This window comes from Mycolicibacter engbaekii, from assembly GCF_002101585.1.
In the GTDB taxonomy this organism is placed as follows: domain Bacteria; phylum Actinomycetota; class Actinomycetes; order Mycobacteriales; family Mycobacteriaceae; genus Mycobacterium; species Mycobacterium engbaekii.
The window spans coordinates 110893-168563 of the sequence record NZ_LQOT01000024.1 but is presented as its reverse complement, the minus strand read 5'-3'; the positions used below and the strand labels follow the sequence as shown (position 1 = coordinate 168563).

Genomic DNA, 57671 nt, shown 5'->3' with positions numbered 1-57671 from the left:
TGGACGGGCGCCGGCCCGCGGCACACCTGTTTGGGCTGCTGGCCGCGGGACTGGCCGACGCCGTGCTGGCGGTGCGCCTGGCCGCACCCGCGGGCCGGGTCGAACCGGCCACCCTGGTACGGGTGCGTGTGCAACCGGCAGGTTCGGGTGAGGTGGCTCGCGCCGTGGAGGTCTTCGGCACCTACCGGCGCGGACGGCGCACGCATGCGCTGGCCTGCCGCGTGGAGTCGGTCCCCGGAAGCCGCACCGACACCGCGTGGCAGGTCGTCGCACTGCACATCGGGTGAGGCCGAGTCGGTGCCTCAGCCCTTGCGCGGCACCTTCGGCAACCGCGACCCCCGGGCCTCCCGGCGCGCCGCTTCCCGGCGCTCCCGGCGAGACTGGGGATTGGCCCCCGCGGGCTGCAGGTCGCCGCTGCGCCGCACCTCCGCGGAACCGTCCTCGGCCGGCCCCGAATAGGTCAGCCCCGCAGCTCCGTCGGCACCATCGGCGCCATTGGCGCCGTCGGCTCCGTTGGCGCCGTCGATGCCCTTGGCACGCAGCCCGAACTCTGCCAGGCCTTCGGGAGCGTCCACCGGCGCCACCGGCTGCTTCGGCACCGCCTCGACGGCGACGTTGAACAGGAAGCCGACCGACTCCTCCTTGAGCCCGTCGAGCATGCCGCGGAACATGTCGAAGCCCTCCCGCTGGTATTCCACCAGCGGATCGCGCTGCGCCATCGCCCGCAGACCGATGCCCTCCTTGAGGTAGTCCATCTCGTAGAGGTGTTCGCGCCACTTGCGGTCCAGAACACTGAGCAGCACCCCGCGTTCCAGCTGCCGCATGGCCCCGGGGCCGGCGGCCTCGTCGACCTGGGCCTCCCGTGCGGCGTAGGCGTTCTCGGCGTCGGCCAGCAGCGCCTCGAGCAGCTCTTCACGCGTCAGGTCGTCGGCTTCGCCGATGTCGTCGGCGTGCAGCAGTTCGTGATAGTCGATGCCCACCGGGTAGAGGGTCTTGAGCGCCGTCCACAACTGCTCGAGGTCCCAGTCCTCCGCGTAGCCCTCGCCGGTGGCACCGTCGACGTAGGCGGTGATCACGTCGACGAGCATGTCGTGGGCCTGCTCGGCCAGGTTCTCCCCGTCGAGGATGCGGCGGCGCTCGGTGTAGATGACCTTGCGCTGCTGGTTCATCACCTCGTCGTACTTGAGCACGTTCTTGCGGATCTCGAAGTTCTGCTGCTCGACCTGGGTCTGGGCGCTCTTGATCGCCCGGGTGACCATCTTGGCCTCGATCGGCACGTCGTCGGGCAGGTTCAGCCGGGTCAGCAGTGATTCGAGCGCCGCACCGTTGAACCGTCTCATCAACTCGTCGCCGAGCGACAGGTAGAACCGCGATTCGCCCGGGTCGCCCTGCCGTCCGGACCGGCCGCGCAGCTGGTTGTCGATACGCCGCGACTCGTGCCGCTCGGTACCCAGCACGTACAGGCCGCCCGCCTCGATCACCTCTTTGGCCTCGGCGGCGGCCTCGTCCCTGATCTCACGCAGCGCCCCGTCCCAGGCCGCCTCGTACTCGTCGGGCGTCTCCACCGGGTCCAGTCCCTGACTGCGCAGCCGCTGGTCGGCCAGGAAGTCGACGTTGCCGCCGAGCACGATGTCGGTGCCGCGGCCGGCCATGTTGGTGGCGACCGTGATCGCACCGCGCCGGCCGGCCTCGGCGATGATGTGCGCCTCGCGCTCATGCTGCTTGGCATTGAGCACGTTGTGCGGGATCCGCCGCTTGGTCAGCTGCTTGGACAGGTACTCCGAGCGCTCGACGCTCGTGGTGCCGATCAGCACCGGCTGGCCCTTTTCGTAGCGTTCGGCGACATCGTCGACGACCGCGAGGAACTTGGCCTCCTCGGTCTTGTAGATGAGGTCGATCTGGTCGATGCGTGCCATCGGCTTGTTGGTGGGGATGGGCACCACGCCGAGCTTGTAGATCTCGTGCAGCTCGGCGGCCTCGGTCTCGGCGGTGCCGGTCATGCCGGCGAGCTTGTCGTAGAGCCGGAAGTAGTTCTGCAGGGTGATCGTGGCCAGCGTCTGGTTCTCGGCCTTGATCTGCACCCGCTCCTTGGCCTCGATGGCCTGGTGCATCCCCTCGTTGTAGCGCCGGCCCACCAGCACACGGCCGGTGAACTCGTCGACGATGAAGACCTCACCGTTGCGGACGATGTAGTCCTTGTCGCGGTTGAACAGCTCCTTGGCCTTCAGGGCATTGTTGAGGTAGCTGACCAGCGGGGAGTTGGCGGCCTCGTAGAGGTTCTCGATGCCGAGCTGGTCCTCGACGAATTCGACCCCGGCCTCGTGCACACCGATGGTGCGCTTGCGCAGGTCGACTTCGTAGTGGACGTCCTTCTCCATCAACGGAACGATCCGGGCGAACTCGGTGTACCAGTGGGAGCTGCCGTCGGCCGGCCCGGAGATGATCAGCGGGGTCCGAGCCTCGTCGATCAGGATGGAGTCGACCTCGTCGACGATCGCGAAGTTGTGCGAACGCTGCACCAGCTGGTCCAGCGAGTGCGCCATGTTGTCGCGCAGGTAGTCGAAGCCGAACTCGTTGTTGGTGCCGTAGGTGACGTCGGCGTTGTAGGCGACGCGCCGCTCTTCGGGGCTCATCTGCGACAAGATCACCCCGACCTCCAGGCCGAGGAAGCGGTGCACGCGGCCCATCCACTCGCTGTCGCGCTTGGCCAGGTAGTCGTTGACGGTGACGACGTGCACGCCCTTGCCGGCGATCGCGTTGAGGTACGCCGGAAGCACACAGGTCAGGGTCTTGCCCTCACCGGTCTTCATCTCGGCGACGTTGCCGTAGTGCAGCGCTGCGCCGCCCATCAGCTGGACGTGGAAGGGCCGCTGGCTCAGCACCCGCCAGGCCGCCTCCCGGGCCACCGCGAAGGTCTCCGGCAGCAGGTCGTCGAGGGACTCGCCGCCCTCGTGGCGCGCGCGGAACTCGTCGGTCTTGGCCCGCAGCTCCGCGTCGGTCAATGCCTCGACGTCGCCGGAGAGGGTGTCGATGTAATCCGCGACCTTTCTGAGCCGTTTGACCATGCGGCCTTCACCAAAACGCAGCAACTTGGACAGCACGGCTATGTCCCCTACTCAGTCTTCGGCATTTACGAGCGTCACCCATGGTAGGTGACACCGTCACCGAGGGCGGTAATGCGCCGCCAACGCAGCGTGCGAGGGCCTGCCCTCAGACCAGGCGGATCAGCCCGTAGTCGTAGGCATGCCGCCGGTAGACGACCGAAGGCTGATCGGTCTCCTTGTCATGGAACAGGAAGAAATCGTGCCCGACGAGCTCCATCTCGTAGAGCGCGTCGTCGACAGACATGGGCGTGGCGGTGTGTTCCTTGGTGCGCACGATCCGGCCGGGCTCGTGGCCGTAGCCCTCGCTGTCGTCACGGCGGTCGGGTTCGGCGGTGCCGCCCCGCTCGAAGGCACCCGCCAAGAACGCCGGGTCCAAATTGCCGACCCCGGTGGCCTCGGCCACCGACACCGGTGTTTTGTCTCCGTAGGAGACGTTGCGCCGCCCCTTGTCGCGACGCAGCCGGCTCTCCAGTCGGTCGATCGCGGCCTCGAAGGCGGCGTAGAAGCTGTCGGCCCGGGCCTCCCCGCGAACCACCGGCCCACGGCCGTGCGCGGTGATGTCGATCCGCTGGCAGGACTTTCGCTGGCGCCGGTTGTTGGCGTGTTTGAGCTCGACGTCAAACAGGCGAATCGAGCGGTCCAGCCGCTCCAGGCGGGCCAGCTTCTGCGACACGTAAACCCGGAAATGGTCAGGAATCTCGACGTTGCGGCCCTTGACCACGATCTCCGCGCCCGACTGCTCGGGCCGCTCGTCGGCGTCGGCGGACGCCGGCCGGGTTTCCACAAACTGATTTGCCATGCTCGACACTCTCCTGTCGTCTCGACCACGAACTGATGCCGCTCTACGGTCCCGGGGACCTCATGATGACGACCGTAGCCATGCCGCCCGATACGTGCCACTGGTTTGGCACACCCATTTGGAACCCATCTCATACCGACGCGATCACAAGTGCGGCCGCGACCGGCAGACGGGCTTGACACAGCACCCGAACCGACTCGGCCAGCGTGGCACCCGTGGTGACGACGTCGTCGACGAGCACGACATCGCCGGCGCCGCGGATGCCCGCCAGCCGCCGCCGGCGCAGCACCACCCGGCCGGCGACGTTGCGTTCCCGGGCGCCGGCCCCCAACCCGACCGAGTCGCGCGTCAGCGCCCGCATTCGCAGTACCGGCGCCACTGTGATGCCGCACTCGCGGTCCGCCACCGCCGCAGCGATCCGCGTCACCGGATCGCCTCCCCGCCGCCGGGCGGCGCCGGCGCGGGTGGGCGCGGGAACGATCGTCACCGGCAGCTCCAGCAACTGCCAGCTCAGCAGCCGCTGCAGCGCTGCACCCAGGACGCATGCCAGCGGCGCGACGAGGTCGCTACGCCCCCGTTCCTTGACCGCGACGATGGCCTGCCGGCGGGCCCCGGCGTAGCGGCCGAGAGCGAACACCGGCACCTGCGGGTCCAGCCTTGGGACGACCACCCGGGGATGGGCCGGCCCGACGCTCAGCTGGGCGGCGCAGGCGGCACACCAGCGGGCGCCGGGCGCACCGCAGCCCCCGCACTGCAGGGGAAGCACCGCGTCGAGCACACGCCGATCTTGCGCCGCGCTACCGACAACCCGCCGTCACTGTCCGGCCAGGTCAGCCGAGAGGTCCGCGACGTGCATGCCCTCGGGAACCTGGACCTCCTCGATCAGCTCGGGCCGATCGTCGAACTCCAGGCGCAACGCGCGACAGATGATGGAGTGCATGTCATACATGCAGGTGATGTAGGTCAACTCCAGGATTTCGGGGTCCGAGAGGTTTGCCTTGAGCACCGCGAAGATCTCGTCGGAAACCCGTCCGCCGTCATAGACCAGGGCATCGGTGTAGGCCAGCACCGCCCGCTCGAGCCCGGTGAAGGCGTCGCTGACCTGCCAGGACGGCAAGGCGGCGATCTTCTCCTCGGACATGCCCAGGGAACGCATCTGCTTGCAGTGCTGGGAGTAGACGAACTGGCTGCCGCGCCCATAGCCGGCACGGGCCTGACCGAGCTCGCGCAGCAGTGGGTCCAGCGTGGCGTTGCGATACAGGGCGAATCCGCGCACCGCGTGGGAGAACACCGCGGGCGCCTGGGCGAACACCGTCCACCAGTCCCCCGGCGTGCCGTGGATGGTGCGGTAGCCCCCGGGCCCGCCGGTGGGCGCTTCGGGATCTGTGTGCTCCACCGGGTCGACGCCCTCGCCGAACAGCCGGTCGTAGAAGAACAGAATCTGCTTGTCGGTCACTTCGGAGCGCGGGATCTCGCGGAGTCGGGGCATGGTGTGAGTCCTTTCCGGTCCGCGTCGCGGACCGCCACTAAGGTATGCGCTGCTGCGGCGTCAAGGGGTATTTGGTCCACAGAGAAACTAACGCCCGGCCCCAAATTCCGGTGGTCGCCAACAGTTTCGAGAACATTCGTCCTCGATACTGTTAGCGTCCCGTCATGAGCACCGATGCGACGGAGTCAGGCGCCCCCACCAGCGGTTCCGGCCGCAGCGCGGCGCTGGTCGGCAAGGGGTGGGCACAGGGCGTGGCCCTGGTCATGATCTTCGGTTTCCTGGTGATGGGAATCCTGGCCTACCGCACCTACACCGCGTCGATGCCGATGCCGGCGCGCGTCACCACCGAGTCCGGGCAAGAGCTGTTCTCCGGAGCCGACATCACCCGTGGCCAGCAGCTGTATCAGGCCCGTGGCCTCATGCAGTACGGATCGGTGCTGGGTCACGGCGCCTACCTGGGACCCGACTACACCGCCGAGTATCTGCGGCTGGCCACCGAAGACGTGGCCGAGCAGTTCCGGGCGCAGGGCGTGGCAAACCCACACGACGACGTGGTCGCCGAGTTCAGGACCAACCGCTACGACGCCGACACCAAGACCCTGGTGTTCACCGACAAGCAGGTCAAGGCGTTCGAGAAGATCCAGCAGCACTACGCCGACTACTTCGGCGAGGCCTCCACCAAATACGGCCTGCTGCCCCACCTGATCACCGACTCCGGGGAGATCCGGGACCTGACCGCTTTCTTCGCCTGGACCGCGTGGGCGGCCGCCGCCGAGCGGCCCGGCCACAGCTACAGCTACACCAACAACTGGCCCGCCGAGCCGCGCGTGGACAACGGCCCCACCGGCTCGGTCGTGGTGTGGTCGGTGTTGTCGCTGATCATGCTGCTGGGCGGCATCGGGGTCATGTTCACCGTCTACGGCCGCTGGAGCCAGGACATCGGCTGGCACGGCACCGAGTCGACCAAGCTGCACTTCCGTCAGCCGGGCGAGGTGCCGCTGACCCGCTCGCAGCGCGCGGCGATCTGGATCTTCGCCGTGGTGGCGGTGCTGTTCCTGGCCCAGGTCGTGCTCGGCGGCGCCGTCGAGCACTATCGCGCGGATCTCTCGGAGTTCTACGGGATCGACCTCGCCAAGATCCTGCCCTACAACCTGGCCCGAACCTGGCACCTGCAACTGTCCCTGTTCTGGACCGCGGCGGCGTTTTTGGCCGGCGGAATCTTCCTGGTGCCCTTCATCACCCGCCGCGAACCCGGCAAGCAGTCACTCCTGGTCTACGGGCTGCTCGGGGGGCTGGCAGTGGTGGTGTTCGGCTCGCTGACCTTCGAGGCGCTGTCGATCTTCGGTGTGATCAAGCCGGGCACGCCGGTATCGCAGCAGTGGGAGTTTCTGGACCTGCCGCGCGTGTTCCAGGTGCTGCTGATCGTCTGCCTGTTCTGGTGGATCGTCATCATCTGGCGCGGGATGCGCTCGAAGCTGGCTACCACCTCGAAGATGAACCTGCCCTGGATGTTCTTCTTCACCGGCCTGGCCATCCCGACGTTCTACGCGGCCAGCCTGCTGGCCGGCAGCGAAGCACATTTCTCGGTGGCCGACTTCTGGCGGTTCTGGATGGTGCACCTGTGGGTGGAGGACTTCCTGGAGCTGTTCACCACCGCGATGGTGGCCTACATGTTCGTCCTGCTCGGAGTGGTCCGCGAGCGGGTCGCATTGCTGGTCATCTTCCTCGACATCATCTTGTACTCGGCCGGCGGAGTGATCGGCACCATGCACCACCTGTACTTCTCCGGCACACCGGTGGAGCACATGGCGCTGGGCGCGTTCTTCTCGGCGGCCGAAGTCATCCCGCTGACCTTCCTGACCGTGGAGGCCTGGGCGTTCCTGCAGCTGGGTGCACGCCAGGAAGCCGGTGAGCAGAACAACTTCCCGGCGCGCTGGGCGGTGATGTTCCTGGTCGCCGTCGGGTTCTGGAACTTCCTGGGCGCGGGCATCTTCGGGTTCCTGGTCAACCTGCCGGTGGTGTCCTACTACGAGATCGGCACCGCGCTGACCGCCAACCACGCCCACGCCGCGATGTTCGGGGTGTACGGCATGCTCGCGGTGGCGCTGGCGATGTTCGCGTTCCGCTACGTGATCCCGGCCGACAAGTGGCCGAACAAGCTGGCCCGGCTCTCCTTCTGGGGCATGAACATCGGCCTGGTGTGGATGGTGTTCGTGACCCTGCTGCCGCTGGGCGTGCTGCAGCTGTTCCATTCCGTCAACGCCGGGTACTTCGAGGCCCGCTCCCTGGGTTACCTCACCCAGCCCGGCAACACCCTGCTGGAATGGATGCGCCTGCCCGGTGATGCGATCCTGATCGGGGCCGGCGTGGTGCCCTTCGTCTGGATCGCCTGGATTGCGCTGCGCAACTTCCGCTCCGGGGACACGGTTGACGAGTTGCCGGACCATCCGCTCTACACCGAGGTCACCGCGGACGCCACGCCCACCGGCAAGGGCCGGCCGTGACGGGGCCGGCGGCCTGGGTGTGGCTGGTGGCCGGCTACGCGCTGCTGCTGCTGTCCTTCGCCTGGGGCTTCGACCGGTTGGCCCAGCGGACCTCCGACCGGGCGGCACAGTGGCGCACCGGCAAGTTCGTCTACCACCAAGACCACGACGCGTGGAAATGTCCCGAGGATCAGTGGCTGTGGCCCACCACGTTCGACCCCGACAATCGCGTGATGCGGTACCGCGCGACGCCGTCGATCTGCAACGCCTGTCCGGTCAAACACACGTGCACCACCTCACCCCACGGCAGGGAGATCAGCCGAGCCGTCGACCCCTGGCCGCATTCGGAAACCGGCCGCTTCCACCGGGGCATCGCTTGTGCGGTAGCCGGTTTCGGCATCATTCTGCCGTTGGCGACGCTGATTGTGAACCATTCCGCCGCCGACGTTCTGGTGCTCACCGCCGCGGTCGCGGTGGTGGCGGCCGGCGGCTTTCCCCTGGTGCGCCATCTGTGGAACACGCCCAGCAACGCGCCCGGCGACCCAACGGGGGCCGATCAGGCACTGACGGCGGCGAAGGTCGAGGCCGCGATCGACCGATACTCCACCCGGTGGGGCGGCTTCTCCGCCCCGGCGTCGGCGAAACGGCCGGTGAAATGAGCGAAGGAGTGATCACCGCGCTGGTGCTGGGCGTCGTGGCGGTGACCGTGCTGGCATTTTTCGCGCTGAACGTGGTGCGGGAGTACGAACGCGGCGTGGTGTTCCGAATGGGTCATGCCCGGCCCCTGTACCAGCCGGGACTGAAGTTCCTCATCCCGCTGGTGGACAAAATGATTCGGGTAGACCAGCGCGTGGTGACGCTGACCATTCCGCCACAGGAGGTGATAACCCGCGACAATGTTCCGGCGCGGGTGAATGCCGTGGTGATGTTTCAGGTCACCGACCCGCTCAAGGCGATCATGGAAGTGGAGAACTACGCCGTGGCCACCTCCCAGATCGCTCAGACCACACTGCGCTCGTTGTTGGGCCGAGCGGACCTGGACACCTTGCTGGCGCACCGCGACGATCTCAACGCCGACCTGCGCACGATCATCGACAAACAGACCGAGCCGTGGGGAGTGCAGGTACGGGTGGTCGAGATCAAGGACGTGGAGATCCCCGAGTCGATGCAACGGGCGATGGCCCGCGAGGCCGAGGCTGAGCGCGAACGCCGCGCGAAGGTGATCAACGCCCGCGGCGAGCTCCAGGCCTCCGAAGAACTGAGCCAGGCCGCCGAGAGGCTGTCCCAGAATCCAGCATCGCTGCAATTGCGTTATCTGCAAACCCTTTTGGAGCTGGGCGCCGACCAGAACTCCACGGTGGTCTTTCCACTCCCGGTGGACATCATCACCCCGTTCCTGCACTCCCGCAGTGCGGATCACCAGCGCGACCTGCGGGCCCCGTCACAGCCCAATCACGAGGGCCGCAGACCTCCGCCGGCTTAGCGAGCCACCATCCCGCCGTCGGCGTGGATCGTCTGACCGGTGATATAGCTGCCGGCATCGGAGACCAGAAGCATGACCGGACCGACCATTTCATCGGGATCGGCAATGCGCCGCAGCAGGGTCGAATCGCGCAGCGCTGCGATGAACTCCGGCGGGTTGTTGCGCACCATATCCGTGTCGACCGGGCCGGGGGCGATCGCGTTGACCCGGATCCGCGACGAGGCGAGCTCGGCCGCCATCGAGCGGGTGAAGGACACGAGTGCGGCCTTGGCGGCCGAGTACATCGAGGTGGCCGGCGAGTAGACGAAGGCGCCTGCCGACACCACGTTCACGACTGCGGCGTGCTCGCTCTTGCGAAGATGCGGCAGCGCCGCCTGAACCAGAAACACCGGCCCTTGCAGGTTGACCGCGAATGACTTGCTCAATGCCTCCGGGGTGATCTCGCCCAACGGCAGCGCGAGCGCATTGGCGGCGTTGTTGATCACGATGTCCACCCCGCCGAACCGCTCGACGGTGGCATCGACCAGACGTGCGATCGCATCGACGTCGCCGAGGTGGGTGGGCACCCCGATGGCCTCGGCACCGGCCTGCCGCAGTTGCTCGGCGGCACGTTCGCACGCTTCGCTCTTGCGGCTGGCCACCACCACATTGGCGCCGGCCGCGGCCAGGCCGTGCGCCAGCGCAAGACCGATGCCGCGGGTCCCGCCCGTCACGATGGCGGTGCGTCCGGTGAGGTCGAACAACGCGTTGAGGGCAGACCTGTCCACTGGGATCTCCTCGTATGTGGGCCGACGCGCATGAAGCGTAGTTCACGCAGCCAGAAGAGGGCAGCCGACGGATCGGGGCTTTGTACCCTGGGTATCCGCGGGTGCCGCCGCTAGCGTGGTTTGTGGCTGCGCGTGCCGCGACGGCGGCTTCGGGCGAGAGGACGCGATGTGGTCAGAGTCTTTCTGGTAGACGATCACGAGGTGGTACGGCGCGGACTGATCGACCTGCTCGGTGCCGATCCCGAACTGGACGTGGTCGGCGAGGCCGGTTCGGTGGCCGAAGCGCTCGCCCGCATCCCCGGGTTGTGCCCGGACGTCGCGGTGCTCGACGTGCGGCTACCGGACGGCAACGGCATCGAACTGTGCCGCGACCTGCTGTCGCAGATGCCCGAGCTGCGGTGCCTGATCCTGACGTCCTTCACCTCCGACGAGGCGATGCTCGACGCCATCCTGGCCGGCGCCAGCGGCTTCATCGTCAAAGACATCAAGGGCATGGAGTTGGCCCGCGCGGTCAAGGAAGTCGGCGCCGGCCGGTCGCTGCTGGACAACCGGGCCGCGGCCGCCCTGATGGCCAAGCTTCGGGGTGCCGCGGCGAAACCCGACCCGCTCTCGGGCCTGTCCGAGCAGGAGCGGACGCTGCTGAGCCTGCTCGCGGAGGGGTTGACCAACAAGCAGATCGCCGACCGGATGTTTCTGGCGGAGAAGACCGTCAAGAACTATGTGTCCCGGCTGTTGACCAAGCTGGGCATGGAGCGCCGCACGCAGGCCGCCGTGTTCGCCACCAAGCTGGAGCGCGCGCGCAATGGCTGATCCCGCGCCCGCGTATGGCTCGAACCCCCTGCACGACAAAATATCTCATTTGCAGTTGCCCGAATTGCTGGTCGGCGTGCACGACCGGGTCCAGCAGATCGCGCAGGGACGCGACCGCCTCGACGGACTGCTGGCAGCGATGCTGGCGGTCACCTCGGGGCTGGAACTCGACCAAACCCTGCGGACCATCGTGCAGACCGCCACCAACCTCGTCGACGCCAGGTACGGGGCGCTGGAGGTGCACGACCGCGACCGCCGGATGCAGCAGTTCGTCTACGAGGGTATCGACGACGAAACGTTCACCAAGATCGGTCGATTGCCTGCGCAGGTGGGGGTGGTCGGTCTGCTGATCGACGAACCCCAGACCCTGCGCCTGGACGACCTCTCACAACATCCTGCGTCGATCGGGTTTCCGCCCCACCATCCGCTGATGCGGACGTTCCTCGGCGTGCCGGTGGGCGTGCGCGATGAGGTCGTCGGCAACCTGTACCTCACCGAGAAGGCCGACGGGCAGCCGTTCAGCGAAGACGACGAAGTGCTGGTGCAGGCGCTGGCCGCCGCCGCCGGAATCGCGATTGCCAACGCCCGGTTGTACGCCCAGGCCAAAGCGCGGCAGTCCTGGATCGAATCCACCCGCGACATCGCCACCGAACTGCTGTCCGGCACCGACCCCACCACGGTCTTCCGGCTCATCGCCCAGGAGGCGACAAAACTCACCGGTGCCCAGTCGGCGTTGGTGGCCATCCCGCTGGACACCGATGCCCCCGACGCCGGCGTCGACCAGCTCCTGGTGGTCGAAACCGTGGGCACCGCAGTGGAATCGCTGTCCGGGGAAGCCATCCCGGTGGCCGGCTCGCCGGTCGGCGAGGCCTACTCGAAGCGGGAGCCACACCGGGTCGACCGTTTGAGGCTGACCGGTGTCGATACGGCCGGGCCGGCTCTGATCCTGCCGCTGCGCGCCACCGACGCGGTGGCCGGCGTGGTTGTGGTGATGCGGCACAGCACCACCGCCCCGTTCAGCATCGAGCAACTCGAGATGATGGCAGCGTTCGCCGACCAGGCCGCGTTGGCCTGGCAACTGGCGACGACGCAGCGCCGCATGCACGAACTCGACGTGGTCACCGACCGGGACCGGATCGCCCGCGACCTGCACGACCATGTCATCCAACGGCTGTTTGCCGTCGGCTTGTCGTTGCAGGGCGCCGTGGCTCGCAGCGGGGAGGCCGCGGTGCAGCGCCGGCTCTCCGACGCGGTCGACGACCTGCAGGGGATCATCGGCGAGATCCGTACCACGATCTTCGACCTGCACGGCGTCGCGTCGGCAGCCCGGCCGCTGCGGCAGCGGCTGGACAACGCGGTGGCCCAGTTCTCCGGATCGGGACTGCACACCAGCGTTTCGTTCGTCGGCCCGTTGTCGGTGGTCGAACCCGGCCTGGCCGATCACGCCGAAGCGGTGGTCTCCGAGGCGGTCAGCAACGCGGTCCGGCATTCCGGCGCGACCACTGTGACCGTGCAGATCAAGGTCGAAGACGACCTGAGCATCGAGGTGACCGACAACGGCCGCGGGCTGCCGGAGGTGACCACCCGCAGCGGCTTGAACAACCTGCAGTGCCGCGCCGATCAGGCCGGCGGGACCTTCGGTATCGAGTCGGCCGAGTGCGGCGGAACCGTCCTGCACTGGTCGGCGCCGCTGCTCTAGTCAGTCGCGCGGCAGGCCCGCTTCCGGCGGGGGCTGCCATTGCACCGTGTCGTTCAGGCTCCGCCGCGGGGTGGCCGGCAGTGGATCGGCGTTGATCGGAGCCCAGCCCACCCGCAGCAGCATCTGCGGGTAGCCACTGGTTCCGAACACGTCTCGGCGCACCGCGGCCCGGGTTTCGGCGATCTCCAGCGGTTCGGTGACCGGGCAGCTGGCCAGCCCCAGCGCCGTCGCGGTCAGCAGGACCACGCTGGTGGCCTCACCGGCGCGCAGCTGCGCCAGCCGATCGTCGGCCTCGGTGCCCAGCGCCAGCATCACGGCGCGATCTTCGGCCGCCTCCGCGCCGGGCGGCTGCGCCAGTGCCGGACCGGCGAAGAACCGGCCGGGGATCGGGGCGTCGGTATCGGGCACCGGGACGCTGCGCGCCGGAACCCCCGCCACCGATCCGTAGCGCCCACTCCAGGTCGCCAGTTCGGCGACGTACTCATAGTTGGTGCGATGCTCGAACACCGCGCGGGCGACCACCGCGTTCAGCCGATCCAGGGCGTCGACCCGGCGCAGCATCACGCCCGACCGGGCCGCACGTGCCCCCATCAAGGCGATGTCGGCGGCAGCCACCGGCCAGCCGCTGTAGCAACGACGATCCGTGCGCCGTCGCGGGATCGCCGCCGCCAGCGCGACGTCGACTTGCGCGACCCCCGGTCGCAGACCGCCGGCAACCAGCTCGATCGCCGCCAGGTGGTCGGGGCGTTGCGCGTCGGGCAGCCGATGCACCTTGACCTGCTGCCCCAGCGCAGCGAACGCGACCACACAATGGTGCAGGGCCGCACCGCAGCTCAGAATCATTCCCCGGCCGTCGGGGTCGACACTGGGCAGGTGCAGGTCCGGTTCGACGAACAGATGAAGCTGCGGCGCTGCCGGGGTGGACTCGACGCGCCAGCGCCACGGCTGGGAGTTGTGCACCGACGGTGCGCGGGCGGCCAGCAACAAGGCGGTGCGGATCAGGTCCCCGACCACCGCGGCGCCGGGATCACGCACGGGCAGTTCATCCACGGGCCGGCCCCTTCCTTCGCGGCGGCCCCGGACCCCGATTCCCGCTGCGCACCGGGACCTGCCTGTTCACGATCCCCCGGGGCCCCGGCTTCCGAACAGGGCATGAAGACCCGCAGCTTGGCGGTGGACTCGGGACTTCTGGCCCTGCCCGCGTCGCGGGCGGGCGACGCCCGCCGCACTCAGAAGGCTCCGGCGAACTCCGGGAGCAGGCCGGCCCACAGGTCGGCCGCTGCGCCCGAGGCGAATTCGGTGGCATCGGCAGCGCCGGCAGCCGGTGCGCCCAGTAGCTCGGCGATCTGTTGCGGCAGGTCGTTGAACAGCAGGGGCATCAGCCCGCCGAACCACCCGCCGTCGAGTGTGAAGGCGTCGAAGTCGCTCAGCCCCAGGCCGTCCAACAGTCCGTCCAGGTTCAGGTTGTCGGTCAGATCGCCCAGCAGCGCACCCAGCCCCAGGTCCCAGGTGCCCAGGCCGCCGAGCAGACCGCCCAGGGTCATGTTTCCCAGCCCCACGCTGCCCAGCAGGTCCGGCAGCGTCATCTCCCCCAGCCCGACGTCGCCGAGCAACGCGGGCAGGTTCAGGCCGCCCAGCCCGAGGCCGTCGAACAGCCCACCGAGCGTCAGGTCGTCCATGCCCAGATCGGCCAGCAACCCGGGCAATGTGACATCGGCCAGATCCAGCGCATCCAACAGCCCCGGCAGGGTGAAGCCGCCGGTGCCCAGGTTGGTCAACAGCTCACCGAGCGTCAGATCGCCCACGCCCAGGCCGCCCAGCAGACCGGGCAGGGTCATATCGCCCAGGCCCAGATCGGTCAACAGAGCGGGCACGAACATCCCGCCGATGCCCAAACCGCCCAGCAGGGCCGACAGCGTGGCGTCGCCCAGACCCACATCGGTCAACAACCCCGGCAGCGTCGCGTCACCCAGACCCAGATTGGTCAACAACCCCGAAAGCGTGAAGCTGCCGGTTCCCAGACCACTGAGCAACTCGCCCAGCGTCAGATCTCCCACGCCCAAGTTGCCGAGCACCCCCGTGAGCGTGACATCGCCCAGCCCCAGGCTCTCCAGGAAGCCCGGCAGGAAAAAGCCGCCGATGCCCAAACCGCCCAGCAGGGCCGACAGCGTGGCGTCGCCCAGACCCACGTCGGTCAACAACCCCGGCAGCGTCGCGTCACCCAGACCCAGATTGGTCAACAGGCCCGACAGTGTGAAGCTGCCGGTTCCCAGACCACTGAGCAACTCGCCCAGCGTCAGATCTCCCACGCCCAAGTTGCCGAGCACCCCCGTGAGCGTGACATCGCCCAGCCCCAGGCTCTCCAGGAAACCCGGCAGGAAAAAGCCGCCGATGCCCAAACCGCCCAGCAGGGCCGACAGCGTGGCGTCGCCCAGACCCACGTCGGTCAACAACCCCGGCAGCGTCGCGTCACCCAGACCCAGATTGGTCAACAGGCCCGACAGTGTGAAGTTGCCGGTTCCCAAGTCACTGAGCAGGGCGCCCAGGGTGAGGTTCTCCAGGCCCAGCCCCTCCAACAGGCCGGGGAGCGTCAGGCCGCCCAAGTTCAGCCCGCCGAGCAGAGAACCGAGGCCGAGGTTGCTTAGCTGCAGGTCCTCCAGCAGCCCACCCAGTGTCAGGTCACTCAGGTTCAGGTTGCCCAGCAAGGTACCCAGAGTGAGTTCGCCGGTGGCCAGGTTGCCCACCACGGCGCCCAGCGTCATCTCACCCAGCCCCAGGTTGTTGACCAGACCCGGCAAGGTGAGGTTGCCCACCAGGCTTTGCAGCAGGTTGGCCAGGTTCACCTCGTCGATACCCAGGGCGCCCAGCAGACCGTCGAGGTTCAGGGCACCCAACGTCAGGCTGCCGACCACGTCGTTGAGTGACAAGGTTCCGATTCCCAGGTTGTCGAGCAGCTGCGGCAGGCTCACGCCCAGGCCCAGGCTGTTGAGCAGGCCGACCAGGTTGTCGTCGCCGAGGCCCACCGCGTTCAGCAGCCCGTTGACGCTCGTGTGTTCCAGCCCCAAGACCTGCAGCAGGCCGTTCCATCCGGTCCAGCCCAGAGTGAAATTGCCCAACCCCAGGTTCAACAGGATCAGGGGCAACGTCTGGTTGTAGAGCCCCAACCCGTGCAGGACACCGTTCAGGCTCACCCCGGCACCCTGCGCGGCGATGTTGCCCAACAGGGTGTTCAGCGTCACGTTCAGGCCGAAAAAGTTCAGCAGACCGCCGACGGTGACCCCGGTCGAATCGATGGCACCGTTCAGGTTGACTGCATCCAGGGCGTCGTTGATCAGCCCGAGGTCGATCCCCAAGAGATTGAACAGCGACCCGACGCCCAGGGTGACGTTGAAGTCGTGCAGCAAACCGCCCAGGCCCTGCTGCCCGACCCCGACCGTGTTCAACACATCCACTACGGTCAGCTGGCCCATGCCGAGGTTGTTGACCAGGCTGTGCAGGCCCATGGTGCCCAACCCCATGCTGTTGATCATGGTGCCGATGCTGATGTCGCCCAGCCCGAGGTTGTTCAGCACGTCCTTGACGACCAGGCCGTTCATATTCAGGTTGTAGAACAGCGTGTGCAGGCTCATCCCGCCCAGGCCCAGATCGCCCAGCAGGCCGCCCAGGCTTTGGTCGCCCAGGCCGAGGCTGGTCAGCATGCCCGGCAGTGTCGTGGTGCCCAGCAGGGAGCCGACCAGGCCGGACAGCGTGATGTCACCCATGTCCATGTGGCCCAAGAGTTCTGGCAGGGTGGTGCCGCCGGCCCCGATTCCGCTGACCAGCCCGCCCAAGGTCAGATCGGTCAGCCCCAGGTCGCCGATCAGGCCGGGCAGCGTGGTGGCGCCCAATCCGATGCCGGTCAGCAGTCCGTTGAGGTCCAGGTTGTCCAGACCGACGGCGCCGACCAGGCCGCCCACACTCAGGCCGGTCAGGTCGAACGTGTCCACCAAGCCGCCCAGTGTCAGGTCCGCGGTGCCCAGACCTGCCAGCAGGCTGCCCAGCGTCAGGTCGGTCATTCCCAGGTCGTCGACCAGGTCGGGCAACGTGGTCCCGCCCAACCCGACCGCGCCCAGCAGCGCCCCGACGTCCAGACCACCCAGCCCCACCCCATCCAGCAAGCCGACCAGCGTGGTGTCACCCAACCCGACGCCGGTCAGAAACCCGGGCAGGGTCATATGCCCCAGCCCGGCGCCGCCGAGCAGCGCGGGCAGGGTCATCTCACCGAGCCCCACACCGTCCAACAGCCCGGTCAGCGTGGTGTCGCCCATCCCCAGGTCCTCGATCAAGTCGGGCAACGTGGTCCCGCCCAACCCGACCGCGCCCAGCAGCGCCCCGACGTCCAGACCACCCAGCCCCACCCCATCCAGCAAGCCGACCAGGGTGGTGGTGCCCAGCCCGACGCCGTCCAGCAGCCCGGGCAGGGTCATATGCCCCAGCCCGGCGCCGCCGAGTAGGGCGGGCAGCGTGAGGTCACCCAGCCCGATGCCTTCCAATAAGCCGACCAGCGTCAGGCCGCCCAGTCCCAGGTCTTCCATCAGGCCGGCCAGCCCGGCGCCGCCCAGGCCCACATCCGCCAGCAGCTCCGACAGTGGCGTGTCGCCCACTCCGACATCGTTCAAGAGTTCGGCCAACGTGGTGTCGCCCAGGCCCACACCACCCAGCAGCCCCGTCAACGTCATGTCCCCCATGCCGACGTCGGCCAGCAGGTCGCCCAGTGTCACGCCGTTCAGGCCCACGCCACCCAGCAGCCCGCCCAGCGTCAGGCCCCCCAATCCCAGGTCGCCCAGCATGTCGGGCAGCGTCACGTCCCCCAACCCGATGGTCCCCAGCACCTGATCGAGGCCCAGACCGCCCATGCCGACACCGTCGAGCAGGCCGCCCAGTGTCATGCTGCCCAACCCGAGGTCGCCCAGCAGCCCCGGTAGCGGGGTGGTCAGCACATGGTCGAGCACTCCGCCCAGGTCGATGTCGTCGCCACCCAGGGCGTTGAGCACCGCGCCCAGGCCGCCGAGCAATCCATCCAGCTGGTTCAGCAGTTCTCCGACGGGCAGCTGGGTGTCGAGTGTCTGCGTGGGAACCAGCAACCCGTTGAACGCCGGGATGCTCACGCCCAGTACATCGAGGTTGTCCGAGCCGTTGAGGTAGGCGTTCAGCAGGTGAGCCGGGGCGGTCAGCAGCGCGGCGAGGACGTCCTGCGGATCGGTGGCCGCCTGGATGGTGCCGATGATTCCGTTCAGTTCGTTGAGGGTGGCCACCGTCGGTCCCAGACCGGCGATCAACATGGCCAGCGGCACCGAGAGGTCGACCGATATCGGCGCCGGCAGCGGCAGGATCTGGGCGCCGATCACCGGGAGCAGGGTCGCCAGAAGGCTGCTCACCTGCTGCACGTTGTTGGCGATGTTCTCCAGCACGCCACCGATCGATTGCGGATCGGCGCTGAGCTGCTCCAGATAACCTGTCCAGTTGGTGACGATCTGTTGCAGTACCGGAAACGGCTGGGCAAGCCACTGCTGGTTCATGGCTTGCACGTTGGCCAGGGTGTTGGCGTAGAGGTCCTGGTAGGGCCCGATGATGTTGGCCGTGTCCCCGGCCAGCGTCACGGCCCGCACCTGGACGTCAACGGGCAGCGGCTGGATCGGTGTGACGGCGATGACGCTGGCGCCGAAGAGCACGACGCCGGTCGTGATGTACGGACGGAGTGCCTGTCGCATGATCCGCTCCTGAGGTCGGGGCCGGCCTGGTCGGCGACTCGGATCTCGGCAGCGTATGGCACAGGCGATTCTTAGGTTGACGCCGAATTAGTCATTGTTACTTCTCCGTGATTGATTCGTTATCATTCCGTGATTTTTATATGGTGCTGATGTAAAGTCTCTTTACATCGCCAACACGGCGGGTCGCGGAATGAGTGAATTGTAAATTCGATGGATCCTCGACACCTTTTGGGGCCACCCGCCGTTTCGATGCCCCCCAGAACATGGCCGCCAAACCCTGCCGCTTCCAGCGCATAGGACCCGACTTCCCGCGCTGGAGCCAGGGCGACCCCCGCCATATCGGACAATTGCCATTAGTTCGATCGTGAATGCATTAACGCCCGCGTCCGAGCCGCAATTGTTTGGCACCTGAACTGCCGATGCGCTATTTCAGGCGTGCGATAAGAGACCCATCTCTGGGGCCTACATGGAGGCCGACGAGCCGGAATCTCCCCCACGCGCGCCTCGGTTTCGGCACCGTGACACCGTCAGAAACCGACAATTTCCACGGCTTTTGCACAGCTAATTCACACGTGGGGATGGATGGCGGCGCCGCGGGCGGCTTAACCGGGCAGGACCGGGACCGCGCCACTGACCATGAACGGCCCAATGGGCGACCAGCTCTGCTCGCCCTCGGCCGCTGCCGACGACAGGGCCAGCACGCCCCGGGGATCGGCCACATACACCGTCGAGGGGTCGGCGACGATGGTGGACACCGGGGGCTGCAGATTGCCGCTGGGCGCATCGGAGTTGACCCCGTCGATGTTGACGTAGGACACCGGATGTTTGGGATCCGACCGACTCACCACGATGTCGTCACCGGTGCGCCAGCTCAGCGATACCGCCGAGGAACCGAGCCCGAAGCCCAGCCTGCGGGGGTAGTGCAGGGTGAACTGGCCGCCCGGCATCTGCTCCACGCCGGCCAGGATCACCTGGCCGCCGATCACCATGGCCGCCCGGGTGCCGTCCCGGGACAGTTGCAGCTCGCTGATCGGACCGGGGAACCGCGCCGAAACCGCCCCCGAATCGACCGGAATCCGGGCCGGCCGGCCGGTGGCCACCTCCTGGATGGCCCGCAGCACGTTGTTGCCGTCGACCACCACCCAGACCGCCTCGTCCAGCGACCAACTCGGCCGCGACAGGGTGTGGCCCTCCGCCGCCTGCACGGCCTCGCCGCCGAGGTCGCCGATCCACAGCGTGGACTCCGGGTCGCCGGGGTGCACCACCACCGATGCGACCTGGCGCCCGTTGCGCGACAGTGCGGCCGACTCCTGATCGGGCTCCCGGCCGAAGGCCCCGGGAACGCGGTTGGCCTGCTGACCGTCGAGGACCAGCAGCGATCCGCCCACCAGAGCGTGGATCCCGGCGCCGGCGCCGTCGGAGGCGCCCGGGTCGGTGGTGGCGACGTCCGAGGTCGTCCACCCGCTGGGGAACCTGTCATCGAGTGCCGCACCGTCGGCGTCGATCACATAGGGGCCCTTGATGTCGGCCCGGTTGAGCGTCCAGATCAGTTGCGCGGCAAGCAATTTTCTGGTGTTGGGGTCGGTGGTCGACAAGCTGTCCAGGTCGATCTTCGCCCCGCCATAGCCGCGGCCCACCCCGCTTTTGCCGCCATCGGCGCGGGTCACCGGCCCGCGCAGCCGAACCGGCGCCGACAGCAGGTTGCGTACCCCGGCCATCTCCGGACGGGGGCCGGCGATCAGCTTGGACACCAACTCGGTTGCGAGCTGGTCGGGGTCGGAGACCGCGACGTAGCGCGGGTCGGGAACCACGGTCTTGCCCGTCGGGTCGACGAAGTAGAGCGTATTGCGCTTGTAGGTGGCCTGGAACTGCTGCCAGTCCAGGAAGACTCCGTTGGGCAACCGGTCGATGCGCCATCCCTCGGACGTCTTGAGCAGTTCGATCGGCTCGGGGGCCGGCAGCGCCCCCTCGGCGGTCTCGAACACCCCCATGTCCGACAGGGACCCCAGGATGTCGGCGCGCATGGTGACCGCCACCCGTCCGGCGCTGCGCGTCTCGACGAACACCACGTTGTCGATCAGCAGCGCGCTACCGGCGTCGTCCCACGAGTCGGATGCTTCCTGCGTCAGGAACTGCCGCGCCGCGCGGTGCCGGTTGGCCGGATCCGCAGTCGCCTTGAGGAATTCCCGCAGCAGGACATCGGGATCCATTCCCGGGGTGGGCTTGGGTAACACCGACGGCGGCGGCGACTCGACCGTGCCGACGGCCTGCGGCGCCGAGTTGCTGGGCACCCCGGCGCACCCCGCGAGCGCGAGGACCACCGCGGTCACCGCCAGCAGCAGCACCGCCGTACGCATGCGGCGCATCATCCGATCCTCTCCGCGTGCTCGCGGGCGCGCTGACGGCGCTCGGCGGGGCTGACCGGTTTCATCGGCAGCGGGCTGGTGGTCACCTTGTGTCCGCGTACCAGCGGCAGGGTGAGGCGGAAGCAGGCGCCCTTGCCCGGTTCGCCCCAGGCCTCCAATCGGCCCTGGTGCAGCCGGGCGTCTTCCACGCTGATCGCCAGTCCCAGCCCGGTCCCTCCGGAGCGCCGTACCCGAGATGGGTCGGCGCGCCAGAATCGGCTGAACACCAGCTTCTCCTCACCCGGCCGCAGCCCGACGCCATGGTCGCGCACCGTGACCGCCACCGTATCGATATCGGCCGCCATCCGGATCACCACGGGCTTGCGTTCGGCGTGGTCGACGGCGTTGGCGATCAGATTGCGCAGGATGCGTTCGACCCGGCGCGGGTCGACCTCGGCGATCACCGGATCGGCGGGCATGTCCACCTTGAGCTGGACGTCGGCGTCGGCGGCCAGGTGCCCCACGTTCTCCAGTGCGCTGTTGACCGTCGACCGCAGGTCCACGGACTCCACGGACAGTTCCGCCACGCCGGCGTCGTGGCGGGAGATCTCGAGCAGGTCGTTGAGCAGGGACTCGAATCGGTCCAGCTCACTGACCAGCAACTCGGTCGAACGCCGCAGCGAGGGTTCGAGATCTTCGCTGTGGTCGTGGATCAGGTCGGCGGCCATCCGGACCGTGGTCAGCGGGGTGCGCAATTCGTGACTGACGTCGGAGGTGAACCGGCGCTGCAGGTTGCCGAACTCCTCGAGCTGGGTGATCTCGCGTGACAGGCTCTCGGCCATGTCGTTGAACGACACCGCCAGCCGGGCCATGTCGTCTTCGCCGCGCACCGGCATCCGCTCGGACAGATGTCCCTCGGCGAACCGCTCGGCGATTCGGGATGCGGACCGTACCGGCAGCACCACCTGGCGCGACACCAGCAGGGCGACACCGGCCAGCAACACCAGCAGCACCAGGCCGCCGGTGGCGATCGTGCCGCGCACCATGCTGATCGTGTTGCGCTCGGTGCCCAGCGGATAGATCAGGTACAGCTCCAGGTTGGTGATCCGCGACGTCGTCGGGGTCCCGATCACCAGCGCCGGACCGGAGAAGCCCTCGACGTGGACGGTGGCGTACTGGTAACTGACCTGGCCGGCCTTGACGAATTCGCGCAGCGCGGGCGGGACCTGGTCCACCGGGCCCGCGGAGGTCGCCGCGCGCGGGCCCTCGCCGGGCACCACCAGCACCGCGTCGAATGCGCCGGCGGTTCCGCTGCCGGCGGCCGGGTCGGTCTTGGACATCAGCGTGTTGCGTGCCAGCTGCAGATTCGAGCTCAGCGAGCGGGCCTCCTCACCACCGACGATCCCGCCGGCGGTGACCCGCGCCCGTCCGATCTGTTCGGTGGCCGCGCGGACCTTGACGTCGAGCACCCGGTCGGTGATCTGGCTGGTCAGCACGAAGCCCAGGCCCAAGATCACCACGGCCGACAGCCCGAGTGTGAGCACCACCACCCGCAGCTGCAGGGAACGACGCCAGGCGGCCTGCACCGCGCGGCGCAGGGTGTTCACGCCGAGCAGCAGCGGTCCCGAGCGTCGGGGGCGTCGTCTGGAACTGAAGATCACGTGCGTTTCTCTCCCCCGCAGGCGGGAGGTACCCCCACGGCATCACCGGCGTGTCGCCCCGTCGGAGAAGCGAGGATCACCTGCGCTTCTCCCCGGCGGGGATCACGGAGGTCCGGCCTTGTAACCCACTCCTCGGACGGTCAGCACCACAGTCGGGTTCTCCGGGTCTTGCTCCACCTTCGCCCGCAGGCGCTGGACGTGCACGTTCACCAGCCGGGTATCCGCCGGATGGCGGTATCCCCAGACCTGTTCGAGAAGCACCTCACGAGTAAACACCTGCCGCGGCTTGCGTGCCAGCGCCACCAGCAGGTCGAACTCCAGGGGGGTCAGCGAGATCTGTTCGCCGCCGCGGCTGACCTTGTGCGCCGGCACGTCGATGTCGATGTCGGCGATGGACAGCAGCTCCGCCGGCTCGTCGTCGTTGCGGCGCAGCCGGGCGCGCACCCGGGCCACCAGCTCCTTGGGCTTGAAGGGCTTCATGATGTAGTCGTCCGCACCGGACTCCAGCCCGAGCACCACGTCGACGGTGTCGGTCTTGGCGGTGAGCATGACGATCGGCACACCGGAGTCCTTACGCAACACCCGGCAGACGTCGATGCCGTTCATTCCGGGCAGCATCAGGTCCAACAACACCAGGTCGGGCCGAAGCTCGTGCACCGCAGTGAGCGCCTGGGTGCCATCACCGACGACCGCGGTGTCGAAACCCTCCCCACGCAACACGATGGTGAGCATCTCAGCCAGCGACGCGTCGTCGTCGACGACAAGGATCCTTTGCCTCATGGCGTACATGGTGTCACCAGATTGAGACAAAACGTGGCTATCACACGGGCGTTTCGCAGAGTTACCCGCGCATTTCCGCAGTCACAGCGGCTGCCAGAGCGGCCGGATCGACCGTCGGGCCGACAACCTGCCAGCGTCCGCCGAATCCGGCGCGGGCCAGGCCGCGGTATACCTCCCCGGTGCGGCGCTGCAGACCGTCGTCGCGCTCGTAGCTGTCCCGGGCGCGTGCGGCGTCGCGATCCTCGCGGTGCCTGGCGCGCTGCGCGGCCAACTCCGCGGGGACGTCGAGCAGCACCTGCCAGTCCGGTGCGGGCAGCCCGAGCCGGCCGAACTCCAGCTGTCGCACCCACTCCACCGCCTCACCGGCGGCGTCCTGATGCAGGCGCGCGGCACTGTAGGCGGCGCTGGAGGCGACGTAGCGGTCGAGGATCACCACGTCGTTGTCGGCGCGCAGGGCCGCGATCCGGTCTTTGGCGCCGGCACGGTCCAGGGCGAAGAGCATCGCCATGGCATAGACCGAGTCGGCCAGGTCGCCGTGAGCGCCGCGCAGCGCCTCGGCGGCCACATCCGCGGTCACCGAATCGCCGTAGCGCGGGAAGGCCAAGGCGGCCACCGACCGGCCGGCGCCCTCGAAGGCGGCGCGCAGCCCCTGCGACAAGGTGTTCTTACCGGCGCCGTCCACGCCCTCAATCGCGATCAGCAAACCCACGGGCGCCGATCCTGGCTTCGCATTCGCGGTCCCGTGAGCCGTCACGCTCGCCGGCGCTGCCGGTCAGTACCGGTAGTGGTCCGGCTTGTACGGGCCTTCGACGTCGACACCGATGTACTCGGCCTGCTCCTTGGTGAGCCTGGTAAGAGTTCCGCCCAGAGCTTCGACGTGGATGCGGGCCACCTTCTCGTCGAGGTGCTTGGGCAGCCGGTAGACCTCGTTGTCGTACTCGTCGCCCTTGGTCCACAGCTCGATCTGGGCGATCACCTGGTTGGAGAAGCTGTTGCTCATCACGAACGACGGGTGCCCGGTGGCGTTGCCCAGGTTCAGCAGCCGGCCCTCGGACAGCACGATGATTGACTTACCGGTGTCGGGGAACGTCCACTGGTCGACCTGCGGCTTGATGTTGAGCCTGTGGGCACCGGACTTCTCCAGCGCGGCCATCTGGATCTCGTTGTCGAAGTGGCCGATGTTGCCCAGGATGGCCTGGTCCTTCATCGCCTTCATGTGCTCGAGGGTGATGATGTCCTTGTTGCCGGTGGTGGTGACCACGATGTCGGCTTCGGCGATGGCCTGCTCGACGGTCTTGACGTCGAACCCGTCCATCAGGGCCTGCAGCGCGTTGATCGGGTCGATCTCGGTGACGGTCACCCGCGCGCCCTGGCCGGCCAGCGACTCCGCGCTGCCCTTGCCGACGTCGCCGTAGCCGCAGACCAACGCCTTCTTGCCGCCGATGAGCACATCGGTGCCCCGGTTGATGCCGTCGATCAGCGAGTGCCGGCAGCCGTACTTGTTGTCGAACTTGCTCTTGGTGACCGAGTCGTTGACGTTGATCGCCGGGAACACCAGCTCACCCGCGGCAGCCAGCTGGTACAGGCGCAGCACGCCGGTGGTGGTCTCCTCGGTGACACCCTTGATCGACTCCGCGATCGTGGTCCACTTGTTCTTGTCGGTCTCGTAGCGCTCCCGCAGCTGGTTCAGGAAGACCTTCCACTCTGCGGAGTCGTCCTCCTCTGCGGGCGGGACCACGCCGGCCTTCTCGTACTGGGCGCCGCGCAGCACCATCATGGTGGCGTCGCCGCCGTCGTCGAGGATCATGTTGGTCGGCTCGCCCTCCCAGGTCAGGGCTTGCTCGGCGCACCACCAGTACTCCTCGAGCGTCTCACCCTTCCAGGCGAAGACCGGGGTGCCCTTGGGCTCATCGACGGTGCCGTGCGGCCCGACGACGACCGCGGCGGCGGCGTGATCCTGGGTGGAGAAGATGTTGCAGGAGGCCCAGCGGACCTCGGCACCGAGGTCGACCAGGGTCTCGATGAGCACCGCGGTCTGGATGGTCATGTGCAACGAGCCGGTGACGCGGGCACCCTTGAGCGGGTTGACCCCGTGGTACTCCTGACGCAGCGCCATCAGGCCCGGCATCTCGTGCTCGGCCAGACGGATCTCCTTGCGGCCAAACTCGGCCAGCGACAGGTCGGCGACCTTGTAGTCGATTCCGTTGCGGCTGTCCGCGGTCAAACTCATCAGTACGCCCCCGTTAAGGATTCGGTGAAATGGCTCCGCTATAAGCTACCGGCGCAGGTCGCAGACCGCTCGGGCGGGTCATTCGGTGTCGATAACACCGTAAGTCTCGACCGCGGGGGTGAACAATCGGGCCAGGTCAGCAGCCACATCGTGGTCGGCTTCCGGGGGCATCGAGACATAGCTGATGGCCAGCCGCACCACGGCCCGGGACAGAATCCCGGCGTCTTCCTCGCTGGCCTTGACCCAGCTGTGCATGAACGATGTCGTGAGACGCTGCGAGCAGCGGGTGATGATCGGGCCGCTGTCGGTCGTGATGATCTGCAGCAGATCGGGCTTGGCGACGCCGGTCAGCAGCGAGATCACCAACGGGTCGACGGCCGACTCGGTGAAGAAGGTCCGGAACGCCTCCAGCAGCGCCGCGTGCACATCGCCGACATTGCGGTAGATGGCGTCTTCGACGGCGTCGACGAGCCGATCGGCCAGCCTGATCGCGTAGCCCTGCGCCAAGCCCTGGCGGGAACCGAATTCGTTGTAGATGGTCTGCCGGCTGACCCCGGCCGCCTGCGCCACCGCGGCCAGCGTGATCGACGACCAGTCCCGGCTGGTCAGCAGGTCCCGCATCGCGTCGAGCACCGAGTCGCGCAGCAGCGCCCGGGATGCCTCGGCGTAGGGGATTCGTTTCACGACCGCGAGATTAGCTGGCATCACCCCGACGCTGCCGCTCATCGCGCCATCCTGCTCGCCACCGCGCTGCGCGGCGCCGCCGAACCACGCGCGTTCACAACCGTTTCGTGCGGACATCTTCGACTCCCAACGCTCTTGTCCCGCCACACCTCCGCGGACTGGGCGCCCCCGCACACCCACTCCTGTGAGCTGAATCACTGTCGATGCTGGACATTACAGGCATATAAGTCTTCTGTCTAGACATTTATCTTTGTTTTGTATACCCGAGGTGGCGCGACTGGTTCCGCGGCGTCCGTATACCTTGAGAGCACAACGCACTCAGGGATGGGCTCCACCGCGATGACGACTGCAGGTTCGGGCGCAGGCGCGCGGCCACGTACCCCCGTGCGGGTCCGCGACTACGCGGCCGGGCTGGCCTTCGCCCACCTGCTCACCAGCGCCGAGGCGATCGCGGTGGTGGTGTCGCTCAACGGAGAGACCCCACTGACCGACTCCACCCTGCTGTCCTGGCCGAATGCGGTGACGGTGGTGGCGCTGGTCTCGCTGGGCACCCTGTCGGTGATCGCTCTGGGAAGCGCCAGCATCGCGCCGTCGCTGCGTTGGTACAGCGCCGGGGTCCAGCCGGATCGCGAACAACGGCGCTTCGCCGGCAACCTCCTGCGCCGGCAGTCAGCGATCGTCCTGGGCACCTGGCTGATCGGCGGAATCGTCGGGTTGGCGGCAAGCCGCTCGCAGAATGCGGGGCTGCTCGCTCTGCTCGCCACCATCATCGTGTTCGGCGGCGCCGCGTCGGTGAGCACCAGCCTGCTGTTCACCCAACGAACGCTGCGGCCGATCGTGGCCGCCGCCTGGCACGGCTCCCACGTGCGTGCGACCGCCCCCGGAGTGCTGGCCCGACTGGTGACCATGTGGTTCGTCACCTGCGCGCTGCCATCGGCGGCGATCATCGCGCTGATCGTCTGCCGGCGGATGGGCTGGATCATCGACCCGGAATCCTCGGTGGAGATTCCCGTGCTGGTGCTGTGCGTCGTGGCGGTGCTGCTCGGTGTGCGCGCCATGATTCTGGTGTCGCGCTCGATCTCCGATCCGGTCGGAGAGGTCGTGAATGCGATGGCCCGCGTCGAACGCGGCGAGATGACCACCTCGGTCGGTGTCTACGAGCAGTCCGAGATCGGCCGGCTGCAGACCGGTTTCAATCGCATGGTCGCCGGGCTCGCCGAACGCGACCGGCTCCAGGACCTGTTCGGCCGGCACGTCGGCTCCGATGTCGCCCGGCTCGCGGTGGAACAAGAGCTCGCGCTGTCCGGTTGCGTGCAGGAGGCGGCGATCCTGTTCATCGATCTGGTGGGCTCGACCGAACTGGCCGCCACCCATCCCCCGGACCAGGTCGCCGAGGTGCTCAACGACTTCTTCCGCATCGTGGTAGACGAGGTCGACGCCCAGCGCGGTTCGATCAACAAGTTTCAGGGCGACGCGGCCCTGGCGGTGTTCGGCGCACCCGTCCCCTCCGACGGCGCGGCCGGGGCCGCCCTCGCCACCGCCCGTACCCTGATCGCCCGGCTTCGCCGGCTGCCACTGGTGGACTTCGGGATCGGCGTCTCGGCGGGGCCGGTGTTCGCCGGAAACATCGGCAGCGAGAACCGCTACGAGTACACCGTGGTCGGCGATGCCGTCAACGAGGCCGCCCGGCTGGCCGACCGCGCCAAGGCCGTCTCGGCCCGGGTGTTGTGCTCGGCGACCGCGCTGGAGCGCGCCGATGACACCGAACGAGCGCGCTGGACCCCCCACGGCTCGGCGACCTTGCGCGGCCGTGCGCAGCCCACCGAAATGTCGACACCGGCCCCCGAGCCCGCGACCGATGGTGAATAGGCAGGCACGCGCGTGTCAGACTCCGAGGATGGCTTATGAGATCGCCCGTCCTCAGATGGAGGGCAAAATCGCCGTCGGCGAGGACCGACAGCTCGGGTTCGCCGAATTCGGCGCACCGCAGGGCCGGGCAATGTTCTGGCTCCACGGCACGCCCGGCGCCCGGCGGCAGATTCCCGTCGAGGCACGGCTGTATGCCACCGAAGCCAACATCCGCCTGATCGGAGTGGACCGGCCCGGCATCGGCTCCTCCACCCCCTTCCAGTACGAGACGGTGTCGGAGTTCGCCGACGATCTGCGGACCGTGGCCGACACCCTCGGGATCGACAAGATGGCGGTCATCGGCCTGTCCGGCGGCGGCCCCTACACGCTGGCGTGCGCGGCGGCCATGCCCAACCGGGTGGTGGCCGCCGGCATTCTGGGCGGCGTCGCCCCGGCGGTGGGGCCGGAGGCCATCGACAGTGGCCTGATGCGGCTGGCCCGGTTCGCCGAACCGGTACTCGACCGCGCCGGACGGCCGATCAGCATGCTGGCCGCCAGCCTGATCCGCATGGTCCGCCCGGTCGCCTCTCCCGCGCTGGAGCTCTACGCCCGGCTGTCGCCCGACGGCGACCGCGAGATGCTGTCCCGCCCGGAGTTCAAGGCGATGTTCCTCGACGACCTGCTCAACGGTTCCCGCAAGCAACTCGCCGCCCCGATCGCCGACGCCGTCCTGTTCGCCCGCCCCTGGGGCTTCCGCCTCAGCGACGTGCACGTGCCGGTGCACTGGTGGCACGGCGACGCCGACCACATCGTCCCGTTCTCGCACGGCAAACACGCAGTGGCGCTGCTTCCCGACGCGCGGCTCTACCCGATCCCCGGGGAGAGTCATCTGGCCGGACTGGGCCGCGCCGAAGAGATCCTGTGCACCCTGCTGCAAGCCTGGGACACCGCGGTCGAACCGACGTGACCGCACCGCAATCGATCCGGGAGTTGTTCGATCAGCTCGGTCTGCACGAGGTGCCGTCGGCCGACGGCACCCTGACTCTGCAGATGCCGGTCGACGAGCGCGTGGTCAACACCTCAGGCGGGCTGCAGGGCGGATTGATCGCGACCATGGCCGATGTGGCGGCCGGGCAGCTGGCCGCGCGCAGCACGCAGTTCGGCAACGGAATTGCCACGACGGATCTGTTCATCCGGTACCTGCGGCCGATCACGATCGGTCCCGCCCGCGCGGTGGCGGCCATCCTGCGCACGGGGCGGCGTTCCGTGGTGGTCCAGGTCGATATCTACCGGGGCAACGACGACCAGCTTGCCGCCACGGCGACGGTGAATTTCGTGGCCATCGAGCTGCCCGGCTGAGCACCGGGCAGTAGCGACCGCGCCCCGGCCCGGCTCGCGCGCCCTATCGGGCTGCGCCGGCGCGCCGAGCTTCGATGAAGTGCGGTAACCGGAACCTGCGCGGCGCGTGCACCGCGGCGTCGTCCTGCGGCGCTCCGCCGCTCTGGGCGGCGGCGTAGGCGGCCGCGTCCCCGGTGACGCTCAGCACCTGGCCGTGCCAGGTGATGTCGGCTTCCCGATACGCCTCGCGCAGAGCCCGCTCGAGCAGCACGTCGGCCTCGGCGATCGACAGCGCATCCAACTCGACGAACTCTCCGTCGCGCGCGTCGAGTCGCAGCGTGGTGGGGCCGGCCTCCACCAGATCGCAGTTGGCCCGGATGCTCAGTTCGGCGTTGGCGCGTGTCAGCCCGGCCAGCACATAGGCGGCCAACAGCACACGGCACGCCTCGTCCCCGGCCGGACCGCAGTCGAATCGCAGTTGCCGCAGTGCGGCGAAGCTGAGCACCTGGGTGCGGATGATCCGGCTGCAGCACACGCCGGTGTCGGCCAGGGCACGGGAATCCGCCGGCGCCCCGTCGACGAGCACTCCGATGATCTCGCCGGACAGCACCCCGCGGAACCGGCTCTGCCCGGTGCCCAGAGCGGAGTCGATCGCGCCGAAGGCCAGGCTCCCGGGACTCAACCGCAGCAGGGTACGGGCATTGTCGAGGGTGCTCTCGCGGGCCGCCCGGTAGGCGGGGTGGGTGATCGCAGGCTTGCCGTCGATCGATCCGGCGAGAAAATGCCCGTCGAAAATGCGTTGCGGCAGTTCGAGATCGGTGTATACCAGCCGACCGCCCTCGTAGCTGACCTGGGTGCGCGGCACCCGGCTCAATGTCGGATGCTGGTCGCGAATGCCCTGCAGGATCGCGGCCTCGACGCGCTGCACCTGGCTGTGGTTGTCGTCGATGAGCACCGTCGCCGTCGGCGACCCGTCGATCAACCGGGTCTGAACGGCCGACGCCGAGCGCCCCGACCCGCGAGCCGGGCGGATCGCGGTGTGACTGCCCCCGGCCGGTGCCAGCTCGGTGGACACGCTCAGGGTGCTCCCCCCGCCGGCCTGGCAGGCGGCGGTGAGCTGCTGGTAGGACAGTGTGGACACAGCGATCAACCTTTCTGCTGCACCGAGTCTGGCACAGGGGTTCGGTCCAGATCGGGCTCGAGATAGATGACCAGCGCCGCCGGGACGGCCGCGCGGATGTTGGCTTCGGCGGCGTCGATGGTGGCCGCCACCCCCGCCAGGTCGAGTTGGGGAACCACCGCGATCTTGGCGCCCACCAGCATCTCCTCCGGCCCCAGATACTGGGTGCGGATGTGGATCAGACGGGTGACGTTCTCGGTGTTCTCCAGCGCCGCCCGAATGGCTCGGTCCTCGGCGATGGTGGCGCCCTCGCCGATCAGCAGACTGTGCATCTCGACCATCAGGAACACGGCGACCACGCCGAGCAGCACACCGATCCCGAGGGTGCCCACGCTGTCCCACACCGGGTTTCCGGTCAGCACCGACAGTCCCACGCCGGCCAGCGCGAGCACCAGCCCGATCAGCGCGGCGGTGTCTTCCAACAGCACCACCGGAAGCTCGGGATTGCGCGAGGTGCGAAGGAAACGCCACCAACTTCCCTGGCCCTTCAGCGGGCGCGACTCGACCACAGCGGTGCGAAAGCTGTAGGTCTCCATGCCGATCGCGACCACCAGGATCACGATGGCCACCATCGGCGAACTCAACTCGACCGGGTGGCGCAGCTTCTCGTAGCCCTCGAACAGCGCGAACATCGAGCCCAGGCTGAACAGCACCAGCGCAACCACGAACGACCAGAAGTACCGGCTGCGGCCATGCCCGAACGGGTGCAGCGCATCCGGCGCCCTGGTGGCGACACGCTGACCCAACAGCAGCAGCGCCTGATTGGAGGTGTCGGCCACCGAGTGCACCGCCTCGGCGAGCATGGCGGCGCTACCGGTGATCAGGTACCCGGTGAATTTCGCCACCGCGATACCGGCGTTGGCGGCAAGGGCCGCGACGATGGCCTTGGTACTGCCCGACGACGACACGCTAGAGGCCTATCGTCGCCCGGAACAGGGCCGCCGGCTGCTGGGCCAGCAGCCGGATCGGCCCGTCATCGCAAGGCACCCAGGCAGACTCGCCCCGGCGCAGCGTCAACGTCTTCGATTTGGCGTGCACCGTGATGGAGCCTTCGGTGCACAGCAGGATCTGGGGGCCCTCATGGCGCGCCGGCGCATCCACCTCGTGGCCCAGGTGCGGGCCGTCGAGCGCCAGGCGAGACACCGCGAATTCCTCGGCGGGGGTCTGGTAGACGACCTCGAGTCCATCGGTGTAGGTGGCCGGCCGCAGCGCCTCCTCGGTGGTCGGGGTGAAGTCCAGTACCCGCAGCAATTCGGGAACGTCGACGTGCTTGGGGGTCAGCCCGCCGCGCAACACGTTGTCGGAGTTGGCCATCACCTCCAGGCCCACCCCGTGAAGGTAGGTGTGCAGATTGCCGGCCGAGACGAAGATTGCTTCTCCCGGCGCCAGGCTGACCCGGTTGAGCAGCAGCGAGGCCAGCACCCCGGCATCCCCGGGATACCGTTCGCCGAGCTCGAGCACCGTCTTGGCCTCGGCGGAGAATTCGCCGGCGTCGGAACTGAGGTACTGGATCGCCCCTTCGAGCACCGCCGGCACCAGGACGTCCAGGTCTGGCTGGGGCGCGGTGATCCACGTGGTGAACAGTGCCCGCAGCCCGTCGGCATCGGACTGCGCATCGGCGAGGGCGCTGCCGGGCGGGCCGCCGAGCAGGTCGATGAACGGGTCCAGGTCCGACACCGCCAGCGCCCGCAGCAACTCGATGGTGCGCGCCACCGGCCGGAACCCCGCGAGCGCCTCGAACGGCTGCAGCGCCACCAGCAGCTCCGGCTTGTGGCTGGTATCGCGGTAGTTGCGAATGGGCGAGGAGACCGGCACCCCCAGCCGTTCCTCGCGTTCGTAACCCTCGATCGCCTGCATGGCACTGGGGTGCGCCTGCAGGGACAGGGGCTCGTCGGCGGCCAGCACCTTGACCAGGAACGGCAGCCGGTCACCGAAGCGGGCTTGGGCCACCGGGCCCAGCTGCCCCTCCGGGTCGCGGGTCAAGACGCTGAGCAGCGACACCTCGCCGGTGTCGGTCTCCAGGCAGGCCGGATCCCCCGGGTGCGCTCCCAGCCACAGCTCGGCCTCGGGATGCGCCGCCGGAACCGGCCGACCGGTGAACTCGGCGATAGCGGTCCTCGAGCCCCAGGCGTAGGTCCGTATCGCACCGCGTAGCTGTTCCACTGTTCCCGTCAACCCCGCAAAAGTCGCACGTAGGCGGCCGCCATCTCCAACCGCACGGCCAACACCGCAAGCTCTTGTTCGGCCCGCCCGCCGTGAGGCAGGGCCCCCGGCCCGACCGCCGCCTCCTCCACGGCGCCCGGCGCCGGCGGTACGTCCTCGGCCGCCACCAGATCGACATCATGCATGCCGTTGATCCGGGCAGCCACCACCGTACGCTCGGCGGCCAGTGTCAGGGCCAGCACCCGCAGCCGGTCGCCGGCCGGACCGTCGATCTGCTCGTCGTGAAAGATGTCGGCGACGCCGTGGCCGGCGGCGGATCGGGCCCGCACTGCGTTCATGGCATCGGCCAGCCCGGCCGCGGCCACCGTGCTCCGGCCGATGCCCAGCATCGCGGCACTGCCGTGGCGGGCCAGCGCCAGGGTTGCCGCGCAGTCACCGGCCAGCGCGACATCCCGGCCGACGATGCGGTCCGCCAGAATCTTGGCCGGGTTGGTGAACAGCTCGCGCGCGGCACTGTTGCGCAGCGCCTCGGCGTCGAGTTCGTCGGCCAGGGCGGCCAGGTCGATCCCGGTACCGGCGCCCTGGCCCTCCAGGGCGTCGAGGATCGCCAGCCCGGCGGCCAGGTAGCGCGGGAGGCCGAACTCCGCCGGCACCGCGATCCGTGGCTCCAGCACCGCGACGCGCCCCGCGGTGGCGTCGCGCAACGGTCCCTCGTAGGGCGCGACCACCACCACCTGCACCCCGCGTCGCACCCCGGCCGCGGCAGCGGCGACCAGCGCCGGGTCGCCCGGGTCGTCGCCGGCGACCACCAGCACATCCAGCGACCCGATCCAGACCGGGGTCTCGGCGGCCAGAACCAGCGGTGCGCGGGCCGAGTCGCCGCGCACTGCGGCCAGCAGACTGCCGGCGGTTGCGGCGGTGCCGCGGGTGGACAGCCAGATAATCGTGCGGGGCGGATAACTGCGACTCTGCTCGCGCAGCCCGTCCAGAACGCCCTCGTCGGCCGCGGCGGCGGTGGCCCGCACCTGGGCCCCGGCCATCGACGCGGCCCAGAGCGCACCGTCGCGGTCAGCGGCCAACAGGGCCTCGGTGTCATCGAGGTCGACGGTGGAGAAAGAGCCGGGAAAAGCAGTCACGGACCCGACTTCTCCGCGGCTGCAACAGCCTCGATCTGCGCCGCGACCTGGGCCGCCACTGCGTCCACGGCGGCGGCATCCGGCGCCTCGACGTTGAGCCGCAACAACGGCTCGGTGTTGGAGCTGCGCACGTTGAACCAGCGGCCCGCACCCAGATCGACGGTCACCCCGTCGAGGTGGTCGACAGCCACCTGGTCACCGAACGAGGAGACCACGGCGTCCACCAGAACGGACGCCTCGACTCCGTCCGTCAGGGTGAAGTTGATCTCTCCCGAGGCCGCATAACGCTGGTAGTCGGCCGTCAGCTCCGACAGCGGTCGTTGCTGTTCGCCGAGTGCGGCCAGCACGTGCAGCGCGGCCAGCATGCCCGAGTCCGCTCCCCAGAAGTCCCGGAAGTAATAGTGCGCCGAGTGCTCCCCGCCGAAGATGGCGCCGGTCTCGGCCATCAGCGCCTTGATGAAGGAGTGCCCGACCCGCGAGCGCAGCGGCGTGCCGCCGCGCTCGGCCACCAGTTCCGGCACGGCACGCGAGGTGATCAGGTTGTGGATCACCGTGGCGCCGGGCTCGCGGGCCAGCTCGCGGGCGGCCACCAGACCGGTCACCGCTGACGGCGACACCGGCTCGCCGCGCTCGTCGACCACGAAACACCGGTCGGCGTCGCCGTCGAACGCCAGGCCGATATCAGCGCCGCTCTCACGCACGAACGCCTGCAGATCGGTGAGGTTGGCCGGGTCCAGCGGATTGGCCTCGTGGTTGGGAAAGTTGCCGTCGAGTTCGAAATACAGCGGCAGCAGCGTGATCGCCTCAACCGATCCGAATACCGCCGGCGCGGTGTGGCCGGCCATGCCGTTGCCGGCGTCGACGGCCACTTTGAGCGGACGCAGACCGGAGATGTCGACCAGGGAGTGCAGGAATGCCGCGTAGTCGGCCAGCACGTCGCGTTCGGTGACGGTGCCGCGCGGCACGGTGCCGTCGCCGGCTGTGTCGACACCGGCGATCAGCTCGTCGCGGATCCGGCCCAGACCGGTGTCGGCGCCCACCGGCTTGGCGCCCGCCCGGCACAGCTTGATGCCGTTGTAGGCAGCGGGGTTATGACTGGCGGTGAACATCGCCCCCGGACAGTCCAGCGCCCCCGAGGCGAAGTAGAGCTGGTCGGTGGAGGCCAGGCCGATGCGGACCACGTCCAGGCCGCGGGCCAGCACGCCCTCGGCGAAGGCCGCCGACAACACCGGCGAACTGTCCCGCATGTCGTGGCCTATCACCACCTGCCGGGCGCCTTCCTCGGCCATCAGCCGGGCAAAAGAGGACCCGACCTCGGTGACGAGGGTTTCATCGATCTCCGAACCGACCAGGCCACGTACGTCGTACGCCTTGATCACACGGTGGACAGCCGCAGCGGGCCGAGACATGGACAGGGCTCCTGACGAAGTGGACTCTTGACACTCAAGCCTAGCCCGGAACCTTCGATCAGTCCGACGGGTCTGGCAACACGCGCAGGTGGCCGCGGCGACGGCCGTTGGTCTTGCTGGTCGGACCCGGCGGTGCCAGCACGCCGCCCCCGGGCTCCGGGTTGGACGCTCCCCGTGTCGGGGAGTCGCCCGGGTTGCTCTGCGGGTACCAGCCGCTCGCGGGGGCAGAGCGCCCGGACTCGCGCTCGCGCACCGCCTCGGCAAGCGCGATCAGGTCGTCCTCTTCGGGCGAGACCCAGGGGCCGGGGTGGCGGACCAGTTCCCAGCCCCGCGGCGCCGTGATCCGGCCTGCGTGACTGAAGCACAGGTCCCAGGAATGCGGCTCGGCGGCAGTCGCCAGTGGGCCGACCACGGCGGTGGAGTCCGAGTAGACGAACGTCAGCGTCGCCACCGCATAGTGCGGACACCCTGGCCGGCAGCAACGGCGGGGAACGTTCACGCCCGTGAGGCTATCGTGGCCGCCCGCCGCCGCGGCGCCGGACACGCGCAAGGGCCCGGCAGCCTATGCACAACCGTTACCATCGTCTGCGTGATCGCCACGCGCCGCCGACGCCGCGGCCGCGAGCCCCGCGGGCCGCTGCTGCCGCCGACCGTGCCGGGCTGGCGCACCCGGGCGGAACGGTTCGACATGGCGGTGCTGGAGGCCTACGAGCCGATCGAGCAGCGCTGGAAGCAACGGTTGAGCGCACTGGATGTCGCTGTCGACGAGATCCCGCGGATAGCGCCCAGAGATCCCGACAGCGTGCAGTGGCCGCCCGAAGTCGTCGCCGACGGACCGGTGCCCCTGGCCCGATTGATCCCCGCCGGGGTGGATGTTCGCGGAAACCCGACCCGCGCGCGAGTCCTGTTGTTCCGCAGGCCAATCGAGCAACGGGCAAACGACAGCACCGAACTCGGAGATTTACTGCACGAGATTCTGGTGGCCCTTGTCGCCACCTACTTGGATGTCGAACCCTCGGTCATCGACCCGACGATCGACGACTGACCCGCGCTTGCGCCGCTGGGGGCTCAGATGATGCCGCGCTTGAGGCGCCGGCGCTCCCGCTCGGACAGGCCGCCCCAGATGCCGAACCGCTCATCGTGCGCCAGGGCGTACTCCAGGCACTCACTGCGAACCGCGCACCGCTGGCAGATCTTCTTGGCCTCCCGCGTCGAGCCGCCCTTCTCCGGGAAGAACGCCTCGGGGTCGGTCTGCGAGCACAGGGCACGGTCCTGCCACTGCTCGTTGGTGGCCGTTTCGGGGTCGAACGGGTCGAACTCGTCGTAGTCCTCGGGCTCGGGAACCAGACTCAGATGGGGCCGGCTGGGCATCGCGTCGAGCCCGGTCGGCAAAGCCATCTCGGCACCGGCGTGCGACGCCACCCCCATCACGCCCCAAAGGTGCTCATAGGACATGCTCCGCCTCCTCACCTGTAGCGCGATCCTGCTTATGTCGGCCGAATATCGAGATATTCACCATGCCATTCGAACATGTGATCGAATCTCGGTCTGCGACACCGAAATCGGCTGGCCAACCGGGAAAATGACACTAGTGTGATTAGACACGGGTTGATCAGCGGGGTCAAGCCGCTCGGCCAAATTCCTTACCATCTCGTGATCGATTTCCCACGTGTCCGAGACCGGCGAGTCCTTGTCATCTACCCCACACCGGGCCGTCGGCGTGTCTTACCGCGGGTCCGCCGAAGCCGTGCGATGACGGTCCGCCGCGGCGGGCGCCTGCCCGCCAACGGTACTGTCGTGCGCTGTGAAGGTCACCGTTCTGGTCGGGGGGGTCGGCGGCGCCCGTTTCCTGCTCGGCGTCCAGAAACTGCTGGGTTTGGGCCAATTCGCCGAGTCCGCAGCCGGCAACGGGACCGCTGCGCACGAATTGACCGCGGTCGTCAACGTCGGCGACGACGCCTGGATGCACGGGGTGCGCATCTGCCCCGACCTGGATACCTGCATGTACACCCTCGGCGGCGGCGTGGACCCCGAACGCGGCTGGGGGCACCGGGACGAAACCTGGCACGCCATGGAGGAGTTGGCCCGCTACGGAATGCAGCCGGACTGGTTCAGTCTCGGCGACCGGGACCTGGCCACCCACCTCGTCCGCACCCAGGCCCTGCGGGCCGGTTACCCGCTCACGGAGGTGACGTCGGCGCTGTGTGAGCGCTGGCAACCGGGCGCACGTCTGCTGCCAGTCACCAACGACAGCTGCGAAACCCACGTCGTGATCACCGATCCCGCCGACGGCGCCCAGCGGGCGATCCACTTCCAGGAGTGGTGGGTGCGCTACCGCGCCCAGGTTCCCACCCACGGATTCGGCTTCGTGGGCGCAGAGAAGGCCGCCGCCACACCGGAAGCCGTCGAGGCCATCAACGGCGCCGACATCGTGCTGGTGGCCCCGTCCAACCCGGTGGTGAGCATCGGCGCCATCCTGGCCGTGCCGGGCGTCCGCTCGGCGCTGCGCTCCACCGCGGCACCGATCGTCGGCTACTCCCCGATCATCGGCGGAAAACCCTTACGCGGTATGGCCGATACCTGCTTGAGCGTGATCGGCCTGGAGTCCACCTCGCGGGCGGTCGGCGAACACTACGGCGCACGCAGCTCGACCGGGATCCTGGACTACTGGCTGGTGCACGAGGGCGAGTCCGACGACGCCGACATCCCCGGTATGACCGTTCGCGCCGCCCCCCTGTTGATGACCGACCCGGCGGCGACCGCCGAGATGGTGCGCACCGGAATGGACCTGGCGGGCGTGCGATGAGCGAGCACGGCAGCGCCGCCAAGGTCGAGATTCTGCCGGTCACCGGTCTGGGCGAATTCCGGCCGGGCGACGATCTGGCTGCCGCCCTGGCCGCCGCCGCCCCGTGGCTGGCCGACGGCGACATCGTCGTCGTCACCAGCAAGGTGGTGTCCAAATGCGAGGGCCGGATAGTCCCGGCACCGCACGACGCCGAAGCACGCGACGCGCTGCGCCGCCAGCTGGTCGAGGCCGAGGCGGTGCGGGTGCTGGCCCGCAAGGGCCGCACCTGGATCACCGAGAATCGCATCGGCCTGGTGCAGGCCGCCGCCGGCGTGGACGGCTCGAATGTGGGCTCCGACGAACTGGCGCTGCTGCCGGTGGATCCCGATGCCAGCGCCGCGGCGTTGCGCGCGGGACTGGCCGAGCGGCTCGGCGTTGCGGTGGCGGTGCTGATCACCGACACCATGGGCCGGGCCTGGCGCAACGGACAGATCGACGTCGCAATCGGGGCGTCCGGTGTGACCGTGCTCAACGGCTACGCCGGTGCCGTCGACCGGCACGGCAACGAGCTGGTGGTCACCGAAGTCGCGGTCGCCGACGAACTCGCCGCCGCGGCCGACCTGGTCAAGGGCAAGCTCACCGATGTGCCGGTGGCCGTCGTGCGCGGGTTCTCCAGTCCCGACAACGGCTCGACCGCGGCGGCCCTGGTGCGTTCCGGTTCCGAGGACCTGTTCTGGCTGGGCACCGCCGAGGCCATCGAAGTGGGACGAACCCAGGCGCAGTTGCTGCGCCGATCGGTGCGCACATTCTCTACCGAAGCCGTTCCGGCGCAACTGATCACCGACGCCATCGCCGAGGCGCTGACCGCCCCGGCACCCCACCACACCCGCCCGGTGCGGTTCGTCTGGCTGCAGACACCCGGCGTGCGCACCCGCCTGCTGGACGCCATGGCGCAGCAATGGCGTGCCGACCTGACGGCCGATGGAAAGGCTCCCGAAGCCGTCGAGGCGCGCGTGGCGCGCGGCCAAATCCTTTACCAGGCACCCGAAGTCATCATTCCGATGATGGTGCCCGACGGCGCCCACCACTATCCCGATGAGCACCGCGCCGCCGCTGAGCACACCATGTTCACGGTCGCCGTGGGCGCCGCCGTCCAGGGCCTGCTGGTGGCGCTGGCGGTACGCGGCGTCGGCAGCTGCTGGATCGGTTCCACCATCTTCACCCCGGATCTGGTCCGCACCGAACTGGATCTGCCGTCCACCTGGGAACCCTTGGGGGCCATAGCCATCGGATATCCGACCGAGCCGCTTACGCCCCGCTCCCCGGCCGCGGTCGACGACCTGCTGGTGCGTCGATGACCCTGCACGAGTCCGCCGTCGCGACCCTGAGCTCCTGGGCCGCACCCGATTCCGCACAGGACACTCTGCGGCATGCGGTGCTGGCGTTTCTGGCCGCCCGCCCCGATGCGTGCCGGCGCGAATGCGCTGCCGGCCACATCACCGCGTCCGCGCTGGTGGTGGACCACACCGGCGAGAACACCCTGCTGACGCTGCACCCCCGGGTGGGCCGTTGGCTGCAGCTGGGTGGGCACTGCGAGGACTCCGACGCCGACATCACCACGGCCGCCCTGCGCGAGGCCACCGAGGAATCCGGGATCGTCGGCCTGCGGCTCGACCCGCGGTTGGCGGCCGTCCACGTGCATCCCGTGACGTGCTCGCTGGGCGTGCCGACCCGGCATCTGGATCTGCAGTTCGTGGCCCACGCGCCGGCAGACGCCCAGATCGGGATCAGCGACGAGTCACTGGCACTGCGCTGGTGGCCGGTGGCGGCGCTGCCACCGGATGCCGACGACGCCTTGGCATACCTGGTGCGGCGGGCCGTCGCGACCCATCGCGCCTGAGCCGGCGGCTCACGGAGAGTCGGTCACCCGCGTCCAGGGCTGGCAGTTCTGCGACTCGAAGGCCTTGACGGTGGCCGGAATGCTGGCATACATCGGCCCGACCGACGTGTTCGCGGCGACGACCTGGTCCTTGGCGGCATCGGGAGTGCTGTAGGTGAACCACGAACACATCGACTCCGGCGTCGGCACGTTGTTGATCCACACGCCGAAGGCCGACCCCGAGCCGCCGGTGCGGTAGAGGCCGGGTTCGATATCGGTGCCGACCTGAAAGACCCCGTTGCCCGGAATCGGGTCGAGCGGATCTGCGGCGGCGACCGGTGTCGCCATGGCGACTGCTGCGAGGCAGGTGATGAGGACCCTGGTGAACATGGCTATGACTATCCCCCGTTGACACTGCGGCTACCGCGGAAAAGTCCGAGAAGGGTGCCCGGTGAGCGCAGAGTCAGCGGGAAAACCGGCTCAGACGTCGCTGGAGTAACGGATTCCGCAGTCCGGGATCGACACCCCGGGCCACACCCGCGCCCCGCGCAGCAGCTCGCAACGCGCCCCGATGTCGGCGCCGTCACCGATCACCCCGTCGCGGATCAGCGCCCTGGGCCCGATCCGGGCGCCGAACCCGATGATCGAGCGTTCGATCACGCTGCCCGCCTCGACCTTCACACCGTCGAAGATCACCGCGCCGTCGAGCCGCGCACCCGGGCCGATCTCGGCGCCCCGGCCCACCGCGGTCCCACCGATCAACACCGCTCCCGGGGCTACCGATGCGCCGTCGTGCACCAGCGCCTCGCCGCGCCGGCCGCCCAGCGCCGGTGAGGACGCGATGCCGCGCACCAAATCGGCCGACCCGCGCACAAAGTCCTCGGGTGTGCCCATATCGCGCCAGTAGCTGGTGTCGACGTAGCCGCAGACCTTCACGCCGTCGGACAGCAGCGCGGGGAACACCTCGCGCTCCACCGAGACCGGGCGCCCCTGCGGGATACGGTCGATGACCTCCCGCGACAGCACGTAGCAACCGGCGTTGATCTGGTCGGTCGGCGGATCTTCGGTCTTCTCCAGGAATGCCGTGACCCGCCCGTCGCTGGTGGGTACGCAGCCGAAGGCGCGCGGATCGCCGACCCGCACCAGATGCAGGGTCGCGTCGGCCTCCTGCTCGCGGTGGTAGTCGTGCAGATCGGTCAGCTCCGCCCCCGACAGCACGTCACCGTTGAACACCATCGCGGTGTCATGGCGAAGCTTGGACGCAACGTTGGCGATTCCGCCGCCGGTGCCCAGCGGCTCCTCCTCGGTCACGTAGTCGATCTGCAGCCCCAGGGCGGCGCCGTCGCCGAACTCCTCGGAGAACACCTCCGGCTTGTAGGACGTGCTCAGGATCACATGCTCGATCCCGGCGGCGGCGATTCGCGACAGCAGGTGAGTCAGGAACGGCACGCCCGCGGTGGGCAGCATCGGTTTGGGTGCCGAGAGGGTGAGCGGCCGAAGCCGGGTGCCCTTACCCCCGACCAGGACGACCGCGTCGACTTGGCTCAGTGTCACGGAAGTCCCTTCGTCATGGTGCGGCGGGCACTGCGCACCGCCAGGTGTGAGCGCACCGCCAGTGCGCCCCGCATGCTCCAGCGCAGCGGGGCCCGCCACCAGCCAGTGTGCCGGTCGGCCAGGTAGGTGTAGGTGCTGCGGTGGTGCGCGGCCAGATTGCGCGCGGGGTCCCTGCCGGTGGCGTGACCCTTCTGGTGCAGCACCTCGGCGGATGGGACGTAGACATTGAGCCAGCCGGCCTTGGCCAGCCGATCGCCCAGGTCGACGTCCTCCATGTAGAGGAAATAGCGTTCGTCGAAGCCGCCGACCGCCTCGAACGCGGCGCGGCGCACCAGCAGACAGGCCCCGGACAGCCAGCCGACCGGCCGCTCGCTGGGTTCCAGGAGCTCCTGCCGGTAGGCGCGGGTCCAGGGGTTACCGGGCCACACCGGACCCACCACGGCGTGCATGCCGCCACGGATCAGGCTGGGCAGGTGCCGCGCCGAGGGGTACACCGAGCCGTCCGGCTCGCGGATCAGCGGGCCCAGCGTCGCCGCCTGGGGCCACCGAGCGGCCGCCTCCAGCAGCGCCTCGATGCTGCCCGGCCCCCACTGCACGTCCGGGTTGGCCACGATGAGGAATTCGCTGCGCTCGCCGCCCTCGGCGTCCAGCAGTGCCACGGCGGCATTGACCGCTCCCCCATAACCCAGGTTGGCCCCGGTATGCAGCAACTCCGCGTTCGGGTACCGCTGCGCGGCTTCCTCGGGAGAACCGTCGGTGGATCCGTTGTCGGCCATCACAACCCGTACCGGACGCTCGGTCGCCAACGACAACGACGCCAGGAAGCGGTCAAGATGCCAGCCCGGCGAATACGTCACCGTCACCACCGGTAGCGCCTCACTCACGGCGTAGAGGTTATCTGGCCAAGGCGGCAGACAATGCATCGCGCCACCGGCGCAGGGGCGGCAGGCCGGCCCGCGCCGACTCAGCCCCCGACAGCGCGGAGTAGGCGGGCCGGGCCGCCGGGCGGGGGTGAGCCGCGCTGCCGACCGGACGCACCAGGTCCGGATCGGCGCCGACCGCGGCGTACACCGCACGGGCCTGTTCGTAGCGACTCGCAGCCCCGGCGTTGGCGGCATGCAGCACCCGCGCGCTCGGCGGAGAGGCGGCTAGGGACAGCAGCGCCTCGACGAGGTCCCCGACGTAGGTCGGGGACCCGATCTGGTCGTCGACCACCTCCACGCGCGCACCGGCCGACGCCCGTTCCCGCATCACCGCGACGAAGTCCGAACCGCCCGCGGCGCCGGTGTAGACCCAGGCGGTGCGCACCACCAGCGCATCAGCAGATGCGGCCAGTACCGCGTTCTCACCGGCCAGTTTGGTGCGGCCGTAGACCGACAGCGGCCGGGTCGGGTCGCCCGGCTCGTACGGGCGCGGCGCGGCGCCGCCGAAGTCGCCGTCGAAGACGTAGTCGGTGGAGATGTGGATGAGCAGCGCACCGGCGCGCGCGCAGGCGTCGGCCAGGTGACCCGGCCCGGCGGCGTTGACGGCGTGCGCGCGCTCCGGGTCGGCCTCTGCGGCGTCGACCTGCGTATATGCCGCACAGTTGACCAGAACGTCGCCCGTTCGCAGGCCGATGCGCGCCACGGCGGCGGGATCGGTGATCTCGCACTGCGCCGAGGTCAGCGCCAGCACCTCATGCCCCGTCTGGGCGGCACGGGCCGCCAGGAACGCACCGACCTGGCCGCCGGCGCCGGTGATCACGATCCGCTGGCTCGTCATAGCCGCCGAGCTTATGCGGGCTTATTCGGCGGTCCCAGCTTCGCCTCTCCTCCGTCGAGCCTCGCTGAACCGCCGGGCTTATTCGGCGGTCCCAGCCGTCCCGCCGGGTCTGGCACGCCGGACTCGGCTACCGCAGTTACACCCGTGACACAAGTAATCTGAAGTGATGCCTGCGCAACGTGTGATTCGGGTGATCGCCACGGTGGCAGCCGTCACCGTCGTCCTGGGCACCGGTGTGGCCTGGAGCCGCGTCCGGTCCTTCGAGGACGGCATCTTCCACGTCTCCTCGATGGCGCTGGGCAAGGGCGGCTCCGACGGCGCCGTAGACATCCTGCTGGTCGGCATGGACAGCCGCACCGACGCGCACGGCAACCCGCTGACCCCCGAGGAACTCGCGGCGCTGCGCGTGGGCGATGACGACGCCACCAACACCGACACCATCATCTTGGTCCGGATCCCCAACAACGGGAAGTCGGCCACCGCCATCTCGATCCCCCGCGACTCCTACGTCGCGGCGCCCGGACTGGACAAGACCAAGATCAACGGCGTCTACGGAGCCACCCGGCTGGAAACCGCCGATGCGCTCGTGGCCACCGGGATGGATCCCATCCAGGCGCAGGCGCGCGGCACCGAGGCGGGCCGCGAGGCGCTGATCAAGACGGTGGCCGACCTGACCGGAGTCACCGTCGACCACTACGCCGAGGTGGGACTGCTCGGCTTCGCCCTGATCACCGACGCCCTCGGCGGCGTCGACGTCTGCCTCAAGGAACCGGCGTATGAGGAGCTCTCCGGCGCGGACTTCCCGGCCGGCTGGCAGCGGCTCGGGGGCGGCGAGGCGCTGAGCTTCGTGCGGCAGCGCCATGGACTGCCGCACGGCGACCTGGACCGGGTCCGACGTCAGCAGGCGGTGATGGCCGCGCTGGCGCACAAGGTCATCTCCGGCAAGACACTGTCCAGTCCTGGCACGCTGTCGCGGCTCCAGGCGGCGGTACAGCGTTCGGTGGTGCTCTCCGAAGGCTGGGACGTACTGGACTTCATCACCAAGCTGCAGGATCTGGCCGCGGGCAAGGTGGCGTTCGCCACCATCCCGGTACTCGAGGAGGCCGGCTGGAGCGACGACGGCATGCAGAGCGTGGTGCGCGTGGATCCCGGCCAGGTGGCCGACTGGGTGGACTCACTGCTGCACGAGCAGGACGAGGACAAGACCGAGCTGCTGGCCTACAACCCGGAAGAGACCACCGCCAGCGTGCTCAACGACACCGACATCAACGGCCTGGCCGCCGCGGTCTCCGGGGTGCTCGGCGCCCGGGGCTACGGGACGGGAACCGTGGGCAACAACGAGTCCGCGCATGTGAGCACCAGCCAGGTGCAGGCCGCCTCGGTCGACGACCCCGGCGCGCAGGCGGTGGCCCGGGATCTGGGCGGGCTGCCGGTGGTGTCCAACGATGCCGTCCCGACCGGAACGGTGCGCGTTGTGCTGGCCAACGACTACACCGGGCCCGGCTCGGGCCTGGGCACCGGCGACCGGACCGAGATGGCCGCCATCGCCCGCACCGCCGACGAGCAGGAACCCCAGATTCCCGCCGCCGCACCCATTCTGACCGCGGGAGCCAACGACCCGCAGTGCGTGAACTAACGTCGCCTGACGTGACCAACCTCAGTTCGGCGATCCTTGATCCGATCATGCGCGCCGACCCGGTGGGCCCGCGGATCACCTACTACGACGACGCCTACCACAGCACCGCCACCCCCGAGCGCATCGAGCTGTCCGCGGCGACGCTGGCGAACTGGGCCGCCAAGACCGGCAATCTGCTGCGCGACGAACTCGGCGCCGGAGCGGGCAGCCGGATCGCGGTGTTGCTGCCGGCCCACTGGCAGACGGCTGCGGTGCTGTTCGGCACCTGGTGGATCGGGGCGGAGGTGCTGCTCGACGCCTCGTGCGACGACGCCGATGTCGCGCTGTGCACCGCCGACCGGCTTGCGCAGGCCGACGGCGCGGTAGCCGCTGCCGGCGGCGAGGTCGCGGTGCTGTCGCTGGACCCGTTCGGGCGGCCCGCACCCGATGTGCCGGTCGGTGTCACCGACTATGCGACCGCCGTACGCGTGCACGGCGACCAGATCGCCGCCGAAACCCTCCCCGGCCCGGCCCTGGCCGGCATGTCCGCCGACGACGTGCTGGCGGCCTGCGCCACCAGTGCAGCCGCGCGGGGCCTGACCGCGGCGGACCGGGTGTGGTCGGCCCACGACTGGGACACCCCGGCCGCCCTGATCGACAACTTGCTGTCGGTGTTCGCCGTGGGCGCGTCGCTGGTGCAGGTCGCCCGGCCCGATCCGGATCTGCAGGAGCGCCGGCGGGCCAGCGAGAAGGTCACCCGGATTCTGAGCTGAGCGGCCGCGGCCCTCCCCACCACCCGGGCGACTCATGCATAAATGCTTATATGCTGATACTCTGGCCCGCAGAAACCCAGACACGAGGAGAGGCTCATGGCGGTGCAGGGATTGCTGGCAAAAGCGGCGTCGACGGTGTTCACCGGGCTGGTCGGCGTGAGCGCGTACGAGGTGGCACGCCGGGCACTGAACAAGGCCCCGCTGCACCAGGCCGCGGTCACCGCCACCGAATGGGGCCTGCGTGGAACGCGGCGGGCCGAGGAGGTCGCGGAGTCGGCGCGGCTGAAGGTGGCCGATGTGGTCGCCGAGGCCCGCGAACGCATCGGCGAGGAGGCCACCCCGCCGGCGGCAGCCGTCGCGCACGACCACGACCACTGACCGTCCGGCGCCGACGATGGGGAGCGCAGCGATGACAGGCAGCGGCGCTGCACAGATCACGCCCGGCGACGCGGAGTTGATCGTCGTTTCCGACGCGGCGGGCCGCATGCGGGTGCAGGCCCCGTGGGTGCGCGGCGATTCGCGCCGCGCGGTGGCCGCCGAGGAGGCCGCCGGCAGGGTCCACGGGGTGCGGACCGCGCATGGCTACCCGCGCACCGGCGCCGTGGTGGTCTGGTACTCCCCCCAGCGCAGCGACCCCGCGGAGATACTCGCCGCGATCGCGTCGGCGGCCACCGTCTCCGCGGAGCTGATCCCCACCCGCACTCCTCGCTCGGCCGACATCCGTAACACCGACGTGCTGCGCATGGTGATCGGCGGCGCCGCACTGGCACTGCTGGGGATGCGCCGCTACGTCTTCGCGCGGCCGCCCCTGCTGGGCCCCAGCGGCCAGCTCGTGGCGACCGGCGCCACCGTCTTCATGGGTTATCCCTTCCTGCGGGGGGCGCTGCGCTCGATCCGCTCCGGCCGGGCCGGCACCGACGCGCTGGTGACCGCCGCGACCGTGGCCAGCCTGGTTCTTCGGGAGAACGTGGTCGCGCTCACCGTGCTGTGGCTGCTCAACATCGGTGAGTACCTGCAGGATCTGACGCTGCGCCGCACCCGGCGCGCCATCTCCGATCTGCTGCGCGGCAACCAGGACACCGCCTGGGTCCGGGTGGGCCAAGGGCCCCCGGAAAACGCGGAATACACCGAGGTTCAGGTGCCGATCGACTCGCTGCAGATCGGTGACGAAATCATCATCCACGACCACGTGGCGATCCCGGTCGACGGCGAGGTCGTCGACGGCGACGCCATCGTCGACCAGTCCGCGATCACCGGGGAGACCCTGCCGGTCAGCGTGATCACCGGCGCAACCGTGCATGCCGGTTCGGTGGTGGTGCGCGGCCGCCTGGTGGTCCGCGCCACCGCGGTGGGAAGCCAGACCGTGATCGGCCGCATCATCAGCCGGGTCGAGGAGGCGCAGCACGACCGGGCGCCGATCCAGACCGTGGGCGAGAACTTCTCCCGGCGCTTCGTACCGGCGTCGTTCATCCTCTCAGCGCTCACCCTGGTGTTCACCGGCGATGTCCGCCGGGCCATGACCATGCTGCTGATCGCCTGCCCCTGCGCGGTGGGTCTGTCCACGCCGACGGCGATCAGCGCGGCGATCGGCAACGGCGCACGGCGCGGCATCCTGATCAAGGGCGGTTCTCACCTCGAGCAGGCCGGCCGCGTGGACGCGATCGTGTTCGACAAAACCGGAACCCTGACGGTGGGCCGGCCGGTGGTGACCAATATCGTTGCGATTCACCCTGATTGGCAACCCGAACAGGTACTCGCCTACGCCGCCAGCTCGGAACTGCACTCCCGGCACCCGCTGGCCGAAGCGGTGATCCGCTCCACCGAGGAACGCCGCATCAGCATCCCGCCGCATGAGGAGTGCGAAGTTCTGGTGGGCCTGGGCATCCGCACCTGGGCCGACGGTCGCACGTTGCTGCTGGGCAGTCCCAACCTGCTGCGCGCGGAGAAGGTCCGCATCTCCAAGAAGGCGGCGGCCTGGGTCACCAAACTGCGCGCCCAGGCCGAGACCCCGCTGCTGCTCGCGGTCGACGGCGTGCTGGTCGGGTTGATCAGTCTGCGGGACGAGGTGCGCCCGGAAGCCCGCGAGGTGCTCGAAGCGCTGCGCGCCAAAGGCATTCGTCGCATCATCATGCTCACCGGCGATCATCCGGAGACCGCGGCCGCGGTGGCGGACGAACTCGGCATCGCCGAATGGCGGGCCGAGGTGCTGCCCGAGGACAAGCTGCAGGTGGTCCGCGAGCTTCAGGACGAGGGCTACGTGGTGAGCATGATCGGCGACGGCGTCAACGATGCACCGGCCCTGGCTGCGGCCGACATGGGAATCGCGATGGGCCTGGCCGGTACCGACGTCGCCGTCGAGACCGCCGACGTCGCCCTGGCCAACGACGACCTGCGCCGGCTGCTCGACGTGCGGGACCTGGGCGCACGGGCCGTCGAGGTGATCAGGCAGAACTACGGCATGTCGATCGCGGTCAACGCCGCCGGACTGTTGATCGGCGCCGGCGGGGCGCTGTCCCCGGTGCTGGCGGCGCTGCTGCACAACGCGTCGTCGGTGGCCGTCGTCGCCAACAGCTCGCGGTTGATCCGCTACCGGCTGGACTCGGGCCCGTTGGCATCAGCCCCCGCAGTGCCGTAATCTGTCCGGGTCCCGACTGTTCCTGTCGAGCACCACCACCAGCTCCAGGGCAGTCGGGACTTCACGTTTCACACAGCGCAGCAATCGCGGGCGTCTCGGCAGCGCTCAGCAGCCGCAACCCTCGCCGCGCCAGGAGCGGCAGCCCTGCCACACCGAAACGCCGGCCACCCCCAGACCGATCAGCGGGTCCAGCCACCAGGCCCCGGCCCACTGCGCGGTAAGGGTCAGCCCCACCAGAACCGCAGCCGCCTGGACCGCACACAGATAGTTCTGCACTCCCTCGCCGACCGTCGCCGCCGAGCCCAGCCGGACGCCGAGCCGTCGCTGGGCTCGGCCCAGGATCGGCATCACCAGCGCGGCCGCGGCGGTGATCGCAATACCGATGACGCTGCCTTCACTGCGCTGATCGCCGAAGAAGTGGTGCACGGATTCCGCGGCGATGTAGGGCGCGTTGATCCAGAACGAGATCGCCACACCGATCTGGGCGCGGCGTTCAGCGGTGTCGGACAGCGTGCGGGCGCCGGTGAACCGCCAGATCACCACGGCCCCGGCCAGCGCCTCGGGAATGGCGCCCAGCGCCCAGCCCGTCAGGGCGATCGAACCGGCCGCCAGGCCCTGCCACAGGCCCAGCACGCCTTCGACGCCCACCAGGATCAGGCTTATCCAGGCCAGCCGCCGGGCCCAGACCGCGGCACGGCGCCAACCCGCGTCGTGAACGACGGGAACGCGGTGCTGGTGCCCCGCGTGATCATGATCGTGGTGCTCAAGGGTCGCCGCCGGAGCGTCGGTCACCGGGTAAGTGATGCCCGCTTCGGGGCCCACGACGCTACCGTCCACGCAAAAAATGCTACCTGGCGGTTCGATGAGGCAGCCGTCACAGACACAGTCCGCGCGAGCCTCAGCGGTTGCCGTTCACCTTGACGACGCGGTCGTTGCCGCGGTCGGCGACATAGACGTGGCCGTGCCGGTCGACCGCGACATCCAGCGGCGCGTTGAGCCCGGTGAACGGCAGCACCTCCGGGATCGCCGCGCCGGCCGCCAGTTTCACCACCCGGTTGCGGTTGTGTTCGGTGACGTAGATGTCGCCGGCATCGTCGACCGCGATGCCCCACGGCGCGACGATCCCGGCAAAGGGCAACACCACCTGTTCGTTGGTGGCGGCCGGCAGCTTGAGCACCCGGTCGTTGCCGGTGTCGGTGACATAGACGTTGCCGGCGGAGTCCACCGCCACCCCGTCGGGCCTGTCGAGGCCGACGAACGGCACCGTGGTCGAAACGTTGGTGTCGGCGTCGAGTCGCAGAACCACATCATTGCCGCGGTCGGCGACGTAGACGTTGCCGGCCGAGTCCACCGCCACCCCGTCGGGATCGTCGAGGCCGATGAACGGCAGCACCGTGTGAACATCGGAGCCGGCGTCCACTTTGACCACGCGACTGTTGACGTCGGAGAAGTACACGGTGCCGGTGTCGTCGACCACCACACCGCGCGGCTGGTACAGGTCGCTGTAGGGCACCACCGTGGATGCATGCGAATCGGCGGCCAGGCGCACCACCCGCCCGTGCATGCCGTCACTGGTGACGTAGACGTTGCCGTCGCCGTCCAGTGCCACCCCGCCCGGTGATAGCCGGTAGTCGAGTCCGGTGAAGGGCAGCACGTCCTGCGGGGGCGCAGCCACCGGTGTCGCCGACGAGGGCCGGGACAGCAGCTGCCCGACGCCGCCGACCACCATGACCGCGACGATCGCCGCGGCCGCCACCAGCACCGGCTTGCGCGGCGGCTGCCAGCGCCGCGACGGGGTGGGCAGCACCGGGGCTTGGTCGCTGTGCAGCAGTTGCGGCATCGGGAACGGCACCGGGGCCGGACCGCCCAGGCCGACGTCAACGGCACCACCGAATCGCAGCTCCGGCGGCGTCCCCGGCGCCCGGACCGGTTCGGTGCGGCTGAACCGGGGCTCGGGTTCGAGGCCTGCGGCCAGGTGCAGCGCGGGTTCGCCACGGCGCAGGATCCGGGCGACCTGGTGGCGTTCCGGCTCGGTCAGGGCCTGGTAAGCGGCTGCGGCGAACTCCCCGGCGCTGCTGTAGCGCTCCTCGGGTTTGGGCGCCAGCCCGCGCGCCAGCACCGCATCGATGGCCGCCGGGACCCGCCCGGGGCGCAGTGCGCTCGGCCGCGGAGGCTCGGCGGTGCGGCGCTCTTCGATCGCCTCGTCGACGGTGGCCGCCGCGAACGGGGGCACCCCGGTCAGGGCCTGCGCCAACACCGCGGCCAGCGAGTAGATGTCGGCGAGGTGCGTGACCGGCTCACCGGCCAGGCGCTCGGGCGCCATGTGGGTGATGGCGCCAGTCGCCGGGTCGGCCCGCACGCCCGGTTCGGCGATGGCCGCCGCGACACCGAAGTCGGTCAGATACGCCAGGTCGTCGCAGGTGAGCAGAATGTTCTCGGGCCGGACGTCGCGGTGCACGACGTAGGCATCGTGTGCCGCGTCGAGTGCCGCGGCGATCTGGCGTATGACGGCCACCGCTCGCGGCGGGCTCAGCGGGCCGTCCTCGGCCAGGACGGTGGCCAGGTCGGTGCCGTCGATCAGGCCGGTTTCCAGATAGAGGACGCCCTCGATCTCGCCGTAGGCGCGGATCGGCACGGCGTGCGGCTCGGTCAGCTGAGCGGCGGCCTCGGCCTCATCCTCCAGCCGGCTGCGAAAGGCGGCGTCGGAGGAGAGCGAGTCGCAGATCAGTGTGAGCGCCACGTTTTCGTGGTTGCGGGTGTCTTCGGCCCGGTAGGCCTCGCCTACCACTCCCTGGCCCAGCAGCCGGCCCAATTGGTACGGGCCGAATCGCGATCCGGTTCGCGAACCCGGCTCGGGACTGTTCACCGACGGCGCTCCCTTCGAGCACAGTGCCGCGCACTGCGGCGAAAGATTGGCTACCAGACTAACCGGGACCGACGCCGCAAACGCCTACGAGATCGCGTTCGCCGACGCCAGAAGCCGGGATGTGAGGGGTTCCGGTACGGGAACGAAGCCGTACTGGTCCAGGCCGTCCTGGCCAGGACCGATCGCGGCCTGCAGGAACGCCTTGACGGCCGTACCTGTGGCGGCGTCGGGGTATTTCGAGCAGACGATCTGATAGATGGCCGTCACGATCGGGTAGGCGCCGTGGTCGGCGGGTCTGTACAGCGACGCCGGGTCGAGCACCAGGTCGTTGTGCGGATTGCCGTCGGCGACGAACCTCGCCCCGGCGAGGGCCTTGCCGACCGACTCGACGGAGACCGCCACCGGCGCCGCGCCGGCGGTGATGAGCTGCGCCATCGGCAGCTGCTTGCCGACCGCGAACGACCATTCGCTGTAGGTGATGGAGCCGTCGGTGGCCTGCAGTGCCGCCGCGGCGCCGTTGTTGCCGACGACCGCTTCACCGACCCCGCCGTTGAAGGTCTCGCCGCCGCCGAACCACCCGCCGTCGGAGGCGACCTCGAGATACTTCTGGAAGGCGGCGGTGCTCGGCGACCGGTCGCTGCGGTACACCACGTGGATGGGCAGCGTGGGCAGCGCCGCACCCGGGTTGAGGGCCTTGATCGCGGGGTTGTCCCAACTGCCGATCGTGCCGCTGAAGATCTTCGCCAGGGTGGGCGCGTCCAGGATCAGGCCGGTGACGCCCGGGATGTGATAGGTGACGGCGATCGGGTCGAACACCAGCGGCAGGTGCCAGGCCGGCGAGCCGCACCGCTCCGCCGCCCGCTCCGGCTGCGTCTTGGCGGGATCCAGCGCCGCCTCGGAGCCGGCCAGGTCCAGGTCGTTGTCGATGAAGTCGTCGACCGCCGCGGCTGCGCCGCTGGCGCGGTAATTGAGCGTCCGGCCCGGGCACGCCGCGGTGTAGGCGTAGACGAACTGCTGGATCGCCTTCGCCTGAGCGCTCGGGCCGCCGGCGCGCAGCTCCTGCTTGCCGGCGCAGTCCACGGCCGCCGTCGGGGCCTCGTCCGGCACCGGCTCGCCCGCGCGACCGCCGCAGGACGAAACCGCCAGTGCGCCAACAACGAGCAGCGCGGTCAGCGACGCCGATCGGCCCCATTTCACAGGACGGAACTGTACCGCGATTCGCCGCGGGCGGGTCCGATACCGCCGGAGCGCCCCTGCCGCCACGCCCATCGGGCGCGTGTTCAGACGAACTTCCAGGCGGCCCGGGCGATCGCCAGCTCCTCATTGGTGGGGACCACCAGCACGGTGGTGGGCGATCCCGGCGCGGAGATGATGCGGGCGCCCTTGCCGGCGCGGTTGCGTTCGGGGTCCACCACGATGCCCAGGCCCTCCAGACCGGCCAACGCGTCTTCGCGCACGCTCGGCGCGTTCTCCCCCACCCCGGCGGTGAAGGCGATGGCGTCGACTCTGCCCAGCACGGCCAGATACGCGCCGACGTACTTGCGAAGGCGGTGAACATAGACGTCGTAGGCCAGCCTGGCGGCCTCGCCCGGCTCGCCTCCGACCGCACGCTGCTCCAGCAGCGCCCGGAAGTCGTTGACCCCGCAGAGGCCCTTGAGCCCGGAGCGGCGGTTGAGCAACTCGTCGAGTTCGTCGACGCCGAGCCCGGCCGTGCGGTGCAGATGGAACAGCACCCCGGGATCGATGTCGCCGCTGCGGGTGCCCATCACCAGACCCTCCAGCGGCGTCAGCCCCATCGACGTCTCGACTGCCACTCCGCCCCGGATCGCCGACGCCGACGCCCCGTTACCGAGATGCGCGACGATGAGGTTCAGCTCGGCGGGGTCACGGTCGAGCAGCACCGCGACCTCACCGGCCACGTACTCGTGTGAGGTGCCGTGGAACCCGTAGCGGCGGATGCCCAATCGGGTGGCCAGGTCGTGATCTATGGCGTAGGCGGCGGCCGCGGCCGGCAAGGAATGGAAGAAGCCGGTGTCGAACACCGCGACGTGCGGAACGTCGGGGAAGTCCTTGCGGGCCACTTCGATCCCGATCACGTTGGCGGGATTGTGCAGGGGCGCCAGCTCCGCCAGCCGCGCGACTTCGGCCACCACCTCGTCGGTGATCAGGGTCGGGCGGGAGAACAGCTGGCCCCCGTGCACCACGCGATGCCCGACAGCGCGGACGGCCGCCAGGTCGATGCCGGAGTCGGTGAGTTTTCGGTGGATCAGCCGCAGTCCGGCGGCGTGGTCCGCGACGGGGCTGTTCGCCTCGCCGATCTGCTCCACCAGGCCGGACAGCAGCGCGGTCCCGGCCTCCGGGTCGACCAACTGGAACTTGATCGACGACGAGCCGGAGTTGAGCACCAGCACCAGACCGGGCGCGCTTGCTGTCACTGGGCTGCTCCCTGCGCCTGGATCGCGGTGATGGCCACCGTGTAGACGATGTCGTCGACCAGCGCTCCCCGGGACAGGTCGTTGACGGGTTTGGCCAGGCCCTGCAGCACCGGGCCGATCGCGACGGCACCGGCACTGCGCTGCACCGCCTTGTAGGTGTTGTTGCCGGTGTTGAGGTCGGGGAACACCAGCACGGTGGCCCGACCGGCGACCGGCGAGTCCGGTCTCTTGGCTGCCGCCACCCCCGCGTCGACCGCGGCGTCGTACTGGATGGGACCGTCGGCGAGCAGGTCGGGGCGACGCTGGTGCACCAATTGCGTTGCGGCACGGACCTTGTCCACGCCGGCACCCGAGCCGGACTCGCCGGTCGAGTAGGACAGCAGCGCCACCCGGGGTTCGATGCCGAACGCCGCCGCGGTGGCCGCCGAGGAGATCGCGATGTCGGCCAGCTGCTCGACGGTGGGATCGGGAACCACCGCACAGTCGCCGTAGGCCAGCACCCGGTCCGACAGACACATCAGGAACACACTGGACACCGTCGACACCCCGGGCGCAGTCCGGATGATCTCGAACGCCGGCCGGATCGTGTGCGCGGTGGTGTGCGCAGCCCCCGACACCATCCCGTCGGCAATACCCTGGTGCACCATCATGGTGCCGAAATAGGAGATGTCGCGCATGATCTCGCGGGCACGGTCTTCGGTCATGCCCCTGTGCGACCGCAGCCGGGTGTACTCGGCGCCGAACGCGTCCCGCAACTGCGAGGTCTCCGGGTCGATCACGCGCGCGGCGTCGAGGTCCACCCCCAGCTCGGCGCCGCGGCGGCGCACCGCACCTTCGACGCCGAGCAACGTCAGGTCGACGATGCCGCGCGACAGCAACCGGCCGGCGGCCAGCAGAATCCGGTCGTCAGTCGCCTCCGGAAGCACAATGTGCCGGCGGTCTGCCCGGGCTCGTTCCAGCAGCCGGTATTCGAACATCTGCGGCGTGATGACGTTCGACGCCGGCACCCGGATCCGCTCGGCCAGCTCGGCACCGTCGATGTGCTTGGCGATCAGCGCGATAGCGGTGTCGATCTTGCGCAATGCGCCCACGGTGATCCGCGAACCGGTATGCGACACCTTTTCGGCGGTGTCGTAGGTGCGGTGGCTGGTGGCGATCAGCGGCAGTGTCGGCCGAAGACCCTTGACCAGCTTGTCGATAGCGGGATGAGGCAACAGGCCGCCGTTGAGAATGATCCCCGCCAGTGACGGAAATCCCTGCGCTTCATGGGCGTTCACCAAAGCCAGCAGCACGTCGGACCGGTCGGCCGGCACGATCACCACCTGGCCCTCGGACAGCCTGTCGAGAATGTTCTCCGCGGTCATGCCACCGACCATGACGCTGAGCGCCTCCCGGCGAAGCAACTCCGGGTCGCCGCTGTAGACGGTGCCGTCCAGCGCCGAGCAGAGTTCGGCCATCGTCGGGGCCGACAACAGCGCCACCTCGGGAACTGCGAACACCGGCACATCGATGTCGGGCAGCTGCTGCGAGATCGCCTGGCTGACATCGCAGAGCCGGTCGGGATCGCAGCGGTTGGCGATCACCGCCGCCGGATGAGCGTGTACCGCAGCCACTTCGGCCAGGCAGCGTGCGGTGATATCGGCGACAGACTGGGCGTCGCGGTTGTAGCCGTTGACCGCAAGCACCAGCGGCGCGCCGAGATTCACCGCGACCCGGGCGTTGAAGCTCAACTCGCTCGGGTTGACGACGTCGGTGTAGTCGCTGCCGACCACCAGCACGGTGTCGCAGTGCCGGGCGACATCGTGGAATCGCGAGACGATCTCGCCCAGCGCCGCCTCCCGGTCGGCGAAGACCTGCTGATAGGTCACGCCGCGGCAGGAACTGTGGTCCTCGATGGCGGCGGTGGCATGCTCGAGCAGCAGTTCGAGTTGCCCGTCGGGCTCGTCGAGCGACCGCACCACCGGGCGGAACACCCCGACGCGGGCCGAGGAGGCCGCCAACAGGTGCAGCAGGCCCAGCGCGAGCACGGACTTGCCGGAGCCGCCTTCGGCAGCGGCGAGGTAGATGCTCGACGCACCGGCAGATGTTTGCGACATCGGATCAGACCCATTCTCCGGATGCCCGGGCGACACCGTAGGCCGCAGACAGCGACATGTGGTCAAGCCTAATCAGATACCCCAGCCCGCGCAGCCCACCGACGTGCACTGACAGCTCAGGCGATCTGGTCGATCGCGCGGCTCAGCCGCGCAACCGTTCCCTCGACGTCGGCCAGCTTGTCCAGCCCGAACAATCCCACTCGGAAGGTGGAGAATGTGTCCGGCTCGCCGCATTGCAGGGGCACTCCCGCCGCGGTCTGAATCCCCTGGGCCAAAAACTTTCGCCCGGTCCGGATCTCGGGGTCGGTGGTGTAGCTGACCACCACACCGGGGGCTTCGAATCCCGGTGCGGCCACGCTGGGGAAGCCGCGTTCGGCCAGCAGCGCCCGGACCTTGCGCCCCAGCGTGAACTGCTGCTCTTGCACCGCACCGAAGCCGCGATCACGGGTCTGGGCCATGGCGTCGCGCAGTCCGGTGATGACACCGGTCGGCATGGTCGCGTGGTAGGCATGCCCGCCGTTCTCGTAGGCGATCATGATCTCGCGCCACTTCTTCAGGTCGAGCGCGAAGCTGGTGCTGGTGGTGCGGTCCATGACATCGACGGCCCGCTCGGACAGACAGACCATCGCGCAGCCCGGCTCGGCGCTCCAGTCTTTCTGGGGTGCGGTGACCAGGACGTCGACCCCCAGCGTCGCCATGTCCGCCCAGACCGCACCGGAGGCGATGCAGTCCAGCACGAACAAACCTCCCACTGCCGCGGTCGCCGCGCCGACGCGCGCCAGATAGTCGTCGGGCAGCAGGATCCCGCTGGCGGTTTCGACGTGCGGGACGCACACCAGCGCGGGCCGGGTTCGCGCTATGGCCTCCTCGACCTCGTCGATGGGCGCGGGCGTCCAGGGCGCCTCGTCGCCGTCGCCGGTCGGGCGGGCGGTGAGAACAGTGACGCGGTCGGTGATCCGGCCGGTCTGAAGAATCTGGCTCCACCGGTAACTGAAGAACCCGTTGCGCACGACCAGCACCTCGGCGTCGTTGGCGAATTGGCGCGCCACCGCCTCCATGCCACACGTGCCGTTGCCGGGCACGATGACGGCCGCGTCGGCGTGGTACACCTCGCGGAGCATGGCCGAGACCTCGTTCATGACCGACTGGAAGCGTCCGGACATGTGGTTGAGTGCCCGGTCGGTGTAGACGACGGAGTACTCGAGCAGACCGTCGGGGTCGACCTCGGGCAGTAGTCCTGGCATGAAGCCTCTCCTAGGTGGGACGGACAGCGCCGAATGCCCATGTCGGGCCGGCGCGGTGGGCTGATCACTGCTGCAGGGGCACGCCTTCGATCTGCACCTCGGCGACGTTCCGGCCCCCCAGCCACATGCCCAGCGCCTCCGCGGTGCCGCGGACCACGCGGCCCCGGCCCCGGGGCCGGCCGATCCCATTGGTGGGCTCGACCCGGTAGCGCAGCAAGGTCGGCTGCAGCTTCTGCACGGTCAGGCTCACACCCTCGGCGAGGATGGCGGCCTCTTCGACGGGCGGGATCGTCCGGGTACGGCCCAGGCCGCGCAGCACATCCTGGTGATGCATCGCCACGTCGCCCAGCAGCAGGCCGGCCAGCGCCCGGTCCGGCACCTGCGCCCAGCGGCGGCCGGCAGCGATCAACTCCGCGCGACTGAGCCGGCGTCCGGCGGCCACCGCCTCGGCGTTGATCCGGTGCAACCGCCACGGGGCGCGCAGGTAGCGGCCGATCTCGGCGGTACCGATCAGGTGCGACAGCACATCGCGCGGCGACCAGTCTGTGCACAAGGTGGTGCCGTGGTCGAATTCGGCGTCGGTGAGCCCGTCAACCGTGTCGACGAACGCGTGCCGAGCGTGTCGGGCGATCTCGATTCGGGAGCTCACGATGTCAGCGCAGGAGGTGCCGGCTCATCACGACGCGCTGGATCTGGTTGGTGCCCTCGTAGATCTGGGTGATCTTGGCGTCACGCATCATCCGCTCGACCGGGAAGTCGGTGGTGTAGCCCGCGCCGCCGAACAACTGCACCGCGTCGGTGGTGACCTCCATGGCGACGTCGGAGGCAAAGCACTTGCTGGCCGCCGAGATGAAACCCAGACCGGTCTCG

Annotated in this window: 49 protein-coding genes (2 of these 49 only partly in view); 17 read left to right on the top strand and 32 right to left on the bottom strand. The window is 69.2% G+C overall.

What is annotated here, in order from left to right:
- On the top strand, window positions 1–287 hold the 3' portion of the coding sequence (locus AWC02_RS22480; RefSeq protein ID WP_237160349.1) for an Rv3235 family protein. It extends 247 nt beyond the left edge of the window; only the last 287 of its 534 coding nucleotides appear in the window; its start codon lies off the left edge, out of view; the stop codon is at window positions 285–287.
- Window positions 288–302: 15 nt separating this feature from the next.
- On the opposite strand, the gene secA is transcribed toward AWC02_RS22480, so the two are convergent.
- From secA to AWC02_RS06895, 4 genes are all read right to left on the bottom strand, one after another.
- The gene (secA, locus tag AWC02_RS06910; RefSeq protein WP_085128031.1) at window positions 303–3101 is read right to left on the bottom strand and encodes a preprotein translocase subunit SecA; all 2799 of its coding nucleotides are present in this window, start codon (window positions 3099–3101) and stop codon (window positions 303–305) included.
- Between the two features lie 109 nt (window positions 3102–3210).
- The gene (gene hpf, locus AWC02_RS06905) at window positions 3211–3903 is read right to left on the bottom strand and encodes a ribosome hibernation-promoting factor, HPF/YfiA family (RefSeq protein ID WP_085128030.1); all 693 of its coding nucleotides are present in this window, start codon (window positions 3901–3903) and stop codon (window positions 3211–3213) included.
- A 130-nt stretch (window positions 3904–4033) separates the two neighbouring features.
- Window positions 4034–4681: a ComF family protein gene (locus tag AWC02_RS06900; RefSeq protein WP_085128029.1), complete on the bottom strand. Its 648-nt coding sequence runs from the start codon at window positions 4679–4681 to the stop codon at window positions 4034–4036.
- A gap of 36 nt (window positions 4682–4717) precedes the next feature.
- Window positions 4718–5392, bottom strand: coding sequence for a carboxymuconolactone decarboxylase family protein (locus AWC02_RS06895; protein ID WP_085128028.1), 675 nt, complete (start codon window positions 5390–5392; stop codon window positions 4718–4720).
- 164 nt (window positions 5393–5556) lie between these two features.
- On the opposite strand from AWC02_RS06895, the gene AWC02_RS06890 reads away from it, so the two are divergent.
- The 3 genes from AWC02_RS06890 to AWC02_RS06880 are packed head-to-tail and all read left to right on the top strand — an operon-like array spanning window position 5557 to window position 9358.
- Complete coding sequence (locus AWC02_RS06890) at window positions 5557–7896, top strand: nitric-oxide reductase large subunit (protein WP_085128027.1); 2340 nt, start codon at window positions 5557–5559, stop codon at window positions 7894–7896.
- A complete protein-coding gene (locus AWC02_RS06885) occupies window positions 7893–8534 on the top strand; it encodes a hypothetical protein (protein ID WP_085128026.1) in 642 nt (213 codons plus the stop codon). Before AWC02_RS06890 ends, AWC02_RS06885 begins: the two co-directional genes overlap by 4 nt.
- A complete protein-coding gene (locus AWC02_RS06880) occupies window positions 8531–9358 on the top strand; it encodes a slipin family protein (protein ID WP_085128089.1) in 828 nt (275 codons plus the stop codon). The genes AWC02_RS06885 and AWC02_RS06880 overlap by 4 nt, the downstream gene beginning before the upstream one ends.
- Here AWC02_RS06880 and AWC02_RS06875 read toward each other — a convergent pair.
- Entirely contained in the window at window positions 9355–10125 is a 771-nt protein-coding gene (locus AWC02_RS06875) for an SDR family NAD(P)-dependent oxidoreductase (RefSeq protein ID WP_085128025.1), read from the bottom strand. The two genes, AWC02_RS06880 and AWC02_RS06875, sit on opposite strands and share 4 nt — an antisense overlap.
- 168 nt (window positions 10126–10293) lie before the next feature.
- Here AWC02_RS06875 and dosR point away from each other — a divergent pair, with 168 nt between their 5' ends.
- On the top strand, window positions 10294–10935 hold the full coding sequence (dosR, locus tag AWC02_RS06870) for a hypoxia response regulator transcription factor DosR/DevR (protein WP_085128024.1): 642 nt from the start codon (window positions 10294–10296) through the stop codon (window positions 10933–10935).
- A complete protein-coding gene (locus tag AWC02_RS06865) occupies window positions 10928–12634 on the top strand; it encodes a GAF domain-containing sensor histidine kinase (RefSeq protein WP_085128023.1) in 1707 nt (568 codons plus the stop codon). Before dosR ends, AWC02_RS06865 begins: the two co-directional genes overlap by 8 nt.
- On the opposite strand, the gene AWC02_RS06860 is transcribed toward AWC02_RS06865, so the two are convergent.
- The 8 genes from AWC02_RS06860 to alkX form a co-directional block, all read right to left on the bottom strand.
- Window positions 12635–13675, bottom strand: a complete 1041-nt coding sequence (locus tag AWC02_RS06860; RefSeq protein ID WP_237160356.1) for an Acg family FMN-binding oxidoreductase — start codon at window positions 13673–13675, stop codon at window positions 12635–12637.
- A 188-nt stretch (window positions 13676–13863) separates the two neighbouring features.
- On the bottom strand, window positions 13864–18384 hold the full coding sequence (locus AWC02_RS06855) for a beta strand repeat-containing protein (protein WP_085128021.1): 4521 nt from the start codon (window positions 18382–18384) through the stop codon (window positions 13864–13866).
- A 602-nt stretch (window positions 18385–18986) separates the two neighbouring features.
- On the bottom strand, window positions 18987–20741 hold the full coding sequence (gene lpqB / locus AWC02_RS06850) for an MtrAB system accessory lipoprotein LpqB (RefSeq protein ID WP_419179213.1): 1755 nt from the start codon (window positions 20739–20741) through the stop codon (window positions 18987–18989).
- A gap of 8 nt (window positions 20742–20749) precedes the next feature.
- On the bottom strand, window positions 20750–22390 hold the full coding sequence (gene mtrB / locus AWC02_RS06845; RefSeq protein WP_085128019.1) for an MtrAB system histidine kinase MtrB: 1641 nt from the start codon (window positions 22388–22390) through the stop codon (window positions 20750–20752).
- 102 nt (window positions 22391–22492) lie between these two features.
- Window positions 22493–23179, bottom strand: coding sequence for a two-component system response regulator MtrA (gene mtrA, locus AWC02_RS06840; RefSeq protein WP_085128018.1), 687 nt, complete (start codon window positions 23177–23179; stop codon window positions 22493–22495).
- Window positions 23180–23231: 52 nt separating this feature from the next.
- Complete coding sequence (locus tag AWC02_RS06835) at window positions 23232–23873, bottom strand: dTMP kinase (protein ID WP_085128088.1); 642 nt, start codon at window positions 23871–23873, stop codon at window positions 23232–23234.
- 69 nt (window positions 23874–23942) lie between these two features.
- Window positions 23943–25403, bottom strand: a complete 1461-nt coding sequence (gene ahcY, locus AWC02_RS06830) for an adenosylhomocysteinase (protein WP_109560897.1) — start codon at window positions 25401–25403, stop codon at window positions 23943–23945.
- A gap of 75 nt (window positions 25404–25478) precedes the next feature.
- The gene (alkX, locus tag AWC02_RS06825) at window positions 25479–26105 is read right to left on the bottom strand and encodes a TetR family transcriptional regulator AlkX (RefSeq protein WP_109560905.1); all 627 of its coding nucleotides are present in this window, start codon (window positions 26103–26105) and stop codon (window positions 25479–25481) included.
- 318 nt (window positions 26106–26423) lie between these two features.
- Between alkX and AWC02_RS06820 the strand changes: the two genes are divergently transcribed.
- Genes AWC02_RS06820 through AWC02_RS06810 form a run of 3 tightly spaced genes read left to right on the top strand, consistent with a single transcriptional unit; the run spans window position 26424 to window position 29291 of the window.
- A complete protein-coding gene (locus AWC02_RS06820; RefSeq protein ID WP_085128086.1) occupies window positions 26424–27953 on the top strand; it encodes an adenylate/guanylate cyclase domain-containing protein in 1530 nt (509 codons plus the stop codon).
- 28 nt (window positions 27954–27981) lie between these two features.
- A complete protein-coding gene (locus AWC02_RS06815; RefSeq protein ID WP_085128016.1) occupies window positions 27982–28899 on the top strand; it encodes an alpha/beta fold hydrolase in 918 nt (305 codons plus the stop codon).
- The gene (locus AWC02_RS06810) at window positions 28896–29291 is read left to right on the top strand and encodes a PaaI family thioesterase (RefSeq protein ID WP_085128015.1); all 396 of its coding nucleotides are present in this window, start codon (window positions 28896–28898) and stop codon (window positions 29289–29291) included. Before AWC02_RS06815 ends, AWC02_RS06810 begins: the two co-directional genes overlap by 4 nt.
- A 43-nt stretch (window positions 29292–29334) precedes the next feature.
- Here the strand turns inward: AWC02_RS06810 and AWC02_RS06805 are convergent, their stop codons facing one another.
- Genes AWC02_RS06805 through AWC02_RS06780 form a run of 6 tightly spaced genes read right to left on the bottom strand, consistent with a single transcriptional unit; the run spans window position 29335 to window position 35657 of the window.
- A complete protein-coding gene (locus AWC02_RS06805) occupies window positions 29335–30411 on the bottom strand; it encodes a type I-G CRISPR-associated protein Cas7 (RefSeq protein WP_085128014.1) in 1077 nt (358 codons plus the stop codon).
- Between the two features lie 5 nt (window positions 30412–30416).
- Window positions 30417–31358 (bottom strand): cation diffusion facilitator family transporter, encoded by a 942-nt coding sequence (locus tag AWC02_RS06800; protein WP_085128013.1) that lies wholly within the window; start codon window positions 31356–31358, stop codon window positions 30417–30419.
- Window position 31359: 1 nt separating this feature from the next.
- Complete coding sequence (gene manA, locus AWC02_RS06795) at window positions 31360–32613, bottom strand: mannose-6-phosphate isomerase, class I (RefSeq protein WP_085128012.1); 1254 nt, start codon at window positions 32611–32613, stop codon at window positions 31360–31362.
- A gap of 8 nt (window positions 32614–32621) precedes the next feature.
- Window positions 32622–33749, bottom strand: a complete 1128-nt coding sequence (locus AWC02_RS06790; protein ID WP_085128011.1) for a TobH protein — start codon at window positions 33747–33749, stop codon at window positions 32622–32624.
- Window positions 33746–35158: a phosphomannomutase/phosphoglucomutase gene (locus AWC02_RS06785; protein ID WP_085128010.1), complete on the bottom strand. Its 1413-nt coding sequence runs from the start codon at window positions 35156–35158 to the stop codon at window positions 33746–33748. The genes AWC02_RS06790 and AWC02_RS06785 overlap by 4 nt, the downstream gene beginning before the upstream one ends.
- A gap of 58 nt (window positions 35159–35216) precedes the next feature.
- Window positions 35217–35657, bottom strand: coding sequence for a DUF3499 domain-containing protein (locus tag AWC02_RS06780; protein ID WP_207568010.1), 441 nt, complete (start codon window positions 35655–35657; stop codon window positions 35217–35219).
- Window positions 35658–35747: 90 nt separating this feature from the next.
- Here AWC02_RS06780 and AWC02_RS06775 point away from each other — a divergent pair, with 90 nt between their 5' ends.
- Window positions 35748–36203, top strand: coding sequence for a metallopeptidase family protein (locus tag AWC02_RS06775; RefSeq protein ID WP_085128008.1), 456 nt, complete (start codon window positions 35748–35750; stop codon window positions 36201–36203).
- Window positions 36204–36226: 23 nt separating this feature from the next.
- On the opposite strand, the gene AWC02_RS06770 is transcribed toward AWC02_RS06775, so the two are convergent.
- On the bottom strand, window positions 36227–36613 hold the full coding sequence (locus AWC02_RS06770) for a WhiB family transcriptional regulator (protein ID WP_085128085.1): 387 nt from the start codon (window positions 36611–36613) through the stop codon (window positions 36227–36229).
- 349 nt (window positions 36614–36962) lie between these two features.
- Between AWC02_RS06770 and cofD the strand changes: the two genes are divergently transcribed.
- Genes cofD through AWC02_RS06755 form a run of 3 tightly spaced genes read left to right on the top strand, consistent with a single transcriptional unit; the run spans window position 36963 to window position 39843 of the window.
- Window positions 36963–37964: a 2-phospho-L-lactate transferase gene (gene cofD / locus AWC02_RS06765; protein WP_085128007.1), complete on the top strand. Its 1002-nt coding sequence runs from the start codon at window positions 36963–36965 to the stop codon at window positions 37962–37964.
- The gene (locus tag AWC02_RS06760) at window positions 37961–39301 is read left to right on the top strand and encodes a coenzyme F420-0:L-glutamate ligase (RefSeq protein WP_085128006.1); all 1341 of its coding nucleotides are present in this window, start codon (window positions 37961–37963) and stop codon (window positions 39299–39301) included. The genes cofD and AWC02_RS06760 overlap by 4 nt, the downstream gene beginning before the upstream one ends.
- On the top strand, window positions 39298–39843 hold the full coding sequence (locus tag AWC02_RS06755; RefSeq protein WP_085128005.1) for an NUDIX hydrolase: 546 nt from the start codon (window positions 39298–39300) through the stop codon (window positions 39841–39843). Before AWC02_RS06760 ends, AWC02_RS06755 begins: the two co-directional genes overlap by 4 nt.
- A 9-nt stretch (window positions 39844–39852) precedes the next feature.
- Here AWC02_RS06755 and AWC02_RS06750 read toward each other — a convergent pair whose 3' ends face one another.
- The 4 genes from AWC02_RS06750 to rfbD all read right to left on the bottom strand — a co-directional run bounded on the left by AWC02_RS06750 (window position 39853) and on the right by rfbD (window position 43137).
- Window positions 39853–40212, bottom strand: coding sequence for a hypothetical protein (locus AWC02_RS06750; protein ID WP_085128004.1), 360 nt, complete (start codon window positions 40210–40212; stop codon window positions 39853–39855).
- A gap of 90 nt (window positions 40213–40302) precedes the next feature.
- Window positions 40303–41376 carry a mannose-1-phosphate guanylyltransferase gene (gene manB / locus AWC02_RS06745; protein WP_085128003.1) on the bottom strand — a complete coding sequence of 358 codons (1074 nt, stop codon included), beginning with the start codon at window positions 41374–41376 and terminating at the stop codon, window positions 40303–40305.
- On the bottom strand, window positions 41373–42260 hold the full coding sequence (locus AWC02_RS06740) for a glycosyltransferase family 2 protein (RefSeq protein WP_085128002.1): 888 nt from the start codon (window positions 42258–42260) through the stop codon (window positions 41373–41375). Before AWC02_RS06740 ends, manB begins: the two co-directional genes overlap by 4 nt.
- Before the next feature lie 10 nt (window positions 42261–42270).
- On the bottom strand, window positions 42271–43137 hold the full coding sequence (gene rfbD, locus AWC02_RS06735; RefSeq protein WP_085128001.1) for a dTDP-4-dehydrorhamnose reductase: 867 nt from the start codon (window positions 43135–43137) through the stop codon (window positions 42271–42273).
- Window positions 43138–43303: 166 nt separating this feature from the next.
- On the opposite strand from rfbD, the gene AWC02_RS06730 reads away from it, so the two are divergent.
- The 4 genes from AWC02_RS06730 (at window position 43304) to ctpC (ending at window position 48160) form a co-directional block, all read left to right on the top strand.
- Window positions 43304–44773, top strand: coding sequence for an LCP family protein (locus AWC02_RS06730; RefSeq protein ID WP_207568009.1), 1470 nt, complete (start codon window positions 43304–43306; stop codon window positions 44771–44773).
- Window positions 44761–45525 (top strand): TIGR03089 family protein, encoded by a 765-nt coding sequence (locus AWC02_RS06725; RefSeq protein ID WP_207568008.1) that lies wholly within the window; start codon window positions 44761–44763, stop codon window positions 45523–45525. Before AWC02_RS06730 ends, AWC02_RS06725 begins: the two co-directional genes overlap by 13 nt.
- Before the next feature lie 96 nt (window positions 45526–45621).
- Complete coding sequence (locus tag AWC02_RS06720; protein WP_046316225.1) at window positions 45622–45903, top strand: DUF1490 family protein; 282 nt, start codon at window positions 45622–45624, stop codon at window positions 45901–45903.
- Between the two features lie 31 nt (window positions 45904–45934).
- The gene (gene ctpC, locus AWC02_RS06715; protein ID WP_085127999.1) at window positions 45935–48160 is read left to right on the top strand and encodes a manganese-exporting P-type ATPase CtpC; all 2226 of its coding nucleotides are present in this window, start codon (window positions 45935–45937) and stop codon (window positions 48158–48160) included.
- Window positions 48161–48265: 105 nt separating this feature from the next.
- On the opposite strand, the gene AWC02_RS06710 is transcribed toward ctpC, so the two are convergent.
- The 8 genes from AWC02_RS06710 to AWC02_RS06675 form a co-directional block, all read right to left on the bottom strand.
- Window positions 48266–48952: a cation diffusion facilitator family transporter gene (locus tag AWC02_RS06710; protein WP_419179212.1), complete on the bottom strand. Its 687-nt coding sequence runs from the start codon at window positions 48950–48952 to the stop codon at window positions 48266–48268.
- A 106-nt stretch (window positions 48953–49058) separates the two neighbouring features.
- Window positions 49059–51026, bottom strand: a complete 1968-nt coding sequence (locus AWC02_RS06705) for a serine/threonine-protein kinase PknD (protein ID WP_085127998.1) — start codon at window positions 51024–51026, stop codon at window positions 49059–49061.
- 84 nt (window positions 51027–51110) lie between these two features.
- Window positions 51111–52223: a phosphate ABC transporter substrate-binding protein PstS gene (pstS, locus tag AWC02_RS06700; protein ID WP_085127997.1), complete on the bottom strand. Its 1113-nt coding sequence runs from the start codon at window positions 52221–52223 to the stop codon at window positions 51111–51113.
- An 83-nt stretch (window positions 52224–52306) separates the two neighbouring features.
- Window positions 52307–53461: an acetate kinase gene (locus tag AWC02_RS06695; protein WP_085127996.1), complete on the bottom strand. Its 1155-nt coding sequence runs from the start codon at window positions 53459–53461 to the stop codon at window positions 52307–52309.
- On the bottom strand, window positions 53458–55557 hold the full coding sequence (gene pta, locus AWC02_RS06690; protein WP_085127995.1) for a phosphate acetyltransferase: 2100 nt from the start codon (window positions 55555–55557) through the stop codon (window positions 53458–53460). The genes AWC02_RS06695 and pta overlap by 4 nt, the downstream gene beginning before the upstream one ends.
- 116 nt (window positions 55558–55673) lie before the next feature.
- Complete coding sequence (locus tag AWC02_RS06685) at window positions 55674–56801, bottom strand: aminotransferase class V-fold PLP-dependent enzyme (protein ID WP_085127994.1); 1128 nt, start codon at window positions 56799–56801, stop codon at window positions 55674–55676.
- Window positions 56802–56865: 64 nt separating this feature from the next.
- Complete coding sequence (locus tag AWC02_RS06680; RefSeq protein WP_165757859.1) at window positions 56866–57450, bottom strand: maleylpyruvate isomerase family mycothiol-dependent enzyme; 585 nt, start codon at window positions 57448–57450, stop codon at window positions 56866–56868.
- Window positions 57451–57454: 4 nt separating this feature from the next.
- On the bottom strand, window positions 57455–57671 hold the 3' portion of the coding sequence (locus AWC02_RS06675; protein ID WP_085127992.1) for an acyl-CoA dehydrogenase. It continues 953 nt past the right edge of the window; only the last 217 of its 1170 coding nucleotides appear in the window; its start codon lies off the right edge, out of view; it ends in the stop codon at window positions 57455–57457.

Coding starts and splice junctions, on each gene's coding strand:
- hpf (WP_085128030.1), bottom strand. CDS start 3,903: ATGGCAAATCAGTTTGTGGAAACCCGGCCGGCGTCCGCCGACGCCGAC.
- AWC02_RS06895 (WP_085128028.1), bottom strand. CDS start 5,392: ATGCCCCGACTCCGCGAGATCCCGCGCTCCGAAGTGACCGACAAGCAG.
- AWC02_RS06890 (WP_085128027.1), top strand. CDS start 5,557: ATGAGCACCGATGCGACGGAGTCAGGCGCCCCCACCAGCGGTTCCGGC.
- AWC02_RS06880 (WP_085128089.1), top strand. CDS start 8,531: ATGAGCGAAGGAGTGATCACCGCGCTGGTGCTGGGCGTCGTGGCGGTG.
- AWC02_RS06865 (WP_085128023.1), top strand. CDS start 10,928: ATGGCTGATCCCGCGCCCGCGTATGGCTCGAACCCCCTGCACGACAAA.
- AWC02_RS06855 (WP_085128021.1), bottom strand. CDS start 18,384: ATGCGACAGGCACTCCGTCCGTACATCACGACCGGCGTCGTGCTCTTC.
- lpqB (WP_419179213.1), bottom strand. CDS start 20,741: ATGCGTACGGCGGTGCTGCTGCTGGCGGTGACCGCGGTGGTCCTCGCG.
- mtrA (WP_085128018.1), bottom strand. CDS start 23,179: ATGTACGCCATGAGGCAAAGGATCCTTGTCGTCGACGACGACGCGTCG.
- alkX (WP_109560905.1), bottom strand. CDS start 26,105: ATGCCAGCTAATCTCGCGGTCGTGAAACGAATCCCCTACGCCGAGGCA.
- AWC02_RS06820 (WP_085128086.1), top strand. CDS start 26,424: ATGACGACTGCAGGTTCGGGCGCAGGCGCGCGGCCACGTACCCCCGTG.
- AWC02_RS06815 (WP_085128016.1), top strand. CDS start 27,982: ATGGCTTATGAGATCGCCCGTCCTCAGATGGAGGGCAAAATCGCCGTC.
- AWC02_RS06785 (WP_085128010.1), bottom strand. CDS start 35,158: ATGTCTCGGCCCGCTGCGGCTGTCCACCGTGTGATCAAGGCGTACGAC.
- AWC02_RS06770 (WP_085128085.1), bottom strand. CDS start 36,613: ATGTCCTATGAGCACCTTTGGGGCGTGATGGGGGTGGCGTCGCACGCC.
- AWC02_RS06760 (WP_085128006.1), top strand. CDS start 37,961: ATGAGCGAGCACGGCAGCGCCGCCAAGGTCGAGATTCTGCCGGTCACC.
- AWC02_RS06755 (WP_085128005.1), top strand. CDS start 39,298: ATGACCCTGCACGAGTCCGCCGTCGCGACCCTGAGCTCCTGGGCCGCA.
- AWC02_RS06750 (WP_085128004.1), bottom strand. CDS start 40,212: ATGTTCACCAGGGTCCTCATCACCTGCCTCGCAGCAGTCGCCATGGCG.
- rfbD (WP_085128001.1), bottom strand. CDS start 43,137: ATGACGAGCCAGCGGATCGTGATCACCGGCGCCGGCGGCCAGGTCGGT.
- AWC02_RS06730 (WP_207568009.1), top strand. CDS start 43,304: ATGCCTGCGCAACGTGTGATTCGGGTGATCGCCACGGTGGCAGCCGTC.
- AWC02_RS06720 (WP_046316225.1), top strand. CDS start 45,622: ATGGCGGTGCAGGGATTGCTGGCAAAAGCGGCGTCGACGGTGTTCACC.
- ctpC (WP_085127999.1), top strand. CDS start 45,935: ATGACAGGCAGCGGCGCTGCACAGATCACGCCCGGCGACGCGGAGTTG.
- pta (WP_085127995.1), bottom strand. CDS start 55,557: ATGTCGCAAACATCTGCCGGTGCGTCGAGCATCTACCTCGCCGCTGCC.
- AWC02_RS06685 (WP_085127994.1), bottom strand. CDS start 56,801: ATGCCAGGACTACTGCCCGAGGTCGACCCCGACGGTCTGCTCGAGTAC.